This window comes from Synechococcus sp. KORDI-100 (genome assembly GCF_000737535.1).
GTDB lineage: Bacteria > Cyanobacteriota > Cyanobacteriia > PCC-6307 > Cyanobiaceae > Parasynechococcus.
The window spans coordinates 2,578,624-2,633,725 of the sequence record NZ_CP006269.1 but is presented as its reverse complement, the minus strand read 5'-3'; the positions used below and the strand labels follow the sequence as shown (position 1 = coordinate 2,633,725).

Below are 55,102 nucleotides of genomic sequence, written 5' to 3'. Positions count from 1 at the left end.
GAGCGATGGTCAGGCATGGCTCACGTTGAAGGCTGCGGCCGATTCCAGCGGCATTGCCCGCCACGAGTTCGAGTACTCAATCCCTGCCAGCGACGCGGAAGCTCTCTGGGCGCTGGCGCCCCACCGTCTTGAGAAGACCCGCTACGCCCTTGAGCTCGAGGGTGGTGACTGGGTGGTGGACTGCTTTTCTGATCGCAATGCTCCCCTGGTGCTGGCGGAGGTGGAGCTGGACCGAGCCGATCAGACCCTGACCCTGCCGGACTGGTGCGTTGCGGAGCTGACAGGTGAATCGCGCTGGGCGAATGCCGTTCTTGCCTCACAGCCCGTCTCGAGCTGGCCGGAACAGGAGCGTCGTCGTTTGGGCTTGCTCTGAGACGCCACTGGAAGCGTCTTTCGATTTCCTTTAGATTTAGCGTTAAATCGGGCCTCTCGGCTTTTCGCCATGGTCGGTCTCTACGACAGAGAAGGTGTGCTCCGCTTTGTGGGGAACACCCTTGAGGCATGTCTGGATTACGCCGCTCTGTTTGAGATTCCGCTGTCACCAAGTTCCCTGCAGGCCCTGCCGGAGCCAGTGGCTGTCAGGGTCCGTGGTTCTCAGCCTCGGGGAGGGCGCAGCAGTTGAAGCCGTCACGACAGATCCTGCCGTTGTCCATAGCCCAGTTCAGCAGTGCCACGCGATTCTTTGAACCGGTTTTTGTGAAGACGTTGCTGACGTGGTTATCGACAGTTCTTTTGCTGATGGTGAGCCGGTCAGCGATCTCCTGATTGGTGAGGCCTTCGGCGACCAGTTCAATGATTTCGATTTCCCGGGTGGAAAGGGAAATGTTGAGGGGATCGGACGATTCCGCGGATGTCATGGTCCACACGCCCCGTTGCACCCATGCTAGGCCCCGATTCCACCTTGATCCTGCATAGTGAACTGCCGAAACGGAACAGGGTTTGACGACGGCGCTGCAGCGCGTTTTAAAAGCAGGGAAGGCCGCGATCACGGCGGAGGTGATGCCACCTCGAGGAGCTGATCCCGGCCATACCCTCGCCATGGCAACCAAGCTCAGTGGTTGCGTCCATGCCATCAATGTGACCGATGGCAGTCGAGCGGTGATGCGGATGAGCAGCCTTGCCGTCTGCCGGTTGCTGCTTGATGCCGGCCTGGAACCGGTGTTGCAACTCGCTTGTCGCGACCGCAATCGCATTGCGCTTCAGTCGGATCTGCTCGGGGCCCACGCTCTGGGGATTCGCAATCTTCTCTGCCTGACAGGCGATCCAGTCAAAGCTGGGGACCAGCAGACGGCTCGACAGGTCAACGAGTACGAATCCGTCAAGCTGCTGCGTCAGGTGGAGGCATTCAACCGTGGCGACGATCCCAATGGGGGAGCGCTCGCGGACGGACCGACCGATCTGTTTGCCGGATGTGCCGCCGATCCGCAATCGCGGAGCTGGAGCGGATTGCAGCGACGACTGATGCGCAAACGGGACGCCGGCGCCCGTTTCGTTCAGACGCAGATGGTGATGGACCCTCAGGCTCTCGAGCGTTTTCAGAAGGATCTGGCAGGGCCGATGGAGCTCCCCGTGCTCGCCGGTGTCTTTCTGCTCAAATCGGCGAAGAATGCCCGATTCATCAACCGGGTGGTGCCCGGTGCCTGCATCCCTGAGGATTTGATCGCTCGCCTGGATCGCGCCGAGAATCCTGCTGCGGAAGGCGTGGCGATCGCAGCCGAACAGGTCGGTCGCTACCTCGACATCGTCCAGGGGGTTCACCTGATGGCGATCAAAGCGGAGGAGAGAATTCCCTTGATTCTTGAAATGGCAGGCTTCAGCTCGCTGCCGGTGTGAGATCGGTGCCCAGCAATTCGGCCATGGCCTTCTGCTGCGGCGAGGGTTCAACCAGATCCTGCCGGCGGGCATCCGTGATCAGCCAGTCAAGGGCTGCTTCCTGCAAGTCGAAGTGGTCCCCATCCTTGCCGACGCAGTAGCGCCCGAACACGAGTTTCTCCAGCAATTGCACCCCGGCACCGATGCGTGAGTAGTCAAAAATGATCGAGTTATCAATCACCGCACCTTCGCAGATGTGGCAGCTCGGGCCGATCATCGATGGTCCGATGATGGTGGCACCATCTTCGATTTTGGTCATACCGCCCACGTAGACAGGGCCCGTGACATTGATCTTGTCCCAGTCCGCTGCAACGTTCAGGCCTGCGTAAACACCCGGGCGAACTTCCTTGCCGGGAATCCCGACCTGACGAACATCGCCGAGGAGAACGCTGCGGATGGCTTGCCAGTAATCGGGAACCTTTCCGATGTCGACCCATTCAAAATCCATTGGAATGGCATAGAAGGGGGCACCGATGGATGCCAACTTCGGAAACAGATCCGAACCGATGTCGAACGAAACACCAGAAGGGATGTGGTCGAAGATGTCCGGTTCGAAGATGTAGATGCCTGTGTTGATGGTGTCGCTTAGGGCTTCATCAACGTCTGGCTTTTCCTGGAAATGAGAGATTCTGTCTTCTTCGTCCGTCACGACAACGCCGTAGCTGCTCACCTGTTCCTTCGGAACTCTCTTGGTGACCAGACTGGCCAGTGCACCCTTCTCGCGGTGACGCCGCACCGCTTCGGTGAGATCAAGATCAATGAGAGCATCGCCGCACATCACGACGAAGGTGTCATCGAAGAAGTGCTGAAAGTCCTGAATTTTCTTCAGACCACCTGCTGATCCCAGGGCGTTACCGATCAGTTCACCGTCTTCAATACAGCCCTCGAAGCTGTAAGCAATCTCAACGCCGAAGCGTTGGCCGTCGCGGAAGTAATTCTCAATCTCCTCGGCCAGGTGTGAGACGTTCACCATCACCTCTTTGAAACCGTGTTCCTTGAGCAGCTCAAGGAGGAATTCCATCACCGGCTTCTGCAGGATGGGGATCATGGGTTTCGGGATCACATGGGTGATCGGCTGAACCCTGGTCCCTTTGCCAGCCGCCAGAATCATCGCCTTCATAGGCGTTGCAGGCTCCAGAGGATGTGGAACATTAAACCGTGCCTCAGGCCGCCACGGGGTCGCTGGTCGGCACTGAAGCTGGCACGTCCAGATTGCTGATCGGCAATTGCGTCACGGATCCGGCCGCCGGAATCCTGCGCAGCCGTATCGGCGCGTGCAGCCAGCCCACTTGCTCAAGCTCCACCCGACCCTGGGAGGACAGGAACAGCAGGGCCCAGAACACACCGACACGATCGGTGTCGAGGTCGGCGGCGGCGGCATCGCGCCAGCGATCGACGAGTGCTTCGAAATCCAGCCAGTTCAGGGCATCCTCCCAGCCATTGAGAAAGACACCGAGGGCCGCGGTTGTTTCCGGCAGCTTTTCACGGTGAGCCAGGCTGGACACCTGGGCGATGGCTTCACGATCGCTGTAGCGTTTCTGTCGCTGGCGCCGTTTCTGCTGGAGTTCATCGGATTCAAGTTGCTCGGCGATCGACTCCAGCTGTTCGATCAGTTCTCCAAGGGTGACCGGTCGACGCAACGGTGGTGGCGCCACCGGACGACGCTGCAGATGACGTTCCGGACGTCGGGGCAGGTCAAACGCTGGATCCAGCCATCCCTGTTCGTCGAATTCGGCATCAAAGCCCTCTTCGATCTCCGGTGCCGGGGGAAGAATGCTGGCTTCCAGCAATTCCGCCTTGAGGCCAACCAGAACGGAGGCGGCCAGAAAGGCCTCGCTGCTGTCGGCCAGGTCGCGCTCGTAACTGCCCCCTCGGCCTTCAATGGCAGCAGCAACCTGTTTCGGCACGTTGATGCGTTGACTGAGCTGATCCAGAAAGCCGTCGATGACAGCGATCACGTCGACATCCCAGGGGTCGAGCTCCCCGCTTTCAGCGGCATCCTGGAGAAGACGGATGGCCAGACGGGCGCCGACATCAGCTCCAGCGCTCGCACCCGTCTGTTGCAAGGGATGACTCTCACTGGCTGAACGCTATCGATGACGACCCCACCACGCCAGTCAACGCTGGGGATTTGACTCAGGCCTCAGCTGCATCCGTGCTGTCACTGCTGCTCACCGTGGTGGCAGGCAGCAGGCCCAGTTGGGTCTCCACCGTGGAGCGGTAACGGCTGAGATCGCTCTCCAGCTCTTGAATCCGCACCTGCTGCGCCTCGAGATCGCTGGCCTTGCTGAGTTGGTCCACATTGGTGAGCATCCCGGTCCAGGCGGCAAAGAACCAGGCGGAAACAGCTCCGATGCCAGCGACGAGAAGCAGCAAACCGGCCAGGGGCATGGTCTGCTGAACCCCCGGCAGGAGATGCACCGTTGTCGCTGCGGTGTTTTCCAGGGTGAAGAACACCATCAACAGGCCAAAGGCAAAGATCAGGCCGAAATTGATCTGGCGCATGGTTCAGCGAGTGGACGCACAGAACTTACGAAGTTCCCTCCGCGTCGCCCCGTCGTATCCCTCAAACCACGCACTTATTCATCAGTCAGGATTGATCAGCCCGGCAGCGCCGGGGCCTGGAGCAAGGCAGGAACAGCCGGCTGACCTCGGATGATCGGAGCGGTCGGCCGACTGATGCGTTCCATCGCATAAACATTCCGGTTGACCAAGGCTTCGATCGACGAGCGATAGCTGTCGGTCATCAGGCGGGGGTAGAGACCGATGCCGATGATCGGCACCAGCAGGCAGCCGATGATGTAGACCTCGCGGGGCTCGGCATCCACGAGATTGGTGTGGGAGACAAGATCGGCTCGCTCCTTGCCGAAGAAGATCTCCCTCAGCATGGAGAGCAGATAAATCGGTGTGAGAACCACGCCAACGGCCGCCAGTCCGCAGATCACAATTCGGAACGGCAGTGTGTACGCCTCATCGGTGGCCAGTCCGGCAAACACCATCAGCTCGCTCACAAAGCCGCTCATGCCGGGGAGGGCGAGAGAGGCCAGTGAGCACACGGTCCAGAGGGCGAACATCACGCGCATCTTTTGGCCCACGCCTCCCATCTCATCAAGCTGAAGGGTGTGGGTTCGGTCGTAGGTGGCCCCCACCAGAAAGAACAGACTGGCCCCGATCAGGCCATGGCTAATCATCTGCAACATGGCACCGCTGGTGCCGAGGGCGCTGAAACTGCCGATGCCGATCAGCACAAAGCCCATGTGACTGATGGAGCTGTAAGCGATCTTGCGCTTCAGATTTCGCTGGGCGAACGAGGTGAGCGCCGCGTAGATGATGTTGACGACCCCCAAAACGATCAAGAGGGGTGCAAACTGCGAATGGGCTGCAGGCAGCAGTTCGCAGTTGAAACGCAGCAGGGCGTAGCCGCCCATCTTCAACAGGATGCCAGCCAGAAGCATGTGAACCGGCGCGGTGGCTTCTCCATGGGCGTCTGGCAGCCAGGTGTGGAGAGGCACGATTGGTAATTTGACGCCAAACGCGATCAACAGAGCCGCATAGCAGAGAAGCTGAAAGCCTGTTCCGAAGTCTTTGGCGGCGAGGGTGGTGTACTCAAAGTTGGGTGTGCCTCCCCCGAAGAACCCCATGGCCAGTGCGGCCAGAAGGATGAAGAGGGAGCTGCCGGCGGTGTACAGGATGAACTTCGTTGCTGCGTACTGACGCTTCTTGCCGCCCCAGATGGCCAGCAGCAGATAAACGGGGATCAGCTCCAGCTCCCAGGCCAGAAAGAACAGAAGCATGTCCTGCACGGCGAACACGGCGATCTGTCCGCCATCCATGGCCAGCAGCAGGAAATAAAAGAGTTTCGGTTTGAAACTCACGGGCCACGCGGCCAGGCAGGCCAGTGTGGTGATGAAGCTGGTCAGCAGGATCAGAGGCATCGACAGACCGTCGGCGCCAACGGCCCATGTGAGCCCGAGGTCAGGAAGCCAGCTGACCCGCTCCGCCAGCTGCAGACCGCTCAGGTTCGGGTCATAGCCGTTCAGGTAGGCAGCAACGGTGATAAGGAAGGTCAGCAGCGTGATGCCGAGCGAATACCAGCGAACCCGGCGCCCATCCCCGGCATCGGGAATGAACGGCACCAGCAGTGAGCCCACGATCGGGAAAAGAATCGCGAGGCTCAGCCAGGGAACGGTCGCGTTCACAGGCTCAACCGGCCCGGCGACGGCAAACTCGATCACTGCTGTCCCAGCACTCCACTGGTTGGACTGTAGAAATCACAGCCGGTGTGTCATCACCTCGATAGGCGATGACACACAGAAGCAGGATCAAGCGATGGGTCCACCCAGCACGCCGAACAGAACCACAAGACCGATGACACCGGCGAACACGATCAGGGCATAGAACTGGGCGCGGCCGTTTTCGAGGTATTTCAGACCTTCGCCGCTTCCCAGAGTCAGCAGACCGGTCAGGTTCACAACGCCGTCCACGACCTTGGCATCGACTTCAAGAACCTCACGGGCGAGCTTGCGACTTCCTCTCACAAACAGACGCTCGTTGATGGCATCTAAATACCACTTGTTCGAGAGAAAGGCATTGATGACAGGGAAACGAGCCGCGACAAGCTGGCCGAGGTCAAGTCTCTTGAGGGCATAGGCCAGAACGGCGATGGTGATGCCCGTGACGGAGATCGCCACGGACGCTCCAGCCAGTGGCAGGAACTCCTCCCAGCTGAAGTGTTCAGCCATCTCAACGGCTTCGCTGGGCTCGAGCAGAGTGGCAAACCGGCTGTTCCAGGGAGTGCCCAGCAGTCCGATCAGGACAGAGGGAACGGCGAGAACGGCCAGAGGTGCTGTCATCGACCAGACCGACTCATGCACGCTGCCTCCGTGGGCGTGATGCTCATCAGGGTTCTTGCCAACCGAGAGGAGCAGCTGCGTTTGCACGCTCTTGTCATTGCCTCGAAACTCACCTTCAAACGTGAGGAAATAGAGGCGGAACATGTAGAACGCCGTCATTCCTGCGGTGATGAAACCGACCAGCCAGAGGAGCGGGAAGCTGTTGAACGCCTGGCCGAGAATTTCATCCTTGCTCCAGAAGCCTGCCAGCGGAGGAATGCCGCTGATGGCGACGCAACCGATCAGGAACGTGATGGCTGTGATGGGCATCTTCTTGCGCAGGCCGCCCATCAGACGCATGTCCTGGGCAAGGACTGGCTCATGGCCCACGACCTCTTCCATGGCATGGATGACCGACCCGGAGCCCAGAAACAGCATTGCCTTGAAGAAGGCGTGGGTCACCAGGTGGAACAAACCGGCCACGGGTGCGCCGCATCCCATGGCCAGCATCATGTAACCCAGCTGGGAGACGGTGCTGTAGGCCAGCCCCTTCTTCAGATCCATCTGTGTGAGTGCGATGGTCGCCCCCAGAAAGCAGGTGATGGTTCCCACCACGGCGATCACAGCCTGGATGGACGGGAACAATCCATAGAGGGGGTCGAGTCGAGCCACCAGGAAAACACCGGCGGCGACCATCGTGGCGGCGTGGATCAGAGCGGAGATGGGCGTGGGACCCTCCATGGCATCCGGTAACCACACGTGCAGAGGGAATTGGGCTGATTTCGCCATCGGCCCAAGGAACACCAGGATGCAGAGAGCCAGGGCAGCCCACATCGGGATGGAGCCGGTGCTCAGTGCCTGCTGCAGGCCGTCTGCGATGCCCTGGAAATCGAAGCTGCCCGTGGCCCAGAACAGACCAAGGATCCCGAGCAGCAGGCCGAAGTCACCAACGCGATTGACAACAAAGGCCTTCTGGGCCGCATGGGCTGCGCCATCGCGGTCGTACCAGAAGCCAACGAGCAGATAGGAACACATCCCCACAAGCTCCCAGAACACGTAGATCTCGAGCAGGTTGGGGCTGATGATCAGCCCAAGCATCGAGCTGCTGAACAGCGCCAGGTAGGTGAAGAAGCGCACATAGCCCTTGTCGTGGGCCATGTAGCCGTGGGAGTACACCATCACCAACAGAGCGATGGTGGTGACCAGCGCCAGCATCACCGCAGCCAGCGGATCAACCACGTAGCCCATGGGCAGGCTGAAGTCGCCGGCGCTGGCCCAGACAAACAGATGTTCAACCGCTGGAGCACCAGCCAGCTGTCCCGCCAACACCGCATAACTGATCACCGCGGCGGCGCCGACGCAGGAGATCAGCAGCAGCGCGACCGGTTTTCGCAGTCGGTTGATCGTGCGATTGAAGCTGATCAGTCCCAAACCGGTGATCACCGCTCCGAAGAGCGGCAGCAGGGGGATCAGCCAGGCGAGTTCAGCAGCCGAAGACATCCGCTCCTGGCAGGGTCAGTTGGAGTGTAGGCAGCTCAGCTCAGCAGTTTCTCCAAGCTGGAGTGCAACATCAGAGCACCGGCACTTGAGATGAAGCGATGGGCCCACCAGAAAACAGCCACCGCAACGGCGATTCCAAGTTGGGCAGGGCGCAGGAACTCCTGCCATATCAGAGTTTGTCGCCCATCGAGCACGGCCAGAAAAGGCACCACTGAGGTGCTGGATCGCAGGTCTTCAAAGGCGTCACCAAAGCGTGCCCGCAAGCGCCGGTCCCCATGCCAGACAGCGAAGAGATGGTGCGCAATCAGTCCTGCGCAGGTCACCAGCATGAAGCTGCTGCCAATCCACAACGCGTGGGTCATGCACCAGAGAATCTGACCAATCGCCTGCGGATGCCGAGAGATGCGGATGATCCCTTTGGCATAGAGACGAACCTGGGGCTTGAGGACGGCGGGGATCTCGAGGAGGTTGTAGGTGGCCGGATAGAGGAACAAAAAGCTGATCGCTGTCCCCAGCCAGACGAGGGGAACCATGCCTGGGAGGCCCTGAAGGTTCCAGAGGCGCACACCGTCGTAGCGGTGAGCCAGAAACCAGCCGATCACCACCACGGCCGATGGAATGCTTGCTGTCGCGAAGATGAGGCGCCAGGCCCTGGCTCCGATCAGCGCTTCAGCACGGCTCCTGAGGGCAGCCCCGCCGCTGTGGATCACGGCGAACAACAGCAGCAGCAGCAGCATCACCAGGCTGCTGTGTTGATCCGACATCGCCATCCAAGCGTGAAGTCTGCTGATTCTGTTCCGTGAGGGGCGCTTACAGTCGCTGGGTTGTCAGCGAGCGAGCAGGCGACCATGGCAGATCTGCCGTTCACGCTCGATCAGCTGCGCATTCTGCGGGCCATCGTCAGCGAGGGCAGTTTTAAAAAAGCTGCTGACAGCCTCTACGTCACCCAGCCGGCCGTCAGTCTCCAGATCCAGAACCTGGAAAAGCAGCTGGAGGTGTCCCTGTTCGACCGTGGAGGACGCAAGGCGCAGCTCACGGAAGCCGGTCATCTGCTGCTGAGCTACTGCGATCGCATCCTCAGCCAGTGTCATGAGGCCTGCCGTGCACTCGAGGACCTGCACAATCTCAAGGGTGGTTCTCTGGTCGTGGGAGCGAGTCAGACCACAGGCACCTATCTGATGCCGCGCATGATCGGCCTGTTCCGCCAGAAATATCCCGATGTCGCTGTTCAGCTTCAGGTGCACAGCACCCGCCGCACCGGCTGGAGCGTCGCCAATGGACAGATCGATTTGGCGATCATTGGCGGTGAGTTGCCGCCGGAACTGAACGAACTGCTGCAGGTGGTTCCCTATGCCAGCGACGAGCTGGCGCTGGTGTTGCCGGTCAAGCATCCCCTGGCTCGGCTGGTGGAGCTCACCAAGGAAGACCTCTACCGGCTGGGTTTTGTCTGCCTGGATGCGCAGTCAACGACGCGGAAGATGGTGGATCAACTGCTTGCCCGCTCCGGTCTCGACGTGCAGCGACTGCGCATCGAGATGGAACTGAATTCCCTGGAAGCCATCAAGAACGCTGTGCAGGCAGGACTCGGTGCCGCCTTTGTTCCCGTCGTCTCGGTTGAGCGGGAGTTGGCGGCAGGAACCATTCATCGGCCGATCGTGGCTGATCTTCAGGTCCGTCGTCAGCTCAAGCTGATCACCCACCCAGCCCGTTACTGCTCCCGTGCATCAGCGGCCTTCCGACAGGACGTGCTGCCGGTGTTCGCCAGTCCGGACAGCCCGTTGAGACAAGGTCAGCCGGCTTAGAACTGATCAGCCTCCGGCGTGATTCCGACGGTGTCATCGGCGATGCCTTTGGTGATGAATTTGTTCTCGCTGCCGTCGGTTTGGTACACACAGCGGACGATGGGTTTGTCTCGGATCGAGCCGATGTAGGCAAAGGTGTTCATGCGCTGCTTGCATTCCTTCTCCTGCGCTGGGGTGATCGCTCCCTCTCTGCGCAGGACGGACCAGTTCTCACGACGGATCACGCAGCCAGCCTGAAGAGCCGGCTGGGTGACGAAGCTGGTGACCGGTCGCATCGTTGTGTACATCTCAACGTCCATCACGTAGGCGCTGGCGCCCCACTGCTGGCAGAACTCGGGATCGGGAACCGCCATGTCGAGCTGCTGACTGCTGGCGATGTTGCCCTGATCACCAGCGGTTGTGCTGGTCACGGCACTGCCGATGCCGATCCCCACGATCAACACTCCGGCCAGAACTGCAGCCGTGAGCGTGTTGAAGCTGAACCCGGGACCCGCTCCAGGTGCACCACCGGAGGCCGGCGGTCGACCGCCGTAGGACGGCCGCTCACGTCGGTCTTGTTCGAAACGCTCGTAGCGGCTCTCCCGCTGCCCTCGTCTGTCCCCCGGGTCCTGGTTGTCCCGAGGTCCTCGACCGTAGCGAGATCGGTTCACAGCAGTTCAGGCGTGCGAGGCAGGCCCATGGAGTAGTTGGTGACGCGTCCATCCGGGTTGTAGCTGAGCTCACCGGCCTGCAGCAGCTGCCGGATGCTCCCCTCCAGCTCCGTGCCGATCCGCCGCAGGCTGTAGTCGCTGAGTTCCCCGCCGGCACCAGCATCCACCAGCTCCTTGAATCGCGTCTGGATGGAGGCAACAGCACTGTCCGACCAGAGAAATTCGTTGTCCGGGTCGAGATCCAGGGTGAGCTGATCCGGATCCGGGATCAGATCGTCGTTTTCCACCCGGGCCGTGAACAGGCGGACGTGGCGGGTCGTGCATTTCAGCAGGGTGTCAGCCATGGCGCCGGTGGACTGTCAATCGACTTTAAGGAGAAGAAGCAGCCATCCACAACGACGTGGGATCCGCGCCTTTTAAGGTTGGTCTCATCTTTGGTCCATCCGCATGCGCGTCGTCATTGCCGGAGCCGGTCTTGCAGGTCTTTCCTGCGCCAAGTACCTCGCTGATGCAGGACATACGCCAATCGTGGTGGAGGCCCGCAATGTCCTTGGCGGGAAGGTTGCAGCCTGGAAGGACGAAGACGGCGACTGGTATGAAACCGGTCTGCACATTTTCTTCGGGGCTTATCCGAACATGCTGCAGCTGTTCAAGGAGCTGGACATCGAAGACCGGCTGCAGTGGAAGAGCCATTCGATGATTTTCAACCAGCCTGAGGAGCCCGGCACCTACAGCCGTTTTGATTTCCCCGATCTGCCGGCACCGGTGAATGGAGTGGCGGCGATTCTGGGCAACAACGACATGCTCACCTGGCCGGAGAAGATCAGCTTCGGCCTGGGACTGGTCCCCGCGATGCTTCGAGGCCAGGGCTACGTCGAAGAGTGCGACAAATACTCCTGGACCGAGTGGTTGCGGATCCACAACATTCCAGAGCGCGTCAACGATGAGGTGTTCATCGCCATGAGCAAGGCGCTGAATTTCATCGATCCCGACGAAATCTCAGCCACCGTGGTGCTGACAGCTCTGAACCGTTTCCTCCAGGAAAAGAACGGCTCACAGATGGCCTTCTTGGATGGGGCCCCGCCGGAGCGACTCTGCCAGCCGATGGTGGAGCACGTCGTGTCGCTGGGGGGGGAAGTTCACCTCGACAGCCCGTTGCGGGAGATCAAACTCAATCCAGATGGCTCTGTTGCCGCTTTCCACATCGGAGGCGTGAAGGGCAAGGAGAGCTTCGACCTGACAGCCGATGCCTACGTCAGTGCTCTGCCGGTGGATCCTTTCAAGCTGCTCCTCCCGGAGCCGTGGAGGCAGATGGAGGTGTTCCAGAAGCTGGACGGGCTCCGTGGTGTGCCCGTGATCAACCTGCACCTTTGGTTCGACCGCAAACTCACCGATATCGACCACCTGCTGTTCAGTCGCTCGCCGCTTCTCAGCGTCTACGCCGACATGAGCATCACCTGCAGGGAGTATGAAGACCCCGACAAGTCGATGCTCGAGCTGGTGTTTGCTCCAGCGAAGGACTGGATCGGTCGTCCCGACGACGAGATCATCGAGGCCACGATGGGTGAGCTCAAGAAGTTGTTCCCGATGCACTTCAGTGGCGACAACCCCGCCACCCTGCGCAAGTTCAAGGTTGTGAAAACGCCGTTGTCCGTCTACAAGACGACCCCTGGTTGTCAGCAGTTGCGCCCGGATCAGACCACCCCGATCAGGAATTTCTTCCTGGCGGGTGACTACACGATGCAGCGCTACCTGGCCTCTATGGAAGGCGCCGTGCTCAGCGGCAAGCTCTGCGCTCAGGCGGTGGACCGGCAGCGCGATCAGCTGCCATCATCGACCCCAGTCAAAGAGCCGGTTGCGGCCTGATTTATGACCCTCGCAGCTCGATCTCTCGACGCAGCTTTCGAAGCCTGCCGTCGCGAGACCGCTGAGTGGGCCAAGACGTTCTATCTGGGAACGCTGCTGCTGCCGTTGGCCAAGCGTCGCGCCATCTGGGCGATTTACGTCTGGTGCAGGCGCACCGATGAGCTGATGGACAGCCCGGAAGCGCAGGCCCGTCCCGTCGACGAGCTTGCTGATCGCCTCGATCGCTGGGAGGAGCAGACCCGTGCACTGTTCGCCGGTCGTGTCGACGACGATCTCGGTGCGGTCATGGCTGACACGATCGAGCGTTTCCCCCAGGACATCCAGCCCTACCTCGACATGATCGAGGGGCAGCGGATGGACCTCACCTGGACCCGCTATCCCAGCTTCGAGGATCTTCGTCTGTACTGCTATCGCGTGGCAGGAACCGTGGGATTGATGACCCAGGGTGTGATGGGTGTCGATGGCGCCTACACATCCGCCCCCTGGAGTGCGGCGCCGGACACCTCCGATGCTGCTGTGGCTCTGGGCATCGCCAACCAGCTCACCAACATCCTCAGGGATGTGGGCGAAGACCGAGGTCGTGGCCGTATCTACCTCCCACAGGAAGATCTCCAACGCTTCGGGTACAGCGAGGAGGACCTGATGGCAGGCCGCCTGAACGCAGCCTGGCGCGAGCTGATGGGTTTCCAGCTGCAGCGCGCCCGCGAATGGTTTGCCCGCTCGGAAGCAGGGGTGCGCTGGTTGTCCAGGGACGCTCGCTGGCCTGTCTGGACCTCACTCAGGTTGTATCGCGGAATTCTCGATGCAATTGAGCGGATTGATTACGACGTCTTCAACCACAGGGCCTACGTCAGCAAACTGGCGAAATTTGCTGACCTTCCCCGCTCCTTCGTGCTGGCCCAGTCCCGCTGAGGGTTCAGGCTTCCAGCTGGCTGCAGAGACCCGCTTCAGACAGGGGTTTTCTGGTTGGCCAGCAAATCCTTGAGCTTGGAGAGCTCGCCTGCCCAGCGCGGATCTGGTGCTTCCTCGGCAGGAGCATCGCTGTGAACCACCTTGTTTGCCGCCTTTCGGCCAGCCTGCAGGGGGCCGCCGGGGCCTCCCCGGCGGTTGCCGCCATTGCTGTCCTTGCGTTCGGAGCGTTCCACCCGAAGCGAATTGCCGCCGAACTCCTTTCCGTTCAGCTGCTCGATCACGGCATCCGCCACTTTGGGGTCATCGACGTTGGCGAATCCGAATCCACGGCAGCTTCCGGTTTCACGATCAAGAACCGCCTTGAAGCGGATTCCATCCCCAGCGCTCTTGATCAGAGCATCCAGCTCTTTGTCGTCAAAGGTCTGTGGCAGGTTGCCGATGTACAGGCGGATGCTCATGAAGGAGAGGTGATTGCGATCTGTCGGTGTCGGACCGTCATCGTTGACACCTAGAGAGTTAATCACAGCAGGTCGCTGTGCAACGCATGCCAGCGTTGCGCTTCCTGCAGTGATGCCGCTCGACCGGTCACACGTTGGAAGGCCCGTTCCCGTTTCAGGTGCTCAAGCAGATGCCCAACAACCGGTCCGGGTTTGATGCCCAGTTCACGCTGAAGCGTTAACCCATCGACATCGGCCGCGGGGTGAAACAACGGATCCTGCGGCTCCCGCCAACGCTGGATCCAGGTCGCGCGCTGGTGGAAGGGAAGGTGGAGGATGAAGGCCGGCAGATCCTCCTCCAGCTCGCAATGCAGGCGGTAGCGGTCCTGCTCATCCATGGAGTCCGGATCCTCAGGTCGATTACGGACCCAGCGCCGCAGTGTTCGGCAGCGCTGTCGCAGCTGGCGGCTGGCCCGCAGCTGGTCCAGGCCAGAATCCCCGAGCAGATGCATCAGGCGAGACAGCGGCAGGGCCCGGTCTCGTTCGTCAGGCGTCATTTCCGCGCTCTCCCTGGTCCCGGGGATGGGGCGATGCTGGCCAGCGGGATCGGCCCAGGTGCACAGAAGTTCTAGATCGTCCAGAAGCGGCAAAACTCCATCAGCGTGAGGAGCGCGCACCAGCCGTTGCAGCTCAGCCAGGATCCGCTCTGGTGCGGATTGGCCGAGAAGGTTGCGGTGACGGCGAATCCAGGCTCCGGTTTCTGGGTCCAGCTCGAGGGGGATCTCTGCCATCAGCCGAAGCCCGCGCAAAAGCCGTAGGGGATCGTCTTTGAGGTTGTCTTCGTTGACCGCGACAAGTCGGCCCGATTGAAGATCCCGCAGGCCGCCGGTGGGATCCAGCAATCCGCCTCCGGGGCGCAACGGCAGAGCAATGGCATTGAGCCGGTAGTCCCGCCTCTGAAGGTCATCCACAAGGGTCTGGCCGTCCTGCCGGGCAATGTCGATGGTCCAGCCTCGAAGCACCAGACGACCGATATCCCTGCGCTCGTCCAGTACAACGACCGTTCCGCCAAACGAGGTCGACAGCTGAGCGCTGAGCTCCAGCGCCTTGTCGGTGACCACGAGATCCAGATCGGGGCAGCTGGGCAGGCGATCAATCAGAGCGTCTCTAACGGCTCCCCCGACGAGGGCCGTGCCGTCTGGAAGAGCCTCCAGTGGCAATGGCCATTGCCCAGGGTTCAGACGTTGCCAAACAGTGCTGGCTGCCTCACTTGGATCCAGAATGTCGGTCAACGCGGCTTCAGGAGGCATGTGCATCTGCGTGGACTGCCGCTGGGTTGACCGCTGCCAGGCCTATCACGCGGTTGAGCGCCAGCATGGGGCCGTCCATCTCAACGAGTCGCCTGATTTTCAGCCTGCCTCCCCTCGGATTCACGTGTCCGTGATGGATCTGCCCGATGGTGGCGCGGGGATTGAATGGGATGTGCGGGGTTGTGAGAGTTTTTCCTCAGATCCAGGTCGCTGGCTGCGGTTGCGACCAGGCGAGACCGTGCCGGGATGAGCGACCCTTCCCTGCTGTTGGCCCTGCACAGTTCAACCGAACGGTTCGGCGTGGCTGTTCTCGATCCAACGGTTCTTGACCCCACGGTTCTCGATGCCACGGTTCTCGATCCCAAAGTTGGCGATCCTTCGCATGGCCATGCAACGCTTGGCCCTGCACCGCTTGGACCTACACCGCTTGGCCATGAACCGCGGTGGGCTGTCTTTGAGGACGGTCGTGCCCTTTCCAACACGCTGTTGAGGCGGGTCGAATCCGTCCTGCCGGCGCCCCGTTGGTCTGGACTGCAGGGGCTTGCTGTGGCAACCGGCCCTGGTGGCTTCACCGGGACCAGGCTCACGGTTGTGATGGCACGCACGCTGGCCCAGCAGCTGGGAGTGCCACTTCTGGGCGTCAGCAGTTTCGCTCTGATGGCCGCGCGTCTTGCCGATCGACTACTTGCTCGGCCCGATGCCGGTGAAGGCTTCTGGATCACCCGGGAGCTTCCCAGTCGTGGTGTTGTTGGTGGTTTCTATCGGGTGAACCAAGGCGTTGTTGAGGAGCTTGAACCGCCCCATCTGCTTCAACCGGGTCGCTCTCTCGGCACGATGGTGCTGGAAGCGGATGACAACGTCGAAGCGGACGTGATCCGCTTGCTGAACGAGCTGCAGGCAGCCCTCGCCTGCGGTCGGTCCTGTCCCTGGCAGAGCGTGTTGCCGATTTATCCCACCTCGCCTGTGGGAGTGGTGTGATGGCAGGTGTGCGAACCGGTGTGCTTCTGGGCGGTGGGCTGATGGTCTGGATGGTGAGTGCGGGCCCGTTGGCGCCCTATCGCCAGGCCTTGCTGGATCGCAGTGCACCGCAGCTGGTGCTGGTTCTCGGTGGTGATGTGGACCGGGAGCGGATGGGAGCCAAACTCGCCGGGGAGCTGGATCTGCCCCTGCTGATCAGTGGCGGTAGCAATCGGGAGTACGCCACCTGGCTGGTCCAGGAGGAGGGGCTCGCACCTCAACGGGTCCAGCTCGACTACAGGGCCCAGGACACGCTCGGCAATTTCACATCCCTGGTGGATGAGCTGCAGCAGCGTGAGATTCGTCATGTGCTGCTTGTGACCAGTGCCGACCACCTCCCTCGATCGATGGCGGTTGGTCAGGTGGTGGCCGGTAGCCGCGGCATCCATCTCACAGGGGTCCCCGTGGACTGCCAGCCGAGCTGTCAGGAGGAGGGTTGGATCAAACGCTGGGGGGATTGGTTGCGGGCGGTGACCTGGGTGATCACCGGTCGTGACCTCAAGGACGCAGCAACCCCTGATCCAGAAGGGAATTGATCCGCCGTTGCAGTTCTGCAGTGGTGGCATCGAGATCGGCTCGGCGACGGCCGCTTGGTGCGGGCACGGGTTCGCCGATCCGCAGCTGGATCGGGACCAGGCGAGGCAGGGAGTGCCCCGACCCCAGTGCACGGTGGCTGTTGAGGATGGCGACGGGCAGCAGCGGTGCACCGGAGCGGGCTGCCAGCAGGGCTGCCCCCGGCAGAGGCTGATTCACCCGACCATCTGCCTGGCGCGTGCCATCGAGGAACACGCCGGTGGCCCAGCCCTCCTCCAGCTTGGCCGTTGCGGTGCGGATCGCGTCCCGGTCGCTCGCGCCTCGGCGTACGGGGTAAGCGCCGCAGGCACGAATGATCGAGCCGAGGATGGGCACCTCGAACAGTTCAGCCTTGGCCATGAAGGCCACCGGCCTGCCGAGGGCATGGCCCAGCAGCGGTGGGTCGAGGTGGGATCCATGGTTGGCCACCACCACAAGCGGTCCCTCACGCGGCACATGCTCATGACCTCTGCAGGAGCCACGGAACAGCCCCCGGAAGACCGGGAACACCAGCAGGCTGCTCACCAGCTGGTAGGTGAGGCTCGGTTTCGGGGTCTTGGTGACCAGGGCAGAACGCGTCCCGCTCACAGCCCCAGGTCCGCCGCACCCGCGATCTGCGCGAGGGTGATGCCCGTCGTCGAGCGTTTGGCCAGGCCACTCAGCACGTTGCCAGGTCCGATCTCCACCAGTGTCTGGATGTCAGCGTCCTGGAAGCGTCGCATCGTTTCGCGCCAACGGACGCCGCTGGTCATCTGCTGCTTCAAACGCTGTTTCAGCTCCTCTCCGCTGCGGCTTGGCGTTGGATCACTGTTGCTTAGGATCGGAACCCGGGCGTCCTGGAAGACGACGCGATCCAGTTCCCCGGCAAAGCGATCTGCCGCATCCTGCATATATGGGGAGTGGAAGGCTCCGGAAACCGCCAGGGGAATGGCCCGTTTGCAGCGCAGGTTTGTGCAGACGCTCTCCAGGGCATCGGGTTGGCCGGAGAGAACAACCTGCGCATCGCTGTTGTCATTGGCGATGTGAACACCTTCGCTGGCGGCCACGCGTTCGGTCAGCTCACTCCGATCGAAACCGATCACGGCCGTCATGGCACCACCACCGGCCTTGGCCATCAGTTCAGAGCGGGTTTTCATCAGGTTCAGACCCGTTTCCAGATCAAAGACTCCGGCTGCATAAAGAGCCACCAGCTCTCCGAGGCTGTGACCCGCCAGAAGCTCCGCCTCGCGTCCCTGGGCGATCAGGCTGTCCACCAACAGCGATTCCGTGACGAACAGGGCCGGCTGGGTGTTGCGGGTGTCGTTGAGATCGCTGAGTTCAGCGTCGCCGGCTTCTCCACGGCAGATGGCCAGCAGGTCCCTGCCCAGGACCTCGGAGGCGATTTGGAAACGTTCGTCTGCTCCTGGCAGCTCGATCAGCGGGTCTGCCATCCCCACCTTCTGAGATCCCTGACCAGGGAACACCCAGGCGATCGTCATCGGTTCGTTGCAGCAGAAGTGCCGGAGGTTACGCCGGCCCGCTCCAACGCAACAGAGCAGCACCCCAGCTCAGGCCAGCTCCGAAACCACTGCTGGCGATTCGATGGCCAGCCTGGATGCGACCGTCCCGCACCGCTTCATCGAGCATCAGAGGAATCGTCGCCGCTGAGGTGTTGCCGTAGCTCGCCAAGTTGCTGAGAACCTTGGCTGGCGGGATGGCGAACCGTTCAGCGACAGCATCGAGAATACGCTGATTGGCCTGATGCAACAGCAGCCAGTCCAGCTGATCCGCTCCCAGCTCGGCTTGTTGGAGGAGCTCGTCCAGGATTCCAGGAACTTCGCGAACTGCGAATTTGTAGACCTCCTGGCCGTTCATCTGAATCGGTTGAAATCCACCCTGCTGGTGACTCGCATCCCCAACCAGGGGAGCCCGCTTGTCGATCTGCGGCAGCTGCAGCACATCGCCACGGCGGCCGTCGGAGCGCATCAGGAAGCCGTTGAGGTCGTCACGGTCATCCGGGGAGGCTTCCATCACCAGAGCACCTGCCGCATCTCCGAACAGAACGCAGGAGCGGCGGTCATCCCAGTCCACCCAACGGCTCAGCTGGTCAGCACCAACCACCAGGATCCTCCGCATGGCCCCGCTGCGCAGGTACTGAGCAGCGGTGATGACCGCAAACAGGAAGCCACTGCAGGCCGCCGTGAGGTCGAAGGCAACGGCGTGATCCGCACCGAGACGACTCTGCAGACGTGGCGCTGATCCGAACAGGTCGTCCGGCGTTGAGGTGGCCAGCAGGATGAGGTCGAGGCTGCCGGCCTCCCAGTCCGCCATGGCCAAGGCGCCGGACGCAGCCGAAGCGCAAAGGTCGATCAGCGATTCCGATGGTCCGATCACACGGCGTGCTGTGATTCCCGTGCGGCTGCGGATCCAGCTGTCGCTTGTGTCGACCCGTTGCCCAAGGTCAGCGTTGCTGATCGAACGGGACGGGGTGGCGCTGCCGCAGCCCCTGAGCAGCACACCAGCGGACCTGAACGGCTGCGCAACCAAAGAGGAGACGGGTACGTGTGGCGTCAGTCAACCACAGCAACTCTGCAATTCCGCCAAGTCGTCCATGACGCCATGACTGGCGGCGGAATGGGCCAGCCGCAGAGCGCTGACAACCGACAGGGATTTGCTGCTGCCGTGGCCGATGACGCAGATGCCATTGACCCCGAGCAGCAGAGCTCCTCCATGCTCGGCATGGTCCAGTCGCTTCTTGATGCGCTTGAGATTGCTTCGCAGGAATGCCGAGCCCACCTTGCCTCGACGTCCACGGGGAAGCTCAGCCCTCAAGACGCCGAGCAGCACGCTGCCTGCGGATTCGAGAAACTTGAGCAGAACATTGCCGGTGAATCCGTCGCAGACGACGACATCAAACTCTCCGGACAGCACATCCCTGCCTTCGCAGTTCCCGGCGAAATGCAAACGTTGTTCGTCACGCAGGAGTTCAAAGCTGCGGAGAGCCAGGTCATTTCCCTTGCACTCCTCCTCACCGATGTTGAGCAGGCCGATGCGGGGGCGACGAACCTGCAGGACATCACGGCTGTAGATGTTCCCAAGCAATGCGAACTGATGCAGGTAGGCGGGCTTGCAATCCATGTTGGCCCCCACATCCAGCACCAGCACCGGTTGACCGGGATCCTTGGTCGGGAACAGGGCCCCGATGGCTGGACGATCGATTCCCTTGAGCCGGCCCAGTCGAAAGATGGCTGATGCCATCACGGCTCCTGAGTTCCCAGCTGAATAACTCGCCAGAGCCTGGCCCTTCTTCACCAGGTCCATGGCGACGTTGATGCTGGCGTCGCGCTTGCGCCGCACGGCTGTCGCCTCCTCATCCATCCCGATCGAGGGACCGCTGGCCACCAGCTCCAGATGACCGTTGTCAATCGCTGCCTTGAGCTGGTCGCTCAGTTGCAGTGTCCTGGCGGCGGCCAGGACCCGATCGTGTTCGCCGATGAATTTGATCTTCAGTGGCAGCCGCTCGATCGCCTGCAGGCAGCCTTCCAGGATCGAACCCGGCGCATTGTCCCCACCCATGCCGTCAACGGCAACCCAGAGCCTGTCGCGTTCTTCGATGGTGTCAATGCTGCCGCCCTGCAGCCGTCGCAGGGGATCAAACACCAAGGGCTGCAGAACGCTGCTCGCAACGGTCCCGGCGCCCGACACCATCGTTCCGGCCACATTGCCGGCGGCGCTGGCGGAGCTGGTGGCGCTGTCGACAAGGGTGGTCACGGTGGCATTACGCCGGTACCAGATCACCAGGCGGCGAATGGCCCGTGGACGGCTGCTTTTGCTCCGCGACCAGTCGGCCGGGGAGCTTTCAGGACCCTTCGGAGGCAACGGAGTCGACGATGCGCTGGAACAGATAACCGGTGCCGCGGGCTGTGAGGATCAGCTCGGGGTTGGCCGGATCGTCTTCCAGTTTGGAGCGAAGACGTGAAATATGAACATCGACCACGCGGGTATCGACATGTCGTTCCGGCGTGTACCCCCACACTTCCTTGAGAATCTCGCCGCGATTGAAGGGCTCGCCTGATCGGCTCACCAGGAGTTCGAGAAGGCTGAACTCCATGCCGGTGAGTCGGATCCGTTCATCACCACGGAACACCTGGCGCTTGTTGGTGTCGATGCGCAGATCGGAGACCTGAATCACGCCCGAGTTGGGGATTCCGGCCACCTGCTCCTTCTCCACCCGGCGAAGCACGCAGCGAATCCGGGCTTCCAGCTCCTTCGGACTGAAGGGTTTCACGACGTAATCGTCGGCGCCGAGCTCCAGGCCAGTGATCCGGTCAGCCACGTCACCAAGGGCGGTGAGCATCACGATCGGAACATCCGATTCCTTGCGCAGCTCCTGGCAGACGCCGTAGCCGTCGAGTTTCGGCATCATCACGTCCAGGACCACCAGGTCGGGAACGCAGTTCTGGAACAGCTCCAGGGCTTCGGTGCCGTCGCAAGCGGTGACGACGTTGTATCCGATCATCGAGAGCCTCGTTTCCAAAATCCGTCGGATCGAGGCCTCGTCATCGACCACGAGGATTGTTTCCTTAGAGGGAGCCGTGGTGGTCATAACGCCTGTGGCGCTTAGTGCTTCTCGCCACACATAAAAGGTTGTTCCCCCGTTCTGTTCACTCAACAGCAACTTTCTTCATAGTTCTCAGTGCCACGCTCCCGCTCCCTTTTCGTCTGTCAGGCCTGTGGTGCCAAGACACGTCAGTTCTTCGGACGCTGTCCGGAGTGCGGGAGCTGGAACACATTGGTGGAACAGACCATCCCCAGCGAGGACGGTCGTCGTCGTCGAGAGGGCCCGGATCCTGCCCAGGCAGCTGCTCCGCGACGCTCCACCGCCATGGCCTCCCTGGACGATCGTCCTCTGCAGCGGATGGCGACTGGCTCGGAGGAGTTCGACCGGGTTCTCGGAGGCGGTCTGGTGCCCGGTTCTCTGGTGTTGGTGGGCGGTGATCCTGGAATCGGCAAAAGCACCTTGCTGCTGCAGAGCGCGTCGGCGATGGCCTCCGAGAGCTCGGTGCTCTATGTCAGTGCCGAGGAATCAGCCCAGCAGGTGAAGCTTCGTTGGCAGCGGCTCGCCGCTGGAGCATCGGAGCTGCAGTTGCTGGCCGAAACCGATCTGGAACTGGTGCTTGAGGAGCTTGAGGCGCTGCGACCGGCCGTGGCGATCATCGACAGCATTCAGGCGTTGCATGACGCCAACCTGACCAGCGCTCCAGGGTCGGTTGGCCAGGTGCGTGAATGTGCGGCGGCGCTGCAACGGCTGGCGAAGCGACAGAACATCTCGCTGCTGTTGGTCGGTCATGTCACCAAGGAGGGCATGCTGGCGGGCCCGAAGGTGCTCGAGCATCTCGTGGATGCGGTGCTCACCTTCGAGGGCGACCGCTTTGCCAGTCATCGGCTGCTGAGAGCCGTGAAGAACCGCTTTGGCGCCACCCATGAGCTGGGCCTGTTCGAGATGCAGGCGGCTGGGCTCGCTGAAGTGGGCAACCCCAGCGAACTGTTCCTCAGTGATGCCCGTGCCTCTGGTGTGGCCACGATCGTGGCCTGCGAGGGCACCCGCTCACTGGTCGTCGACCTCCAGGCCCTCGTCAACGTCACCAGTTATGCCAGCCCGCGACGGACGGCAACGGGGATCGGCACGAATCGACTGCATCAGATCCTGGCCGTGCTGGAAAAGCACATGGGTCTGCCGTTGTCGCGTTTCGACTGCTACCTGGCAGTGGCCGGCGGATTGGAGGTGGAGGAACCGGCGGCCGATCTCGGCGTGGCCGCGGCTGTGGTGGCCAGTTTTCGCGATCTCACCTTGCCTGCGGGCACCGTTCTGATCGGCGAACTGGGACTGGGCGGCCAGTTGCGCCCGGTCGGTCAGCTCGAACTTCGTCTCCAGGAAGCGGCGCGGCTCGGGTTCAAACGCGCTGTGGTTCCCAAGGGCAGTGGTCTGGGACCACTGGCGGCAGGTTTGGATCTGGCCTTGCTGGAGGCCGAGAGTGTCAGTGAAGCGTTGGTCTTGGCTTTGGGTGAGCAGGTGAGGGCGGATGGATGATCGCTTTCGCCGGCGTGAGCTGTTCAGGATCTGGAGGGTGACTTCACCCATTGGAGGGTCCTGTCTGAGCGTCCATGGTCGACTGTTGAGACGCTGAATAGCATCAATTTTGTGTCGTGATTTGTGGTCGCAATGAGGTTGTTGTTTCAACAACGTCCAAAAGTATTTGTGTTGTGGCTTGCTCTTTTCATATCTGGACTATTCAGTTCGTCTGTATGGCTCGGCTCGGCTGTCATGTCTGCTGATGTTCCCGTTGATCTGGACTCCAATCCGCCGCTCGCCGAGAACGATCGTCAGCTTAGGGCCTGGATTCTTGGGCTCTTTAAAACAATCAAGCCCAATGATGAGCATCTAATTTTTTGGAGCTGTCTCTGCAGGATGCTAATTATCAGTATCAATGCCGATATCTAAGACAGGCTGATGGTTCTGTTGATGTTCTGCCTGAGTTGACATCAGATCCAAAAGCGGAAATTCGTGCTTTTGCGTCATGGCATTTGCGGTTTGATCAAAATGCCGACATTGGCATTTATAACGAGCTTTACTTTGAGGAAATTGTGTTGATGCATGGCAAGTCAAGAGTTTATTTTTCGAACCTTCCAGGCATGAGGTTGGGTGCCCTGAGATTTGTCAATTATGGCCACGATGTTGATGCGCTTTGGAAGTACGGAGGTTATGGTTTGATCCCATGGGAGGAGCGTGTACAGGTAATTCGTGAGTTTGATCCACAATCGGAACATTCATTCACGTTCTCTTACTTGAAAGATGGTGAAAGAGAAGTCGGTGTGATCTGCTCAAGTCCTGTTGACGTGAACATCTACGCGGACCATGAACGGCTTTACCACCCAAGTCGTTTAAAAATCTGAACTCTTAGTTGCAGGGAATTGATCAACGCTGGCCTCAGAATTGAATTTTCTTATTAAAATAGATTTTGTTCAAAGATGAATGCGCTGCAAATTATTATCTTTAGAAATTTTTAGCTAGAAATAAACGTCCACACTGCTGCGACCGCTGGATTTCAGCCAGTTTTCAATGTCCAGGTAGCCACCGGGATTGAGGCGAACGGCCTGGGTCCACACATCTGCTGCCTGGTCCAGCCAGCGATCGGCATCGTCCTGTCGGCCCTCCTCTTCAGCAATTCGTCCGCGTTTTTCAAAGATCAGTCCCATGTTCTTGAGGCAGGAAGGCTGCTTGGGGTTCTCCTCAAGGGCCTGGCGGTAGGTCTCGATCGCCCGGTCTTCCTCACCGTTGGACATGTAGATGATGGCCATGTTCTTGAGGGTCTCGCCCCGGTCGGTGGGGTTGTCCTCAAGCTTCAGGCTCTCCTCGTAGTTCTCCAGAGCTTCGGCGTAATCACCGTCATTCTGGGCTGACAACCCGTCTCGGTAGTAGACGTAAGCCTCCTTGGAGCGGGCGTTGATCGGCAGCAGCTTGACGATGAGATCTGCCATCACCGTGAAGCTCTTGTCGATGAAATTGTCGTTTCGGTTGCTGCGAGGCACGATGCATGGCTGGCTGACCCCCATCCTGACGCTGTTGTGGCCCGACCTAGCGTTAGGGAAGAGACGAATCCTCCGTGAGCCCGGTGCTTCAAACGGTTGTCCTCGATGTGGAAGGCATGAAGTGCGGCGGTTGCGTGCGGTCTGTGGAACGCACGCTGCTGGAACAGCCGGGTGTTGAAAGGGCTGACGTGAATCTGGTGAGCAGAGCCGCCTGGCTGGATCTCGCTGATTCAGAGGGGAGTGTCGAAGCCGTGCTGAAAGCACTGGCTGATCGTGGCTTCCCAGCTCGTGAGCGCTCGCTCGAGCCTGTTTCAGGCCCCTCGGCTGCAGAGGATGTCAGGGGTTTGAACTGGTGGCGTCAGTGGCGCCAGCTGATGGTGGCCCTGGTGTTGCTGCTGTTGTCCGTCCTTGGACACCTCAGTGAGGCGGGTCATCTCTCTCTTCCGCTGATCGGTCGCTTGCCGTTTCACGCCACGCTGGCCACGGTTGCCCTTCTCGGCCCGGGTCGACCGATCCTTGTCGGAGGCTTCAAAGCCGCGCGGGCAGGGGCCCCCAGCATGGACACCCTGGTGGGACTGGGGGTCAGCAGTGCCTATCTGGCCAGCCTGGCTGCCCTGATCTGGCCGTCCGTTGGCTGGCCCTGTTTCTTCAACGAGCCGGTCATGCTGCTGGGCTTTGTGCTGCTCGGGCGTTTCCTGGAGGAGCGGGCTCGCTTCCGAACCGGTCAGGCCCTGCAGCAGCTGGCTCAGCTACAGCCCGATACGGCACGACTGTTGATGGCGGACGGCGTCATGCGTGAGGTGCGAGTCGGAGCCTTACGCCCCGGGGAGCGGGTTCAGCTTCTCGCCGGTGATCGGGTTCCGGTTGATGGTGTGGTCGTCGAGGGATGCTCGGCCGTGGATGTGTCGAGCCTCACCGGTGAGCCTCTTCCGCTCGATGCTTCGCCTGGAACGGAGCTGGCCTCGGGAAGTCTCAATCTTGAGTCGTCCCTGGTGATCGAGGTCACCAGGGTGGGCTCCGAAACCGCCCTGGCCAGGATCATTCGCCTGGTGGAGCAGGCCCAGGCTCGCCGGGCTCCGATTCAGGGACTCGCCGATCGTGTGGCAGGCCGTTTCTGTTACGGCGTGATCGCTTTTGCCATCGCCGTCTTTCTGTTCTGGTGGCTGATCGGTGCTGAGCTCTGGCCCCAGGTTCTGCATGCTTCCTCCCCTGGGATGGTCCACGGTCATGGCCATCAAGCCGGTCTGGGAAGCGGTGCGGAGACCTCCATCGGGCTGGCCCTTAAGCTCGCCATTGCCGTGCTGGTCGTGGCCTGTCCCTGCGCCCTCGGACTGGCAACGCCGACGGTGATCACCGTTGCCACGGGTCTGGCGGCCCGCCGTGGCTGGCTGTATCGAGGCGGCGATGTCATCGAAACAGCAGCCGCTGTCAAACAGGTGGTGTTCGACAAAACAGGCACGCTGACTCTCGGCCGTCCTCTTGTGACGGCTGTCCATGCCGAGAACCCGAATCATCTTCTGCAGCTAGCTGCCAGCTTGGAGAGCGATAGCCGGCATCCCCTGGCCTATGCCCTCCTGCAGGAGGCTCAGCGCCGTGAGCTCGACCTCCTTCCGGTGTCCGATGTGCGCACGGTTGCCGGTGAAGGTTTGAAAGGTGTCGTCGGTCGTGACCTTGAGGTTTGTGTCGGTCGTCCCGAATGGTTGACCGGCCAGGGACTGGCCTGGTCAGACCCGTTCTCTTTGATGCAGCAGGAGTCTGGCGGGACCCCTGTCACCGGAACTGTTGTGGCGGTTGCGGAGGGGACCAGCATTCTTGGATTCGTCGAGATTGAGGACCAGCTGCGTTCGGATGTCTCCATGGCGCTGAAGCAGCTGCGCGATCAGGGCCTCGAACTGGCGATGTTCAGTGGTGATCGGGAGTCGGCGGTTCGACGGTTGGGTCAGACCCTCGGCTTCTCCGAAGAAGAGCTGGGATGGCAGATGCGCCCGGAGCAGAAGCTGGCACGCCTTGAGCAGCTCCGCCGGGAGCAACCGGTGGCCATGGTGGGTGATGGCATCAACGATGCCCCGGCGTTGGCGGCGGCAGACCTTGGCGTCGCCATCGGCACCGGCACCCAGATCGCCCAGGACACAGCTGGGATGGTGCTGTTGGGAGATCGGCTGGACAATCTCCCGGACGCCCTGCGACTGGCTCGACGCACCCTGGCGAAAGTGCGTCAGAACCTGTTCTGGGCCTTCGGCTACAACCTGATTGCTCTTCCGATTGCCGCTGGGGTCTTGCTGCCAAGCCATGGTCTGCTGCTGTCACCACCCCTTGCGGCATTGTTGATGGCTCTCAGCTCGATCACGGTCGTCGTTAATGCTCTGGCTCTGCGCCCGGCATGACGGGTCGTTTGATCGTTCTCGACGGGATCGATGGTTGTGGGAAATCGACGCAGCTTCAACGTCTTGCCGATTGGTTGCCTGGAAGCGGGTTGATGCCAGAGGGTTCAGGTCTGATCTGCACCCGTGAACCTGGTGGGACGGCTCTGGGGCAGGCGGTTCGGCAGCTTCTGCTCCACACAGCCGCCGATCAGGCTCCCTGTGCGAGGGCCGAGCTGTTACTCTACGCCGCCGATCGCGCGCAGCATGTTGACACCTTGATTCGCCCGGCTCTTGAGCGAGGCGACTGGGTTCTGAGCGATCGCTTTGCCGGTTCGACGCTGGCGTACCAGGGTTATGGGCGGGGGCTGGATGCTGCTCTGATCCAGCAGCTTGAGCGCATCGCCACCGCTGGCCTCATCCCCGACCTGACGTTCTGGCTCGCGCTTCCCGTCACGGAAAGTATCCGTCGACGGCACGGGCTTGAAGAGGACCGGATTGAAGCGGAGGGGCGCCCATTTCTCGAGCGCGTCGCCGCCGGTTTCGAAACCTTGGCCAGCCAGCGCGATTGGTGTCGAATCAATGCGGATCGTGCATCCATGGACGTGACCTCCTCACTTGAGCAGGTCCTGCATCAGCGCTTCGCATGACGATCACAGGACTGTTCAATGACCTGATCGGGCAGCCGCTTGCCGTGGATCTTCTGCAGGCGGCTCTTGATCAGCAACGCCTGGCTCCGGCCTACCTGTTTGCAGGTCCAGATGGCGTGGGGCGACGGCTGGCGGCTCTGCGCTTTCTGGAAGGGGTTCTTGCGGGAGGTGCCCCGTCGTCTCGGGAGCGTCGACGACTGTTGGAACGCAATCATCCCGATCTGCTCTGGGTGGAGCCGACGTTTCAGCATCAGGGACGTCTTCTGTCCAGAACCGAGGCAGAGGAGGCCGGCGTGTCGCGCCGTTCGCCACCTCAGCTGCGACTGGAGCAGATCCGAGGAGTCGCTCGTTTCCTGGCGCGTCAGCCGGTGGAGTCCGCCCGCGGCATGGTCGTGATCGAGGCGTCTGAGGCGATGGCTGAAGCTGCAGCGAATGCCTTGCTGAAGACCCTGGAGGAACCGTGGCATGGACTGCTGATCCTGCTGACAGCCGCGCCCGAGCGTTTGCTCAGCACGATCCGTTCCCGCTGTCAGCTGATTCGATTTCTGCGTCTGGATCCAGCGTCAATGCATCAGGTCCTGCAGCAATGTGGGGCCTGCGCCGATGACCCTGCGGAGCTGCTGGCTCTTGCTGCCGGTTCTCCTGGGGCCTTGCTGGATCATCGCCAGCGTTGGTCTGCGCTCCCTGAGGAGCTGACGCAACGTCTGAGACAAAAGCCGGCGGAGCCCATGGAGGCACTGTCCCTCGCCAGGGATCTCTGCGAGGCGTTGGATGGAGAGCAGCAGTTGTGGCTGATCAACTGGTGGGAGCAACATCTCTGGCACTCAGGTGCCGGAGAACAGTCCCTGCGACGACTGGAAAAACTCAGACGCCATCTGCTGTCGTTTGTTCAGCCACGTCTGGCCTGGGAAGTGACGCTGCTGGATCTCAGCTCGCGTTGACCGGATTCTGAGCGTCAGGCGCTGGCCCGATCGCCCTGCTGAAGATTGCGTTCCTCGCGGGCCATGGCCACGGCGTCCTGAAGGCCTTCGAGCTGCCCGCCGGTTGGAAGTTCCAGGCAGTAGCCGGCTCCATAGACCGTTTTAATGAAACGCGGCTTGCGTGGATCTGGCTCGAGCTTGGTGCGCAGATGACGGACGTGAACCCTGATGGTTTCGATGTCGTCATCGGGTTCATACCCCCAGACTTCCTTGAGAATCAGTGACGGGGCCACGGTCTGGCCATGTCGCTGCAGAAGGCAGTGCAGAAGTTCGAATTCGAGGTGGGTCAGACGAACGGGACTGTCGAACCAGATGGCTTCGAAGCGTTCGGGGACAAGGGTGAGTGGTCCGTAGCTCAGGATTTCGTGGTGGTTGCTGGATCCAACCGGGGCGCGATCGCTGCGACGCAGCAGAGCCTTCACCCGAGCCTGAAGTTCTTCGAGATCAAAGGGCTTGGTGAGGTAATCATCCGCACCGGAGTTGAAGCCGCTCACCTTGTCCTTTGTTCCGCCCAGGGCGGTCAGCATCAGGATCGGAATGCTGGCTGTTCGCTCATCCCGACGCAGTCGCTGACAAAGGGTGAGACCGTCAACCTTGGGCAGCATCAGATCAAGAAGGATTAGATCCGGTGTGTATTGCAACGCCAGAGCCTGGCCTTTGATTCCATCATCGGCGCGTTGAACGTCAAAGCCGCTGTGCTCGAGGTGACCGCTCACCAGGTCACGCATGTCCCGGTCGTCTTCGATTAGCAGGATGCAGGGCTTCATCGATGGGAAAGCGGGATGACTGGAAGAACGGAGAGCGAGAGCTAACGATTCATCGTTGAACGGATTCTCTCAAGCTTTTCTTCTCTCTGCAGATTTTGAGCGGAAGGTGACGTCTTCTCAGAATCTCCGTAACCCACTGGCGCGCAGTCGATTCAGAGAAATCAGCCTTTGCGGGAGTCTCCGTCCTGTTCAGGAAGTCTTCCGCTTCTGGACATCCGTATTCACAAATTTCTCTGATTGTCAATAAAAAAGCCACAGCTCAGGCTGTGGCTTTGAAGCTCCCCGGGCGGGATTCGAACCTGCGACCAATCGATTAACAGTCGACCGCTCTACCGCTGAGCTACCGAGGATTGAAACTTTGAGACCTTACCTGCCGGACCTCGCGGCCTGCAAGCGTTTCCTCAGAGCTCGGCCGTCCTGCCATGGTTCGATCCGACCGTCCTTCATCCGCGCAGCGCCATCGGCCTTGTCCAGTTCCTCAAGGCGATGGGTGATCCAGAGAGCTGTCAGGGGCTGGTCTCTTTGCTGACAAAGCGTCTGGACTGCATCAAGCACCGTGCGTTGGCTCTCGGGATCCAGCAGGGCGGTGGGTTCATCAAGCAGCAGTAGACCGGCATCGCTTGCCAGGGCTCCAGCGATGGCAAGCCGTTGTTTCTGGCCTCCGCTCAAGGTGTGAATCGGCCGTGTCGCCAATCCGCTCAGTCCAAGCTGATTGAGCAGCTCATCGATGCAGCGAATTCGATCGTTCGGTTTTGAGGAGTTTGTGAGACCGAGCAGCAGATCCGAGCTGCAACTGGGCAACAGCAATTGGTGGTCCGGGTTCTGAAACACCATGGCCACCCGATGCGGTGTGCTGATGGTGCCGCTTTGCGCCTGGACCAGGCCGGCGATCAGACGGAACAGCGTGCTTTTGCCGCTGCCATTGCTGCCGACCAGCATCCAGAGCCCCGGACCAGGAATGGTGAGGTCGCAGTTCCGCAGGGCCTGAGAGCCATTCGGCCAGCGATAACTGAGCTGCCGGAGGTTGAGTTCTCCGTCTTCCCGAACCCCTCGAGCCTCAACTTCACCAGCCTGAACATCCCCAGCCCGATCAGGAATCAACGGAAAAACCCGGCCGTTTGCTGCCGCCTGTGGCCGAAGCTTTCTCATAAAGCTGGACTGCCAGAACCTCACCGATCAGAACAGTGACCTTTTTGCCTTCCACCTTCTCGCAGGTGAGCTCCAGAAGTCGCGGCTGGCTTTGCTCGATCGCCTGACGGATCTGCTGGTAAAGGGCTTCGGCATCACCGGCATCCTTGCGTTGAACAGACACCGGTACGGGGCTCATCCGCAGGGCCAGTTCGACGATGTACACGGCAGATCGATCAATGCGTGGCCATCTTCGCGGAACGCGTCAGATTGGTGCGGTATCGAACTGGGCATTTCTACTCATCATTCGGCTCCTTGTACGGAGAGCCGCCCCATTGGCCGAATCACTGCCTAGGCTCATGATGTAACGCTTCATGAAGCACGTCTCATGACGATCGCTGTAGGACGCGCGCCACAGCGGGGATGGTTCGACGTCCTCGATGACTGGCTCAAGCGCGACCGCTTCGTTTTTGTCGGCTGGTCCGGCATTCTTCTTTTCCCAACGGCCTACCTGGCCATCGGTGGCTGGCTGACCGGCACCACCTTCGTCACCTCCTGGTACACCCACGGCATTGCCTCTTCGTACCTGGAAGGTTGCAACTTCCTCACCGCTGCTGTCTCCACCCCCGCTGATGCGATGGGTCACAGCCTGCTGCTGCTCTGGGGCCCTGAGGCTCAGGGCGACTTCGTGCGCTGGTGTCAGCTCGGTGGTCTCTGGGCCTTCGTCGCCCTGCACGGCGCCTTCGCCCTGATCGGCTTCATGCTGCGTCAGTTCGAGATCGCCCGTCTCGTCGGCATTCGCCCCTACAACGCCATCGCCTTCTCCGGCCCGATTGCGGTGTTCGTCAGCGTCTTCCTGATGTACCCCCTCGGCCAGAGCAGCTGGTTCTTCGCTCCCTCCTTCGGGGTGGCAGCGATCTTCCGCTTCCTGCTCTTCCTCCAGGGCTTCCACAACTGGACCCTGAATCCCTTCCACATGATGGGCGTGGCCGGCATCCTCGGCGGTGCTCTGCTCTGTGCCATCCACGGCGCAACCGTGGAGAACACCCTGTTTGAGGACGGCGAGCAGGCCAACACCTTCAAGGCGTTCGAGCCCACCCAGGAAGAAGAGACTTATTCCATGGTCACCGCCAACCGCTTCTGGAGCCAGATCTTCGGGATCGCCTTCTCCAACAAGCGCTGGCTGCACTTCTTCATGTTGTTTGTCCCGGTGATGGGCCTGTGGACCAGCTCCATCGGCATCATCGGTCTGGCCCTCAACCTGCGTGCCTATGACTTCGTGTCACAGGAAATCCGCGCTGCTGAGGATCCTGAATTTGAGACCTTCTACACCAAGAACATTCTTCTGAATGAAGGTCTGCGTGCCTGGATGGCACCGGCTGACCAGCCACACGAAAACTTCGTCTTCCCTGAAGAGGTTCTGCCCCGTGGTAACGCCCTCTGATCAATTCGATGATCGATGATGCACTTAAGGGGGCTTTGCCCCCTTTTTTGTTGGTCATTTCATCTTGGACTTGATGACTGCTTGAGATTGAGCATCGACCGACAGAGAAAGAACAATGTCTTTCCAAGAACATCGATTAAGACCGTCGACAGAGTTGCAAACCTGAAGGCCAGCGTTGACAGATCCAGCCACGTTGTCGAACGTCCTCCAGCAACGTTGTTTGCAATGTCGTTGATGAACCCCAACCTGGGTCGTCTGGGTTCAGCAGCAGAATGGTCCAGGTCGAGGAATCGAGATTGCGTCGATGTCCTTTTTTGGGAAAGGCGACATGGCTTCGCTCACTCAGTTGTGGAACCAGGTAGCTCGTGGTCAGTACCTGGTCGTGAGGTTGAATCCCGCTGATGGCCTCCTGTGCATCGTTCACCATCGGCAACCGACTGAGATAAGGCCCGCTGAAGAACCAGGGTTTGGCCAGGGCCAGCCAGCAGACCACAGCCCAGCCCAGGGCCCAGGAAAACCCACGACCTGCTCTTGGTTGTTGGGACATGCCATCGATGACTGCAACCACCATCACCACGGCCAACGGGAGGCTGTAGTGATGAATCAGGGTGCGGTAGCTGGGCGACGCTGACAGCAGGTTCACCAACAGCAGCGGAAGGGCGATCGTCAGCGTCGGCAGTGAACGCATCCGCCACAAGCCGACGCATGGCAGAGAGAGCAGGACGACGTAAAGCACACCCCCGCTCCAATCGAGACTCTGCACAACCAGCAGCGGGTCGCCGCTCAGATGGCTGAACATGCGGCTGGCGGCCTTGGGCCCTTCGCCATCGCGCAGCAAGGGGTAAAGCCAGCGGCTCAGCATCAGCATCCAGGCGAGCGAGAGCCCTGCAGCTGACGCACTCCATCTCCAACGGCGTCGCCAGGCCAGATCGAGAGCCATGCCAGCGACGATCAAGACCAGTCCGTCACGGGCCCCCAGCAGAAGCACCAGCAGCAGCAGCCAAAGCCGGGGGCGTTCGGCCCGTTCGCTCCAGAGCACCAGGGCGATCAGAGGCATCACCCAGGTTTCCGGGTGAAAGTCAAACAGGTTGGTGTTGAACACCACGGGTTGCAGCCACCAGAGGCCGCAGATCAACCAGCATCCCCGTGGCCTCAACCCTGCTTGTTTGGCAAGCCACCACAACGGAACCGCTGTGAAGCTCAGTGCGAAGGCCTGGCTGGCCAGCAGCCACTGCACAGATGGGAACAGGCTGTAGGCCGCCCCGGCGAAATACAGCAGCCAGGCACCGTGATCGGCCAGCACATGGACCTGTTCCATCGATGAGATCGGCGGTCGCCCCTGACCGATCAGCCAGGCCCATTGATCGAAGAGACCAAGGTCGTAGGCATTGCTCTGCAGAAGGTAGTGGCGTGTTGCAGCACAGAGCCAGAACAACAGGCCGATCAGAACGGCAGCAAGAATCAGAAGGGAGGCACCGCAGACGGGTGATCGTCGTCTTGTTTCAGCGGCGGGAGCTGAGCTCATCGAGGGGGATCAGATAGGTCTGGCTGTCGTCATCCACCCAGGCTCCAGGACTTGTCGCGGCCATGTTTCTCAAGGAGCGTTCCCGTCCCTCTGGCATCGGTTTGTACATCTTGTCCCAACGAAAACTGCCTGCCAGGTGGCTGGCGCCCTCCTCGCTCCATTGCTGAAGACGTTCTGGGGTCAGTTGTTTGCTGGAGATCAGCCATCCCTGTCGCCTTGCCAGGTTCAGCAGGGTGGGGTCGGTGCTGGTCACGCTGACAATTCGCTGTTCGCTGGGAAGTTCCCGGCGAATTTTCAGGGCCAGAGGCATCCAGTCCCGGGCCTGGCGTTGTTCCAAGGCCCAGTAATCGGCAGACAACACCGCCAGACTCACGACCAACCAGAGACAGATCAAGCTGCGCGGTTGCCAGCGGCGGCGTTGTTGCTGCCATCGTTGCCAGCCAAGACCCATCAGGGGGCAGGCGAACAGCAGCAATGGCAGTTGGTAGTACTCATGAATGCTGCTGGAGCGCATGGTGGCGAGGGTGCAGAGCAGCACCCCAAGCAGACCGCTGATCGCAATCCGTCCTCCTGAACAACGCCGTCCGATCCAGATGCCACCGATCAGGAAGGGCACGCCGGCAATCGCCAATAAACGCAACGCCACCCTGATGCTGAGGTTGAACCAGGTCTCGAGATCCAGAAGCAGGCCAAGGCTGCTGCGATCACTGCCGCCGCCCCAGAACCCGAACGTCAGCCCACTGTTCTGTCCCAGTTGATAGGCGTGGGCATACCAAGCAGCGATGGCTGCCAACCCTGTGCCGACGTACACCCAGAAGCCTGGCGAGCGCAACAGGGTTGGCAGGCGGTTGAACAAGCCTTTCGGCTCGGCTGCACCATCCCTCGCATCCCGGCTGAGCTCCAGCATCAGAAGGGGTAAGCCCAGCCAGAGCAGAGGGATCACCTTGATCAGGCCGGCTCCCGTGAAACAGACCCAGCTCAACAGCAGGGCCCAACATGCTCCCTGTGTCTTCCAGAGTTCGTGAGCGACCAGGCAGCCAGCTGCCAGGAGCAGCAGCAGGGCTTCCGCCTGAAAGGTCCGCCCGTAGTACACACCAAGCGGCGCGATCGCAAAGAACAGCCCGGCCCACCAGCCTTCCTGAGCACCGAACCAGCGGCGTCCCAGCCGCATCACCAGCCCGATGGTCAGGACGCTGAAGAGCACGGAGAGTCCGCGCCCCAGCCATTCCTGGACTCCGGCCAAGAGATAAAGACGGCTCACCAGAAACGGGTAGAGCGGAAATTCCGATTCCACATAGCCCGCAGAGGCACCGGCCCAGTCGATCTGGGGTAGCCAGATCGGGGAGTTGGCGGTGGCGAAGTGGCGAGCCATCGCAGCGGTGTCGGCCTGCCGCCAGCTGTGGACGCCGACAATCGGCATCCACAGCTGGATGAGCCGCAGCAGCACGCCTACCCCGATTGGCAGCCAGGTCACGGTGAGTTCCAGACGAAGCGGGACGACGCCGCGTAATTCCAGATGTAGACCACCACAATTCCGGCCAGCTGGGCCCAGATGGCGTGGGCATTCACCAGGGTGTAGAAGCTGGTGGCCAACCCCACATTGGCCAGGGCGGGCAGTGAAGCCACCAGCAGGAACTTGAGCAGTCCGCGCAGGAGCCTTGCACCCCGTTGGCGGCGGTCCCGGAAGGTGAGGGCGTTGTTGATCAGATAGTTCGAACTCGCGGCGGCGATCACCGCGATCGGCAGGGCCCGTTGAAAGTCGAGTCCCAGCAGCGTCATCAGCAATGCGGTGATCGCCAGCTGAACCAGCACGCCGCTGGCCCCCACCAGTCCGAAGCTGATGGCTCGGCGCGGCAGCAGTCTGAGGCTGGCGGTGTGCAGCAGCGAAACAAGGAAATCCCAGAGGATGGCGCTGTCCAGCTTGGAGCTGCCATGCAGGCGGGGCTGAAAGATCAGCGGTATCTCGGCGACGGTCAGCTGTCCCCGGCTGATGGCCAGAAGTTCGTAGAGAAATTTGAAGCCATTCACATCCACCTGGCGGATCAACGGCAGGCAGCGGCTGAGGTTGATGGCCATGAAACCGCTCATGTAATCCGTTAGGTGGCCATACCTGGCCGGCAGGCTTCGGCGAGCCAACTGATTGGCAAGCGTGGATCCATCGGTTCGTCGGTGACTGAGGCCGCGGATCTCCGACTGATCGAGAAAACGACTGCCGGCCACAAGATCGAGCTGCCTTGCATCAAGGCTTCTCACGGCGTCCAGCACGGATGCGGGCTCATGTTGTCCGTCGCTGTCCATCACTACAGCCCTGTGATGAATGGCATCAATCAGGCCTTCCCTGATGGCACTGGCCAGTCCCGAGCGGCCCAGTCTTCGGATGATGCGGATGCGTTGATCCAAGCGAGCCAGGCTGCGCACGGTCTCGGCGGTGCCGTCGGACGAATCGTCATCGACCACCAGGATTTCGAGATCGAAGTGATCATCCAGCGCCAGCAGGGACTGAATCACTGCGGCGATGGACTCAACTTCGTTGAAGGTGGGGAGAATGATCGAAAGGCCTGTTGTGCTGGTCTTCCCCTGCTGTTCCTGCGTGGAAGACACAACCCGCTGCCAGGAGGCTCAGATTAACGGCAGCGTGCCAGTGCCCATTCTCCTTCTCTGGCGCTCACAACACAGTGATCGCCGGGTTTCTGGGTGAGAAACCAGCCCGAATCCCGGCTGCGACCTCGTCGAATCCTCTGGCCTGAATACCAGTTCAGGCTTGGTCGTTCGTCATATCCGTGCAACAGCAGTGGGCTGGCTGAACTGAGACGGCTGAGGCTGGCCACCGGACCCACGGGCCAACGCTCATTGAGTTCCCAGAGCCAGAGGGGTGAACTGAACAACAGGGAGAGAGCCAGCACGCTGCCGCACACCATGCTGATCAGACCGTGCCGTCGTTGCCGCTGCTGCCCTGATCGCAGCCACCAGCCGCCGCATCCCCAGCCCACCCCGGCTGCAGCGGCCAGCCAGCGATACGGCGCCAGTTGGGTGCCGACAGCCGTGAAGCTCACAACCGTTGCGCCCAAGAGAAGGAGTCCCAGCAGCATCCAGATCGATGGAATACGCAGCAGCCACCAACGCAGGGGAATGCTCGGATCGCGGCGCTCCACCAACCAGACGAGCAGGGGTGCATTGATCAGGGCGAATGGCAACCAGAGCGGATGGCTGTACCAGGGCAACTGTGTTTTCAGCGGCAGGATGGCGGCGGCCAGAACCGCCAGGGTGGCCAGGCACCAACGTCCCCAACGCTCCTGGCGCTGCTGCCAGGCCCACCAAAGCCCGGGGGCCAGCAGCAGCAGCCATGGCCATCCCCCTTCGAGCAGCTCGATCAGCGGCACGCGCCAGCGCAGGTCGCTGCCTTCCCCCGCATCAAGCAGAACCCGGCCGGCACCATCGCCGCCCCACATCCACAGAGCCTGGGTTCCTCGGATGTGGGCATGCCAGAGATGCCAGCTGATGCCAGGCAGCAAACCAAGCGCCATGCCGCTGACGGCTGCGCGGCAACGCCAGCGCTGCCATTCCCATCCCCAGGCCACAGCAGCCATGGCGGCAGCGGCGCTTGGAATCAGCAGCGGTGCCTTCAGCAGAAGCAAGGCGGACCCCATCAGCCCTGCCGTCAGCCCCCAGCGGCGATCGTTCCGATCACCCCGCAGGCTGGCCACGGCCAGCCAGAGCAAGGCCATCGCAGACAGCTGGCTGCCATCAAGCATCGCCAGACGTCCATGGCGGGCGATCGGCAGCAGTGTGAGCAGCAGGAGACTGGTGGCAAGGCAGTCGCTTCGCTCGCCCTGACGGAGCCGCCACTGCAGCAGGCCGCCAAGGGGAACCACAAGGCTCGAGAGCAATGCCGGCACCAGGCGCACCAGCCCCTCAGATGGACGTTGCTGCGTGTCGCTCCCCAGCCGAATCACCAAGCCGATCAGGCTGTGCAGGCCTGGTGCCTTGTTGAGGTAGGGCTCTCCCCAGAGGGTTGGCAACAGCACCGCTTCTCCCTGCCCCTGGCTGAGCTCCAGGGCCACGCGAGCCACCGTTCCTTCATCAAAATCTCGGAGAGGGACATCGCCCAGTCCAATCAGAGCCATCCCAACCGCGACTCCCCAGATGGCCAGGAGACCGACCCATGGCAGCGCGGACTTGGATGGCATCGTTACCGCAGACACAGTCCGGTCTCGTTAATCTTGACGGGTAAAGGATGCAGCTCTGTGAACTGATGTTGGCCTCTGTGTCCATCCGTTCGAAGGCAGTGCCGGCATTCACAATCCTTCAGGAGGAGGTGTCCATGAGTTCCAGTTGTTTGACCCAGGGTCTGCTGATCGCGGAGAACGCCGGCTGAACGGCACCATCCTCTGACTGATCATCCGGTTCCGCGGCAAAAGCGGACCCGGCGAGAGCCCCCGGCCGGTTACCCGGTCGGGGGCATCGTTTTTAACTGCTCCCGAGGATCTCCCGGCATCGGTTGCGCCAGGAGATCATCCAAACGGGCCTCCAGCGTTGGAATGCGACGGCCGTTGCGTTCAAAAGCCAGGACACCATCCTCGAAAGCCTTCACCGCGTAGCTGTCGCGATGCTCTTGGATCCAGCGGCGGCTTTTCTTCAGTTGACGCCAGTCCCCCCGAAATGCTGCGCCGTATCGCTCCAGCAGATCCAGATCCACTGCAATCCAGTCAACCGGGCGCTCGTTTCCCTCTCGATCGAGGTAGGACGTTGTGAAAGGGAAGCGCACCAGCACTTGCCGGAGCGCCAGAAGGGGGACAAGAGGTGTGTTGGCAGCAGCGCTTGCATCGTTCGGGATCACAGCAAGCACGTCGCGGGCGGCCTGGCCATGGGCCCACTGCCGTTGCGGGGTGCTGTACACCCAGGGATCAATGCTGTCCGGAATCAGGAACGAGAGGCTGCGGTGAGGGTTGCTGCTGACGGTGAGCAGCAGAGACAACACCAGGCAGCAACCCCAGGCCAGCCGATGACGGCGTCCCGGGACTGGATCACGGCGTCGCTTCCACCAGAACAGGGCCCCCAGCGCAAAGCCTGGGACGACCAGCAGGGTGTAGCGGATAGTGATTGAAAGAGGATCGTTCGCCCCCTGGGCAAGAAACAGTCCCAGCAGAGAGGGGCCTGCCAGCAGCACCGTGTCGAAGCTCAGCAGGGGGACAAACAGGAAGGGGAGGCCATGACCCAGCAGATAGAGCAGGGTCTGTCCCGGCGGGTCGACCAGTTGTTGCAGCAGCAGCAGGGGCTGGCTCAGAATCCGCTGCACCACACCGAGACTGCTGCTGCCTTGGATCGGGTTGTCTCCGAGGTATTGACCGAAGTTCTCGACCATGAACCGCTTGGCGTTGTCGTCGGAGAACAGCGGCATCAGCACGTTCGTACTGAGCAGCACCCAACCTCCACCCCAGATCATCAAGGCCAGGCCCAGTGGCCAGCGATGCCGCTGACGCCACAGCATCCAGGCGCCGACGGCCACCAGAAGCACACCGGTGTCTTCGCGGATCCATGGAATCAGCAGTGCGCTGATGATCACCAGCCACCTGCGCCTTTCCAGCAGACCCAGCATCAGCGCGAACACCATGACGGGCAGCTGGCAGAGATCGCTGAAATTGCCGAGTGTCGGACCGATCAAGGCGTTGCCGCAGAAATACCCGTAAGCGATCCAGTTCGCTGTGCGTTCGGGGATCTGACGAATCGCCAGGCGATGAAGAACAAGCCCAGCTGCTGCGATCAGCCCCACCTGGACGATCGGCAGAGCAGCCCCTCCGATCAGGCCGAGCAGTGGAGCCCAGAGCAACAGCGTGGGGGTGAAGTGCTGACCGAGCCGCTCGTAGTCCACGGAGGGCAGTTCCCCGGCCTGGCCGACACTGGCTGACAACTGCGACGACAGGGTGCTTTCAAAGGGATGTCCCTGAAGGCTGTTCCACAGCACCTGCTGGAAGATTCCCTGGTCGTAACTGGCCAGCAGCACCTGAGACCGCCAGGCCTGGAGAATCAGCGCGGCAACGGCGAACAACCCAGCGGCGACAAGAACTCGGTGGTGTTGCTCCGGTTGCCTCTTGGAAGGATCGCCCAGCACGTCACGCGACATTGATCGTCTCCAGCTAAGACCCAATGCTCTGGCCAGGCCCCAATGTCGGATGAAAGAGGTCAGGAGAAGGGGCGGCCTGACCACACCTCTTGGCCTGTCAGGGCTTGAGCATCTTTCTGCACCCCAGGAGCTTGTATCAGGTCGAACTGATAAGAGTCTAAATGTATCCGTTGCTACTAGTCGAAGCCTTTACCGTCACATGTCCTGTTGGCTCACCACTATTCGCGATCCAGTCTCTATGTGGGCTAATCCGCCCTTTTTCCGTGTGAGGATCACCCATGAAGCTTTTCCAGCAACTGCTGGTGGCTCCGGCAGCTCTTGGCCTTCTGGCCCCTGTCGCCGCCCAGGCAGCCGACTTCAATGTCGATGCGATGTCCGAGTACTCCTCTACTAGCCGTAAGGAGCAGGTCACCAGCATCACCCAGTTCTCTGACGTCTACCCGACTGACTGGGCCTACCAGGCTCTCGCCAGCCTGATCGAGCGTTACGGCTGCGTCGCCGGTTACCCCAGCGGCACCTTCGGCGGCAACAGGGCCATGACCCGTTACGAGGCAGCTGCCCTTCTCAACGCCTGTCTCGACCGCATCACTGAGGTAACCGACGAACTGCGTCGCCTTATCAAGGAATTCGAAAAAGAACTCGCCATCATCCGTGGTCGCGTCGATGGCCTTGAGGCCCGCGTCGGTGAACTGGAAGCTGCCCAGTTCTCCACGACCACCAAATTGAATGGTTCCACCCACTGGGTGATCGGTGCCGCCAAGTATCACGGCGCTGGCAAAGATGACATTGCTGCCCTCTCAGGCGCAACCACCTTCAGTTACGACCTCCGTCTGGCTCTCGATACCAGCTTCACTGGTAAGGATTTGCTGAGAACGCGTCTGCGTTCCGGCAACATGAACAACATCTTCGGGGCCGCAGGTCCTGTTGGTCTGTTCGGTCAGGAGTACGGCGTTAACACCGAAAACGCTGTGTTCATCGATCGACTGTTCTATAGCTTCCCGATCGGCAGCGAGTTCACCATCGTCGGTGGCCCTGTCGTTCGTCAGGACGACATGCTGCCGGTGTGGCCCAGTGCCTATCCGTCTGACATGACGATGGACTTCTTCACCTATGCCGGTGCACCGGGTGCTTACAACCTGGCCCTCGGCGGTGGTGCTGGTGTCTATTGGCAGACCGACGGCGGTTTCAGCATCTCCACCAGCTACTTGTCCACGAACGCCGGCTTGGGTTGCCCCAATGCCAACACTGGATGTGAAAACGCCGGTGGTATCGCCACAGATGCGGCTGGTTCCAACGCAACCACCCAGATTGCTTATGCCCCTGACAACTGGGGTATCGCTGCTGCCTACACCAAGGCTTCCGGCGACAACGGAGTCGGTGTTTACGGCGGTAATGCCACCCCTGGGGCCGTTGATGTTGCCATGTCTGGCGTCACCAACTCCTACGGCCTGAGCGTCTGGTGGATGCCTGAGGAATCCGGTTGGATTCCTTCCATCAGTGGTGGTTGGGGCCTGACAGATATCCCCAGCAGCAACATCTCCGGCGTCAAGAGTGCCACGACTCAGTCCTGGTACGTCGGCCTTGAGTGGAGCGATGTGTTCCTGATGGGCAATTCCTTCGGTATTGCCGCTGGTCAGCCCACCTTCATCACGGATATCGATGCCAGAGACGGCTCTGACTTCGTAAGTGGTGGTGGTTACGCCTGGGAATTCTTCTACAAGTTCCAGGTCACCGACAACATCACTGTCACCCCGGCTGTTCACTACCTGAGCAAGCCCTTCCCCAACCAGTCCAGCGACAACACAACGACTGGCCTGAGTGGTCTTGTGAAGACAACATTCAAGTTCTGATTCTCACGAATCATTACTTGATTGTTTCGATCAAGTCCTCACACTAAATCCAACCCACTGCCTTTGGCAGTGGGTTTTTTTTGCCAAAAAGTGAATGAAATTCACTGATAAGTATGGACACAATAATGTCCGGACTCCTGTGCATTTCGTTTTCAAATCTGTAACTTAAATCAGGACTTTTAGTCCGTTTCCCTCAAGTCTGGTGTGAGGAATTCATGCAACTCTTCCGGCAGCTGCTGGTGGCTCCCGCTGCCATTGGCCTCCTTGCCCCTTTGGCTGTTGTCAACAGCCCTGCAGCCCATGCCGCAGATCTGAACATCAACAGCGTGTCCGACTACACGGACGTCGCCAACAGCGAAGAGCAGGTCACCAGCATCACCCAGTTCTCTGACGTCTACCCGACTGACTGGGCCTACCAGGCTCTCGCCAGCCTGATCGAGCGTTACGGCTGTGTTGCCGGTTACCCCAACGGCACCTTCGGCGGCAACCGGGCCATGACCCGTTACGAGGCAGCTGCCCTTCTCAACGCCTGTCTCGACCGCATCACTGAGGTCACCGACGAACTGCGTCGCCTGATCAAGGAATTCGAAAAGGAACTCGCCATCATCCGTGGTCGCGTCGATGGCCTCGAGGCCCGCGTCGGTGAACTGGAAGCCACCCAGTTCTCCACCACCACCAAGCTCAGCGGTTTCACCAACTTTGTTGCCGGTGCCACCAAGGCAAAGGGTGACAATTTCCGGTTTGAAAAAGGGGGGGTGGGAGCACGTGATGATTACAACAGATCCTGGGGTGCTTTCACCTTCAGTTACGACCTGCGCCTGAGCCTGAAAACGTCCTTCACGGGCAAGGATCTTCTGTTCACCCGTCTGCGTGCCGGCAACATGGGCCGAACGTCGACTTGGACTGGCGGCGGTGTTCTGATGAACACCCTGAACACAGCAGCTCCAGGCGGAAATGTTCTTGGGGTGGATCGTCTTTATTACCGCTTCCCCCTGGGCAGCAGTTTCACGATCCAGGCCGGTCCTCTCACCCGGAACACCGAGATGATGGGATACAAACCATCGGCCTATGCCAAGGGTGGCCAGACAGTTCTCGACTTCTTCGGCGGATCTCTCGGCGTTCCCGGCGTCTGGAACAAGGAGACCGGTGGTGGCTTCGGTGCCATCTACAGCAACAAGAGCAACGTCTCAAAGGGAGATCCCTACTGGACGCTCGCTGCCAACTATGTCGCTGACGCCGGAGAAGCCAGTGATGGCAATCCGACCACCGGCGGCATCATGACCGACAACTCCGAAGCGAACTTCACCTCTCAGATTGCCTACGGCAACAAGCAGTGGGGTCTTGCTCTCGGTTACCGCTATGGCCAGTGTGGAGCCAGGTTCAGAACAGCAACCGAGTACGCATTCTCCGAGTCCTTCGGCACCCCTTGCAGCGTCGCAACCGGAACTTTCATTGATGGCGATGGCGAAGAGCAGGACATCCTTGAGCGTTCCGGCGCGTCCAGCAACAGTTTCTCCTTCAACGCGTTCTGGCGTCCTGAGGATTCCGGCTGGATGCCATCAATCAGTGCAGGCCTTGGCAAGTCTTATCTGAATGGCAACAGCACCTGGGACGACTTCACCAGCAAGCGCGGCATGGCGAGCTGGATGGTCGGTCTCACCTGGACCGATGTTCTGATGAAGAGCAACGCTCTCGGCTACGCCGTGGGTCAGCCTCAGTTCGTCTATGACGACGAGGATTTTGTTGCCGATGGTGGTTATGCCATGGAGCTCTGGTACAAGTTCCAGGTCGCCGACAACATCTCTGTGACCCCCTCGGTGTACTGGCTGTCGCGCCCCTTGGGTGATTTCACTCAGAACTACAAGGGTGACTACAAGTCGTTCGGCGTTTTCGGTGGAGTGATTCAGACCGTCTTCAAGTTCTGATTGGCTGGCCTGACATTGTTTGGGCCTTTTGAACAATCGTCCTCCATAGATCCAGCCCTCCTGTATGGGGAGGGCTTTTATTCGAATTCTCATGACTCGTTCGGCAATCTGTTGATAGAAAAATGGTGAAGTGTATGATATTTATTTGTACTAAATTTAACTGATTACCTGCTCAAAGGATATTTTTTTGGATCAATATTGAGAAAGAATCTGTCACTTTTTGAAAGGCATCCAAGCTTCTCGCAAGGGAGACTTTAATTTCGATAGTCAGATTGATCAAGCCATTGGGGAGCAGATGAGCCTCTGTGTGCCCGCGATTCTTAACCCAACAGTTTTGTTCTCTTAATTTTTTTAAAACCCAACTCTACGATTCATCTTTAAAATTTCTGTACTGCAAAAGAAGCGATTGGCTTCTTGTCAGATTCTTTATTGACTTGTTGTTCGTGAAATTTTCTGGACCGAAATTATTGCAGGCTTTGTTGACTTTGCCTGTTGTCCTATTCCCATTTTTGTTCATTTCATCCGAGCTTGAAGCAGCGGATTTGGATATCGACTCTGTCTCTGATTACTCCGCCACGCTCGATCTGGAGCAGGCGAAACAACTGCTCCAGCAGGTGACAAGTGTTAATCAATTTAATGATGTTTACCCAACAGATTGGGCTTATCAGGCTTTGGTTCGTCTTGTAAAGACGTATGGATGTGTGGCTGGTTATCCCAATGGTAGTTTCCGAGGTTATATCCCCATTAAGCGTAATGAGGCGGCAGCGTTGTTGGCCTCCTGTCTCGGTAGAGTTAGTGAAATGACAGAGGAAGTTGAACGGCTAATCGAGGAATTCAAATCAGAACTCGAGTTTGTCGCTGGCAGCATCATGTTGTTGGAGGATCGAGTTGGTACCTTGGAGGCTAATCAATTCTCCACAACGACAAAGCTAAAAGGTAAAAGTGTGTTCACGATGGGTGCTACCAAGGCCTTCGGAACAGGTGAAGGTTCGAGATGTTATTGGGATTTTGATAAGAAATATAAAATGGTTACTATTGATGGCAATGAAACATCAATTGGAGAAACTGTTAATAGTCGATATTGGAAAAAGACCCGAAAAGCTTGGCTAACAGTTCATAATAAAGACGGCAGTTTCCGTAAAAAAGGAGGTCTCGAGGGCTTGCAGCTGCTTGAAGGAACCGGGCTTGAAAAGTACTACAAAGATGTGGATTCTCGGAAGCTCCGTCAGCGTAAGATCTTTAAAAAGGATGGCACAGGAGGTGCTGCTCGCTTACAACAACCAATATGGTACTTGGTCTTTCAACTACGAAAATAAAATCAACTTCAAGACAAGTTTTACTGGGAAAGATTTACTTTATGCAAGTTTTACTGCTGGCAACTTTTGCGATAGTTCTTTCGCAGGTGATGGTGTGGGTTTAGCAAAGCTTAGTACATCTCCATGTACGGATAATGCGTTAGGACTGGGGCGTCTTTACTATCGTTTCCCATATAAAAATGATGAATTGATTGATCACACCTTCACCTTCATTGCAGGGCCAATGGCAAGGAATACAGAATCTTTAGGAATTTGGCCTTCTGCATATAATTTAAGTGCAGATCGAATATTGGATTGGACATCCCTCGCTGGAGCTCCCAATGTTTATAACAAGGCAACGGGCCCTTTGTTTGGTCTCATTTATAAGCAGAAGAAAGAAGAGAAAGGGGACCCAGTATTTTCGTTCTCTGTTAATTATGTATCGTTGGCTGGTAGCGGCAACTCAAGTGATTCAACTGAAGGGGGTATGTTCACGGCAAATTCTCAGGCAAGTGTCTTGACTCAGGTGGGTTGGGGTGGCCCCGAATACGGTGCGGCTTTTGCTTACCGCTATGGTCAATGTGGGACAGGTAAAAGACGCGGAACCAACTTTCTGGCAGCTGAAGAATTCAATAATCAGTGCACCTATGACGTCTGGAATTGGGACAATGAACCGATTTATACGGGAGATTTTGTCGCAGAACGAGCTGATCGTTCATCTCATAACTTTGCAATCAGCGGTTATTGGGTTCCTGAAACGACAGGTTGGATCCCATCCATTTCGGCAAGCTATTCTGAAAGTCATGTCACCGGCAAGGGCTTCAAAAAGGGTTCGCCGATCTCCAGCAGTTCTTGGTTCCTAGGCTTAAAGTGTGAAGACGTCTTCGATCTAGGAAATGATTTGGGCTTCGCCATCGGACAGCCCAATCACGCGACAAATTTGAAAGGTGATTACGGGGTCTCCGATGGAAATTACCTGTTGGAAGTCTTTTCTTCATTCCAAGTTACCGATAATCTGATGGTGACGCCGGCTGTATTTTGGTTGACGCGTCCACTTGGGCAATTCACTGATAATTTCACCAACGATCAGGACCCGAGTAAGAAGAGTACTTTTGGAGTGTTTGGTGGTTTGATTCAATCCACCTTCAGGTTCTGATTTGACAGATCTCAGTTGATTCTGATCACTAAATAAACCACACCATAAATGTTGTGTATTGCGCCAATAGTCCCCAAAAGTTGTGCTCGTCGGTTTTCATGGAGGCTCAAATAACGGCCCAATAAAACTTGTTTGAAGCCAGTTCCATCGCCCTGATTTTCTCCTTGTTCGATCTCCTCCCGAGGCTTGTTGAAGTGCGGGTATTCCGCGTCAAGCTGGGTTATGCCCATCGCCACTGACATCACAGCTCTGATTGGTGGCACTCCGCTGGTGCGATTGAACCGCCTGCCCCAGGCCTGTGGCTGTCAGGCCGAGATCCTGGCCAAATTGGAGAGTTTCAATCCCTCGGCCTCGGTGAAGGACCGCATCGCCAGCGCCATGGTGCTGGAGGCGGAGCTGGCCGGCACGATCAGTCCCGGTCGCACCGTTCTGGTGGAACCCACCAGCGGCAACACCGGAATTGCCTTGGCCATGGTGGCGGCGGCCAGGGGCTACCGGCTGATCCTCACCATGCCGGATTCAATGAGCACTGAACGGCGAGCGATGTTGCGGGCCTATGGCGCCGAGCTGCAGCTCACCGACGGTGCCCAGGGAATGAATGGCGCCATTGCACTGGCCAGGGAACTGGTGGCGGAGATCCCCGAGGCCTATCTGCTTCAGCAGTTCGACAATCCAGCCAATCCAGCCGTGCATGAGAGCACCACGGCCGAGGAGATCTGGCGCGATACGGAAGGTCAGATCGATGCGTTTGTCGCCGGTGTGGGGACCGGAGGAACGATCACCGGTTGTGCCCGTTTGCTCAAGCAGCGGCAGCCGCAGCTTCAGGTGATTGCGGTGGAGCCAGCGGCCAGTGCCGTGTTGTCCGGTGGATCACCTGGCGCCCATCGCATCCAGGGGATCGGTGCCGGCTTTGTTCCCGCCGTCTTCAACAGGGAGTTCGTTGATGAGATCGTTCCCATCGACGATGACGCCGCCATGGAGATCGGGCGTCGATTGGCCCGTGAGGAAGGCCTGCTCTGCGGCGTCAGCAGTGGTGCAGCGGTTGCCGCCGCCCTGCGCATCGGACAGCGGCCGGAGATGGAGGGGAGGCGATTGGTGGTGGTGCTGGCCAGCTACGGCGAGCGCTACCTATCCACCCCCATGTTCAGTGCTGCATCCACCCTGCCCGCTCGACGGGATGGACAGCTGTGACGATGGGGTGAGTCTCCCCCGCTGATGACCGATCCTTACGCCACGCTGGGAGTGTCGAGCAGCGCCAGTGCTGCAGAGATCAAGGCTGCTTACCGACAGCTGGTCAAGCAGCACCATCCCGATGCGGGAGGGGATGACCAGCGCATGCTGGCTCTCAACGCGGCCTGGGAGGTTCTGGGCGATGCCGATCGCCGTCGCGCCTTCGATCGCCGACACACAACAGTCCCCCAGCGGAACGATGCGGGTGATCAGAATTTGCGTCGTGCCGGATCAGCGCGCGCGCGCGGGGTTGCGGCGGATGTGGCGTTGTCCGAATGGCTCAAGCGGGTCTATGCCCCGATCGACCGGCTGCTTGGGGAGGTGATCAATCCGTTTCCAGGGCAGCTCAAAGCGCTTTCCGCTGATCCTTACGACGATGCCTTGATGGAGGATTTCTGCAGCTATCTGGAGAAGAGTCTTCAGAAGCTGGATCGCGTCAAACAGCTGTTTCAATCGGTGCCGACTCCGGCGACGGCCCGGGGATTCGGGCTCAGTGTGTACCACTGTTTTTCGGAGCTGGAGGACGCCCTGCAGGAACTGGAGCGCTACACCATGGGCTATGTGGACAGCTACCTGCGCGACGGTCGCGAGATGCTGAGGGAGGCGAAGCAGCGTCGACAACGCCTCCAGGATGAGCGGCGTCGCCTCGAGATCTGATGAGGCTGCACTGGCGTTTCTGGGGCGCTCTCCTGCTGATCTGGTTGCTGTCCACGCTTGTGGATCGTCTCTGGTGGGAGTTGCAGACCGGTCTGCCCGCCTGGGATCAGGCTGATTATCTCAACAGCGCCATGGATCACGGTCGTGCCCTGGGTGTGCTGCCGGGAGGGCAATGGCAGGGCTGGGATGCCCTGTTGGATCTCTCCCCCAAGATTCCGCCGCTGGCGTCTCTGGTGAACGGCACGGTGATGGCCGTCAGTGGCGATGATCCCGCCGCGGCTGCCTGGAGCCTGAGCCTCTGGCATGGCCTGCTGCTGCTGGCCGTGGCGGGATGGGGGCGACAGCTGCATGGTCAGGGCCTGGCCCTGCTGGCCTGCCTGCTGACCGCCCTGGCCCCGGCCCTCCTCGATCTGCGCACCGACTACGTGCTGGAGATGCCTCTGGCGGCGGTGGGGACCCTGGCCCTCTGGCGTTTGGGCTGTTGGTGCGATCCCCAGCGTGGCGGTCGTTGGGGCCAGGCATGTCTCGCCACCGCCCTGGCTCTGGCGGCGGTGCTGGTGAAGCAGAGTGCCCTGCTGATGCTCACCCCGGCAGGGCTCTGGGCCGCAGCGATCGCGATCCGGCGAGGTCGTGCATGGTGGCGCCAGGCCCTGCTGCTGCCCCTCATGACAGGCCTGCTGATCGGCCCCTGGTTGCGTCACAACTGGATCACCAGCCTGGGGGGAACCAACCGTGCCGTCTTCGAATCCGCAGCCAGGGAGGGTGACCCCGGTGTGTTCAGCCTGGAGAGCTGGACCTGGTATCTGCGCCTGCTGCCGGAACAACTGGGTCCGGTTCTGCTGCTGATCGGTAGTTCCGGCTTGGTGCTCTGGTGGGTTCAGCGTCGATGGCCATCGCGTGATGACCCCTGGCACTGGCCCTGGCTGTTGATCAATCTTTTGGCGGCCTGGTTGTTGACCAGCCTCAGCCCCAACAAGAGCGACCGCTACATCACACCGCTTCTGCCCATGCTGCTGCTGCTGTTGGCCCGCGGCTGGTGGCAGTGGGGTGGCTGGCTTCATCAACAGAGAACCTGGCTGGCACCGGTTGCGCTGATCTCCGGCCTGATCGCCTGTCTGCCGGCGGGCTGGGCAGCCCAGCTGGAACGCTTCGAGGATCGGCCAAGGGGTCCCCTCGAGGAGCTGGTGCGTGCCGCTGGAGGTGGCCAGCCCGGACGATCCCCCCGCACCGTGATTGTGGTGCCGAGCACCTCGGATCTCAATCAGCACAACGTCAGTTACTACGGCCGTCGCCAGGGAGGGCAGCTTGTGGGGCGGCAGATGGGCAGCAGTCGCGCCGATCGCGAGCCAACCCTGCAGCGAGCGGAGTGGGTGGTTCTGGCGGAAGGGGATCAGGGTTCGGTGCGCAAGTCGGCCAGGCGTCTGGACATGGCTGTGCGTCAGAGCGGCGTGTTTGAGCAGGTGGGTCGTTTCTCCCGCCCGGAAGGGGGGAGCTACTCCCTGTGGCGACGCCAGAACGATCAACCGGTGCTGGCTGAATTCGCCTCTGCGTTTCCCAGGCTTGCCTCTGGACTGGCCGCTGGCCCGTCAGGCCTGGAGCCCGTTTTTGAAGCGGTTGGCCAGGAGCACATGCTCGATGGCCACTTCGGGTACCGCGAGGAGGTCCGCCGTGAGGCTGAACGGCAGCTGCAGCAGTCTCCTCAGGATCCTGGTCCCCATTGGACGCTGGCGCTCCTTGCAGTCCTCGCCAATCGTCCGAGGGAAGCGGCTCGCCATTTCGCATCCCTGCAGACCCTGCTGCCTGACAACCCATGGCCAGCGGCGTATCGCAGTGTGGTGACCCTGGCCGGCTGGAATCCCTGGACGGCTTCCGCTGTGGCGGATGCGGCCCATGCCCGCATGCCGAATCCACTGCTTCTGGCCCTCGCTGATCTCAGTGGTGTCGTCGGTGGAGCGCTCTGGCGGATCCCCTCCGCGCTCGAGTCGGTGCCCCTGGCCATCGATCAGGTGGAGGAGGCGTTACGGGCAGGAGATCAGGAGCAGGCTTCGAGCTGATCCATCCGTAACCACACATCGGGAACGGGGCGGTTCCAGCGCACCTGGCCGTAGTCGCCGTTGACAACCAGCAGTTCTCCCGGCCCTTCGAAGATGTAGGCAGGGGCCACGGGATCACTCGCGGACGCTTCCAGGCTGTTCTGGTAAGCCTCCCGGTTGACCCGCACGAGCGCACCTTTTCTGAGAGCCGCCGGTTTGGCCTTCGCGGCGGGGGCAGCGTCGGTTTCGGCCATCACGAGTCGAGCAAGGTCCTGCAGGCTAGAACCTGCAGATGTGTTCCCCTGAAGTCTTGTGCAGGAGCCGGTCGCCCTCTACCTGATGGCCTTTGGAGGGCTGTTGCTGGCGGCGGTCCTGCTGGATGATCTCGCCGATCGCGTCAAATTGCCGGGCATTCTTCTGGTGCTGGCTCTGGGATTGCTGGTCGACAACGACATGCGCGCTGCCGGTGAGCCGCTGCTGTCCCTCCCCCGCGCCAACAACATCACCCAGGCCGCCCTGGTGTTGGTGCTGTTTTTCGGAGGACTCACCACAAACTGGAGTCGGATGAAGGCGGTGGTCAAGCCCTCGGCGCTGCTGGCCACGGTGGGGGTTCTGATCACAGCGGCGCTGTTGACCCTGATCGGCATTGGAATCCTTGTCCTGGAAGGTGACTGGAAGCCGGCGTTGATGGCTAAGGTGCTGTTCGTCGGTGCGATGTTCAGCAGCACCGATGCCTCAGCCGCGCTCTCTCTGTTGCGGCCGCTTGCCGGCCGCATGCCGCAAAAGGTTCTCGATCTGATCGAGATGGAATCCACCATCAACGACCCGATGGCGGTTGTGCTAGCCGGTCTGGCCCTCGCCCTCGCCGGAGGGGAGGGCGTGGCCACCGCTGATCTGGTCACGGACGTGGTGCGTCAGTTTCTGCTGGGTGGCCTGCTGGGATTCATCGGCGGCAGTGTGATCTCCCAGCTGCTGATGGGCAGCACCTCCCTCACCCGGGGCTCCATGCTCCCGGTCGTCAGCCTGGCGCTGTTGCTGGTGCTCTCGGGTGGAACCACGGTTCTGGGAGGCAGTCCGCTGCTGGCGGCTTATGTGGCTGGATTGGTGCTCGGCAATGGCCATGCGGCTGATCAGGACGTTTTGGAGGAGGCCCATTCGAGCTTCGCCAAGATGGCTGAGCTGATGCTGTTTCTCTGTCTCGGCCTGGTCGTCGCCCCACAGGATGTGGTGCGGGCAGGGGCCTGGGCTCTGCTGTTGTTCATGGCCATGCAGGTGGTGCGTTGGCTGATGGTGCAGGTCCTGCTGCTGCGCAGTGAGTTCCAGTGGAATGAACGAAGTTTCATCTGCTGGACGGGATTGCGAGGCGCTGTACCGATTGCCATGGCCATTCAGGCCTGGGCTTCGCCCGCCAGCTGGGGACAGTTGATGCCACCGCTGGCCCTCTCGGTGGTTCTGTTCGGGTTGTTGATTCAGGGCTTCGCCCTGGTCCCGATTGCCCATCGCCTGGGCGTGGTCTCGAAACCGGAGCCGACCGAGCCCTCTTAGCCTCGCCGGGACATTCGTTACCGCCTGATGCGCCTGCTGCTTCTCGGTTGCACCGGTTTTGTCGGCCGGGAGTTGGTGCCTCTGCTGCTGGAGGCAGGGCATCAGCTGAGCCTGGTGAGTCGTCGCCTGCCCCGTGGGTTTGAATCAGAACGAGCGGATGGCCGGCTGGAGTGGCTGCAGCTCGATCCCTCCAGGTCCCAGTCCTGGCAGGTGTCTGAGTTGAAAGAAGCTCTGCAGCAGGCCGATGGTGTGGTGAATCTGGCCGGGGAACCCATCGCGGAAAAGCGCTGGACCCCGGCCCATCGCCAGCTCCTGGAAACCAGCCGTCTGGAGACCACACGGCTGCTGGTGGAGGCGATCAGCGCCAGCCCAGCACCACCGTCAGTGTTGGTGAATGCTTCAGCGGTTGGTTTCTACGGCACCAGCAGCAGTGCCCGATTCAAGGAGTCCAGCGCCCCTGGCGACGATTTCCTGGCCTCGCTCTGCGCCCGTTGGGAGGCAGCGGCAATGACAGTACCATCATCCACCCGTCAGCTGACGGTGCGCATCGGCATCGTCCTGGCCCCGGACGGTGGTGCTCTGGGCAAGATGCTGCCGGTGTTCCGAGCTGGTTTTGGTGGGCCGATCGGCGATGGCCGGCAGTGGATGAGCTGGATTCATCGCAGTGATCTCTGCGATCTCATCATTCAGGCCCTCACGGATGAACGCTGGACCGGTGTGGTGAATGGTGTGGCGCCTGAGCCCGTGACCATGGCAGCTTTTTCGAAGCAGCTGGGTCGCAGCCTGGGGCGTCCCAGCTTGCTGCCCGTGCCTGCAGCTGTGCTTCAGGTGCTCCTTGGTGACGGTGCCAAGGTTGTTCTGGAGGGGCAGCAGGTCGATTCGGAACGCCTGCAGGAGCTGGGCTTCAGCTTTCGCTATCCCGATCTGCCATCGGCCCTTTCCGCTGCCACCAGCTGAGAATGCCACTGATCAGCGCCGCCATGATCAGCAGGCTGATGGCTGGTGTGAACAGGGGCTGCCAGAGCTGCTGAAACCAGTCCATCGGTCTGGGCTGTCCCTGGGTCTGTGCCACCACAGCCACGCCGAAGAAGCCGGCCCCTGCGAACACCAGCAGCACATTGAGCATCAGCAGCCGATCGAGCCAGCGCTTCCAGACCGGTTCTTCGGGAGCAGGCATCAGGATTCCGGCCGTGCCACAGCACTGATCAGCTCAGCCATTCTCAGTCCACCGCCGGCGCAACCGAGCCGTCGTTTGGCCTCATCACGGCATTGTCGTTGCAACGTTGCGTCCGTTCGGCTGCGTTCAAGAACCGCCATGGCCAGGTTGGCCGAGTCCTTCAGATTGCTGCTGCTGCCCGCTTCTCCGCCGGCGCAGAACACCGTCGGGCCGAGCAGACGCCGTTGCGCTTCGGCGAACGCCGCCGTGAACTGGGGGCCATGGCCTGGCAACTGCAGCACCGGCTTGGCCAGGCCGACCGCCTGCTCTGCGGCCGTGCCTGCCATACAGATCAGAAGATCGCTCTGCTGGAGCACCGCTTGAAACGCATCGCGTCGCACCTGGATGCTCAGACCGCTGTCATGCACCAGGGCCTCTGCCTGCAGTCGCCAGCCCACGCCTTCGGCCAGTGCCATCAGATCAGCGTCCCCGAGGGATGACACCAGAGCCAGATCAAGACCCACTTCCGCGCTCCCCTGCAGATTCTCCACCAGCTTCAGCAGCAGTCGCAGGTTGTCCTCAAGCTCCGGTCTGCGGCTGCCGGGCAGCAGACCGATCCGCGGCTTGATCGCGGCAACTCTGTCCGTTGCTGTCAGGACGTGGTCCATGAAGGGGTTGCCGACGAACGTCACGGAGCGCCCCAGCTGTTGACTGAGATCGTCAGCGGTCAGTTGATCACGGCTGCATACAAGCCGAAATCGTGGGCTCGCCAGGAGCTCTGCGCAGGGCCAAGGGAGCCTGAGGCGCCCTTCGTAATGGCTCGAATAAGCCACCAGGTAGGTCGCCACAGGTCGCTGTGCCAGCCAGGCGGCGATGACCGGGATCACATCGCCCACCACCACGACCAGCTCGAACCGCTGGGCTTGCCGAAGCAGGCGAAGCAGCTGCCGCAGCAGATAGATCACCTGACCCTGGACCAGCTCCGTCAGACGCCCTTTCAGACTCGTGTATCCGATCCCGCCCGTGCTGAATTCCCTTGTGCGTCCAAGCAGCGGGATACCCGCTTTCCTGTAAGCCTCACCGCGGCCAACAAGGGGCAGGGCTTCCACCGGATGGCCCAGGTCCCTGAGTGCTCGGCCCAGCAGGGCTCCCGAGAGATCCTCCCCATGGCCATTGCTCAGCAGCAGGATGGGCGCGGTCGATCGGTGCCGGAAGGCTGTCATTGCGATCGCAGCCTCATCCCTCAGAGGTTGAGCCAGGTTTTCACTTTCTGGAGCGCTTTCCAGCCGGGACGGCGTTGCAGGCCATCCTCCAGGGCACCCTTGAGATCATCAGAGACCTCCGGGGCCATGGTCAGAACCTGCTGGACAACCTGGATGTGGTCGCGCACACCTTTGGAATCGTTCTCCAGCAGCGCCAGTGACAGGTTGATGCGTGCCTGAGGGTCTTGTGGACTGAGTTTGACGGCGAAGCGCGCCGATCGCAGGGCCTCCTCCGGTTGGTCACAGAGCAGCTGCAGCCAGGCCAGACAGGTCCAGCCGGCGGATTGACGTGGCGCTGACTCGGTGATCCGGATGAAAAGCGGCAGGATCTCCTCGGCATCGGCACCGGCCTGATACCGGGACATGGCCTGGTCGAACAAATTCTCCTGGCTGGACTCCATCGAAGGAGAGACGCGTGGGGGGCGTCTTCAGATTCCCATGGGCGCGGTTCCCTGCGTCAACGACGAGGCTTCAGACCGCGAAGGAGCTGCCGCAGCCGCAGGTCTGGGTGGCGTTGGGATTGGTGAAGTTGAAACCACCACCGATCAGTGCCGTGCTGAAGTCGAGCTGCATGCCGTAGATGTACAGCAGGCTTTTGGGGTCGCAGATCACGCGGAACTGGCGTCCGTCAGGCGTTTCGTAGTCGTAGGTGGCGTCGTCGTCGAGGGTCTCGGAAGCCGGAACAAAGTCCATCGTGTAGCTCATCCCGCTGCAGCCCCCCGAGCGCACCCCGACACGCAGGACCATATTGGTGCCTTGTTCGCCGCAAAGCTTGGCCAACTGCTGCATGGCCGGTGCCGTGATCAGGATGCCTTTGCCGTCCCGTGCGGTGTGGGTGGCTGGATTCGTGGTGGAGCTGGTCATCGACGCCACGCAGGAGTGCCCTCACTCTATGGAGCCTGATACATAGAGTCCTGGGCAGTTGCACATCTCAGGTGCGGGTCGCGATTGTCGGTTCCGGGCTTGCCGGTCTCTCTGCGGCGGTGGATCTGGTTGATGCCGGCCACTCCGTTGATCTCTACGAAGCCAGGCCCTTCATGGGCGGCAAGGTGGGCAGCTGGGTGGATGACGGCGGTAACCACATCGAGATGGGCTTGCACGTCTTCTTTTTCAACTACGCCAACCTCTTCGCCCTGATGCGCAAAGTCGGGGCCTTCGAGAACCTGCTGCCCAAGCAGCACACGCATCTTTTCGTGAACAAGGGGGGGGATCTGCGGGAGCTGGATTTCCGCTTCCCCATCGGGGCTCCCTTCAATGGCCTCAAGGCCTTTTTCACTACGCCGCAGCTGGGCTGGATCGACAAGCTGCGCAATGCCCTGGCCCTGGGTACCTCACCGATCGTTCGTGGCTTGGTCGATTACGAGGGGGCGATGCGCACCATCCGTGCCCTTGATTCGGTCAGTTTTCAGGATTGGTTCGTGGGCCATGGCGGCAGCCCGGAAAGCATCCGCCGCATGTGGAATCCCATCGCCTATGCCCTGGGCTTCATCGACTGCGAGGCCATCTCCGCCCGTTGCATGCTCACCATCTTCATGATGTTTGCGGCCAAGACGGAAGCCTCCAAGCTCAATCTGCTGAAGGGTTCGCCCCACCGCTGGCTCACGGGCCCGATCTTCGACTACATCCAGAAGCGGGGCGGCAAGTTGCATCTGCGCCATCGGGTCAAGCAGGTGGACTA

General features: G+C 60.4%; 56 protein-coding genes and 1 tRNA gene (2 of these 57 running past the window's edge). 25 read left to right on the top strand and 32 right to left on the bottom strand.

The window, feature by feature from the left end; genetic code table 11:
* A protein-coding gene (locus tag KR100_RS13595) for a CYTH domain-containing protein (protein WP_038547101.1) crosses the window boundary here: on the top strand, positions 1–373 show its 3' portion. 134 nt of this gene lie to the left of the window's left edge; only the last 373 of its 507 coding nucleotides appear in the window; its start codon lies off the left edge, out of view; the stop codon is at positions 371–373.
* 69 nt (positions 374–442) lie between these two features.
* Positions 443–622, top strand: coding sequence for a hypothetical protein (locus KR100_RS16415; protein ID WP_071839947.1), 180 nt, complete (start codon positions 443–445; stop codon positions 620–622).
* Here the strand turns inward: KR100_RS16415 and KR100_RS13590 are convergent.
* On the bottom strand, positions 579–857 hold the full coding sequence (locus tag KR100_RS13590) for a response regulator transcription factor (RefSeq protein WP_038548935.1): 279 nt from the start codon (positions 855–857) through the stop codon (positions 579–581). The genes KR100_RS16415 and KR100_RS13590 overlap by 44 nt on opposite strands.
* Before the next feature lie 82 nt (positions 858–939).
* On the opposite strand from KR100_RS13590, the gene KR100_RS13585 reads away from it, so the two are divergent.
* On the top strand, positions 940–1,833 hold the full coding sequence (locus tag KR100_RS13585; protein WP_038547098.1) for a methylenetetrahydrofolate reductase: 894 nt from the start codon (positions 940–942) through the stop codon (positions 1,831–1,833).
* On the opposite strand, the gene KR100_RS13580 is transcribed toward KR100_RS13585, so the two are convergent.
* From KR100_RS13580 to KR100_RS13555, 6 genes are all read right to left on the bottom strand, one after another.
* Entirely contained in the window at positions 1,814–2,992 is a 1,179-nt protein-coding gene (locus tag KR100_RS13580) for an NDP-sugar synthase (protein ID WP_038547095.1), read from the bottom strand. The two genes, KR100_RS13585 and KR100_RS13580, sit on opposite strands and share 20 nt — an antisense overlap.
* 43 nt (positions 2,993–3,035) lie before the next feature.
* Entirely contained in the window at positions 3,036–3,938 is a 903-nt protein-coding gene (locus KR100_RS13575; protein WP_038547092.1) for a segregation/condensation protein A, read from the bottom strand.
* Positions 3,939–4,008: 70 nt separating this feature from the next.
* Positions 4,009–4,377, bottom strand: a complete 369-nt coding sequence (locus tag KR100_RS13570) for a lipopolysaccharide assembly protein LapA domain-containing protein (protein WP_038547089.1) — start codon at positions 4,375–4,377, stop codon at positions 4,009–4,011.
* A gap of 95 nt (positions 4,378–4,472) precedes the next feature.
* On the bottom strand, positions 4,473–6,107 hold the full coding sequence (locus KR100_RS13565; RefSeq protein ID WP_038547085.1) for an NAD(P)H-quinone oxidoreductase subunit 4: 1,635 nt from the start codon (positions 6,105–6,107) through the stop codon (positions 4,473–4,475).
* Between the two features lie 87 nt (positions 6,108–6,194).
* Entirely contained in the window at positions 6,195–8,204 is a 2,010-nt protein-coding gene (locus tag KR100_RS13560; RefSeq protein WP_038547081.1) for an NAD(P)H-quinone oxidoreductase subunit 5, read from the bottom strand.
* 35 nt (positions 8,205–8,239) lie between these two features.
* A complete protein-coding gene (locus KR100_RS13555; RefSeq protein WP_204207733.1) occupies positions 8,240–8,974 on the bottom strand; it encodes an NnrU family protein in 735 nt (244 codons plus the stop codon).
* A 78-nt stretch (positions 8,975–9,052) separates the two neighbouring features.
* Between KR100_RS13555 and KR100_RS13550 the strand changes: the two genes are divergently transcribed.
* Complete coding sequence (locus KR100_RS13550; protein WP_038547079.1) at positions 9,053–10,006, top strand: LysR family transcriptional regulator; 954 nt, start codon at positions 9,053–9,055, stop codon at positions 10,004–10,006.
* Here the strand turns inward: KR100_RS13550 and KR100_RS13545 are convergent.
* Together KR100_RS13545 and KR100_RS13540 are read right to left on the bottom strand one after the other, a co-directional pair.
* Positions 10,003–10,656 (bottom strand): DUF3172 domain-containing protein, encoded by a 654-nt coding sequence (locus tag KR100_RS13545; protein WP_038547076.1) that lies wholly within the window; start codon positions 10,654–10,656, stop codon positions 10,003–10,005. The two genes, KR100_RS13550 and KR100_RS13545, sit on opposite strands and share 4 nt — an antisense overlap.
* On the bottom strand, positions 10,653–11,000 hold the full coding sequence (locus tag KR100_RS13540) for an NAD(P)H-quinone oxidoreductase subunit M (protein ID WP_038547073.1): 348 nt from the start codon (positions 10,998–11,000) through the stop codon (positions 10,653–10,655). The genes KR100_RS13545 and KR100_RS13540 overlap by 4 nt, the downstream gene beginning before the upstream one ends.
* Positions 11,001–11,103: 103 nt before the next feature.
* On the opposite strand from KR100_RS13540, the gene pds reads away from it, so the two are divergent.
* Entirely contained in the window at positions 11,104–12,522 is a 1,419-nt protein-coding gene (gene pds, locus KR100_RS13535; RefSeq protein ID WP_038547070.1) for a 15-cis-phytoene desaturase, read from the top strand.
* 3 nt (positions 12,523–12,525) lie between these two features.
* Positions 12,526–13,434: a phytoene synthase gene (locus tag KR100_RS13530; RefSeq protein WP_038547067.1), complete on the top strand. Its 909-nt coding sequence runs from the start codon at positions 12,526–12,528 to the stop codon at positions 13,432–13,434.
* 35 nt (positions 13,435–13,469) lie between these two features.
* Here KR100_RS13530 and KR100_RS13525 read toward each other — a convergent pair whose 3' ends face one another.
* Complete coding sequence (locus KR100_RS13525) at positions 13,470–13,892, bottom strand: RNA-binding protein (protein ID WP_038547064.1); 423 nt, start codon at positions 13,890–13,892, stop codon at positions 13,470–13,472.
* A gap of 62 nt (positions 13,893–13,954) precedes the next feature.
* Complete coding sequence (locus KR100_RS13520) at positions 13,955–15,187, bottom strand: CCA tRNA nucleotidyltransferase (RefSeq protein ID WP_369793804.1); 1,233 nt, start codon at positions 15,185–15,187, stop codon at positions 13,955–13,957.
* Here KR100_RS13520 and KR100_RS13515 point away from each other — a divergent pair.
* The 3 genes from KR100_RS13515 to KR100_RS13505 are packed head-to-tail and all read left to right on the top strand — an operon-like array spanning position 15,180 to position 16,734.
* Positions 15,180–15,431, top strand: coding sequence for a Ycf34 family protein (locus tag KR100_RS13515; protein ID WP_038547059.1), 252 nt, complete (start codon positions 15,180–15,182; stop codon positions 15,429–15,431). The two genes, KR100_RS13520 and KR100_RS13515, sit on opposite strands and share 8 nt — an antisense overlap.
* On the top strand, positions 15,428–16,159 hold the full coding sequence (gene tsaB / locus KR100_RS13510; RefSeq protein WP_038547058.1) for a tRNA (adenosine(37)-N6)-threonylcarbamoyltransferase complex dimerization subunit type 1 TsaB: 732 nt from the start codon (positions 15,428–15,430) through the stop codon (positions 16,157–16,159). Before KR100_RS13515 ends, tsaB begins: the two co-directional genes overlap by 4 nt.
* Positions 16,159–16,734, top strand: a complete 576-nt coding sequence (locus KR100_RS13505) for a YdcF family protein (RefSeq protein ID WP_038547056.1) — start codon at positions 16,159–16,161, stop codon at positions 16,732–16,734. The genes tsaB and KR100_RS13505 overlap by 1 nt, the downstream gene beginning before the upstream one ends.
* Here the strand turns inward: KR100_RS13505 and KR100_RS13500 are convergent.
* From KR100_RS13500 to rpaB, 5 genes are read right to left on the bottom strand one after another with little or no spacing between them, the layout of a single operon-like run.
* Positions 16,697–17,359: a 1-acyl-sn-glycerol-3-phosphate acyltransferase gene (locus KR100_RS13500; protein ID WP_038547054.1), complete on the bottom strand. Its 663-nt coding sequence runs from the start codon at positions 17,357–17,359 to the stop codon at positions 16,697–16,699. The genes KR100_RS13505 and KR100_RS13500 overlap by 38 nt on opposite strands.
* Positions 17,356–18,249, bottom strand: coding sequence for an ACP S-malonyltransferase (gene fabD / locus KR100_RS13495; protein ID WP_038547052.1), 894 nt, complete (start codon positions 18,247–18,249; stop codon positions 17,356–17,358). Before fabD ends, KR100_RS13500 begins: the two co-directional genes overlap by 4 nt.
* A gap of 28 nt (positions 18,250–18,277) precedes the next feature.
* Positions 18,278–19,297 (bottom strand): beta-ketoacyl-ACP synthase III, encoded by a 1,020-nt coding sequence (locus KR100_RS13490; RefSeq protein ID WP_204207731.1) that lies wholly within the window; start codon positions 19,295–19,297, stop codon positions 18,278–18,280.
* A 27-nt stretch (positions 19,298–19,324) separates the two neighbouring features.
* Positions 19,325–20,629 (bottom strand): phosphate acyltransferase PlsX, encoded by a 1,305-nt coding sequence (plsX, locus tag KR100_RS13485; RefSeq protein ID WP_038547048.1) that lies wholly within the window; start codon positions 20,627–20,629, stop codon positions 19,325–19,327.
* On the bottom strand, positions 20,610–21,356 hold the full coding sequence (gene rpaB / locus KR100_RS13480; protein ID WP_038547046.1) for a response regulator transcription factor RpaB: 747 nt from the start codon (positions 21,354–21,356) through the stop codon (positions 20,610–20,612). The genes plsX and rpaB overlap by 20 nt, the downstream gene beginning before the upstream one ends.
* Positions 21,357–21,446: 90 nt before the next feature.
* Here rpaB and radA point away from each other — a divergent pair, with 90 nt between their 5' ends.
* The gene (gene radA / locus KR100_RS13475) at positions 21,447–22,841 is read left to right on the top strand and encodes a DNA repair protein RadA (RefSeq protein ID WP_038547044.1); all 1,395 of its coding nucleotides are present in this window, start codon (positions 21,447–21,449) and stop codon (positions 22,839–22,841) included.
* A 359-nt stretch (positions 22,842–23,200) separates the two neighbouring features.
* Positions 23,201–23,704, top strand: coding sequence for a hypothetical protein (locus KR100_RS13465; protein WP_156098128.1), 504 nt, complete (start codon positions 23,201–23,203; stop codon positions 23,702–23,704).
* Positions 23,705–23,818: 114 nt separating this feature from the next.
* On the opposite strand, the gene KR100_RS13460 is transcribed toward KR100_RS13465, so the two are convergent.
* Positions 23,819–24,364 carry a photosystem I assembly protein Ycf3 gene (locus KR100_RS13460; RefSeq protein ID WP_369793803.1) on the bottom strand — a complete coding sequence of 182 codons (546 nt, stop codon included), beginning with the start codon at positions 24,362–24,364 and terminating at the stop codon, positions 23,819–23,821.
* Positions 24,365–24,456: 92 nt separating this feature from the next.
* Between KR100_RS13460 and KR100_RS13455 the strand changes: the two genes are divergently transcribed.
* Genes KR100_RS13455 through KR100_RS13445 form a run of 3 tightly spaced genes read left to right on the top strand, consistent with a single transcriptional unit; the run spans position 24,457 to position 28,291 of the window.
* Complete coding sequence (locus KR100_RS13455; RefSeq protein ID WP_051847712.1) at positions 24,457–26,724, top strand: heavy metal translocating P-type ATPase; 2,268 nt, start codon at positions 24,457–24,459, stop codon at positions 26,722–26,724.
* Positions 26,721–27,350, top strand: coding sequence for a dTMP kinase (gene tmk, locus KR100_RS13450; protein WP_038547035.1), 630 nt, complete (start codon positions 26,721–26,723; stop codon positions 27,348–27,350). Before KR100_RS13455 ends, tmk begins: the two co-directional genes overlap by 4 nt.
* Positions 27,347–28,291, top strand: coding sequence for a DNA polymerase III subunit delta' (locus KR100_RS13445; protein WP_369793802.1), 945 nt, complete (start codon positions 27,347–27,349; stop codon positions 28,289–28,291). Before tmk ends, KR100_RS13445 begins: the two co-directional genes overlap by 4 nt.
* Positions 28,292–28,305: 14 nt before the next feature.
* Here KR100_RS13445 and KR100_RS13440 read toward each other — a convergent pair whose 3' ends face one another.
* The 4 genes from KR100_RS13440 to KR100_RS13425 all read right to left on the bottom strand — a co-directional run bounded on the left by KR100_RS13440 (position 28,306) and on the right by KR100_RS13425 (position 30,451).
* Positions 28,306–29,097 carry a response regulator transcription factor gene (locus tag KR100_RS13440; RefSeq protein WP_038547033.1) on the bottom strand — a complete coding sequence of 264 codons (792 nt, stop codon included), beginning with the start codon at positions 29,095–29,097 and terminating at the stop codon, positions 28,306–28,308.
* A gap of 278 nt (positions 29,098–29,375) precedes the next feature.
* Positions 29,376–29,447, bottom strand: a tRNA-Asn gene (locus KR100_RS13435).
* 16 nt (positions 29,448–29,463) lie between these two features.
* Positions 29,464–30,246, bottom strand: a complete 783-nt coding sequence (locus tag KR100_RS13430; protein ID WP_081858928.1) for an ABC transporter ATP-binding protein — start codon at positions 30,244–30,246, stop codon at positions 29,464–29,466.
* The gene (locus KR100_RS13425) at positions 30,188–30,451 is read right to left on the bottom strand and encodes a hypothetical protein (protein ID WP_038547030.1); all 264 of its coding nucleotides are present in this window, start codon (positions 30,449–30,451) and stop codon (positions 30,188–30,190) included. The genes KR100_RS13430 and KR100_RS13425 overlap by 59 nt, the downstream gene beginning before the upstream one ends.
* Before the next feature lie 162 nt (positions 30,452–30,613).
* Here KR100_RS13425 and psbD point away from each other — a divergent pair, with 162 nt between their 5' ends.
* Positions 30,614–31,669, top strand: coding sequence for a photosystem II D2 protein (photosystem q(a) protein) (psbD, locus tag KR100_RS13420; RefSeq protein WP_006041823.1), 1,056 nt, complete (start codon positions 30,614–30,616; stop codon positions 31,667–31,669).
* A 136-nt stretch (positions 31,670–31,805) separates the two neighbouring features.
* Here psbD and KR100_RS13415 read toward each other — a convergent pair whose 3' ends face one another.
* From KR100_RS13415 to KR100_RS13395, 5 genes are all read right to left on the bottom strand, one after another.
* On the bottom strand, positions 31,806–33,194 hold the full coding sequence (locus KR100_RS13415) for a DUF2079 domain-containing protein (RefSeq protein WP_081858927.1): 1,389 nt from the start codon (positions 33,192–33,194) through the stop codon (positions 31,806–31,808).
* Positions 33,172–34,668, bottom strand: coding sequence for a glycosyltransferase family 39 protein (locus tag KR100_RS13410; RefSeq protein WP_239420350.1), 1,497 nt, complete (start codon positions 34,666–34,668; stop codon positions 33,172–33,174). Before KR100_RS13410 ends, KR100_RS13415 begins: the two co-directional genes overlap by 23 nt.
* Positions 34,665–35,795 carry a glycosyltransferase gene (locus tag KR100_RS13405; RefSeq protein ID WP_038547024.1) on the bottom strand — a complete coding sequence of 377 codons (1,131 nt, stop codon included), beginning with the start codon at positions 35,793–35,795 and terminating at the stop codon, positions 34,665–34,667. The genes KR100_RS13410 and KR100_RS13405 overlap by 4 nt, the downstream gene beginning before the upstream one ends.
* 23 nt (positions 35,796–35,818) lie before the next feature.
* The gene (locus KR100_RS13400; protein WP_038547022.1) at positions 35,819–37,381 is read right to left on the bottom strand and encodes a glycosyltransferase family 39 protein; all 1,563 of its coding nucleotides are present in this window, start codon (positions 37,379–37,381) and stop codon (positions 35,819–35,821) included.
* A 257-nt stretch (positions 37,382–37,638) separates the two neighbouring features.
* Positions 37,639–39,315, bottom strand: a complete 1,677-nt coding sequence (locus KR100_RS13395; RefSeq protein WP_038547019.1) for a DUF2079 domain-containing protein — start codon at positions 39,313–39,315, stop codon at positions 37,639–37,641.
* 278 nt (positions 39,316–39,593) lie between these two features.
* Here KR100_RS13395 and KR100_RS13390 point away from each other — a divergent pair, with 278 nt between their 5' ends.
* The 4 genes from KR100_RS13390 (at position 39,594) to KR100_RS16230 (ending at position 45,541) form a co-directional block, all read left to right on the top strand.
* Entirely contained in the window at positions 39,594–41,165 is a 1,572-nt protein-coding gene (locus tag KR100_RS13390; protein WP_038547016.1) for an iron uptake porin, read from the top strand.
* 215 nt (positions 41,166–41,380) lie between these two features.
* Positions 41,381–43,090 (top strand): iron uptake porin, encoded by a 1,710-nt coding sequence (locus KR100_RS13385; RefSeq protein ID WP_038547012.1) that lies wholly within the window; start codon positions 41,381–41,383, stop codon positions 43,088–43,090.
* 443 nt (positions 43,091–43,533) lie between these two features.
* Complete coding sequence (locus tag KR100_RS17085; protein ID WP_369793801.1) at positions 43,534–44,406, top strand: iron uptake porin; 873 nt, start codon at positions 43,534–43,536, stop codon at positions 44,404–44,406.
* Complete coding sequence (locus tag KR100_RS16230; protein ID WP_156098127.1) at positions 44,339–45,541, top strand: hypothetical protein; 1,203 nt, start codon at positions 44,339–44,341, stop codon at positions 45,539–45,541. The genes KR100_RS17085 and KR100_RS16230 overlap by 68 nt, the downstream gene beginning before the upstream one ends.
* Positions 45,542–45,552: 11 nt before the next feature.
* On the opposite strand, the gene KR100_RS13370 is transcribed toward KR100_RS16230, so the two are convergent.
* The gene (locus KR100_RS13370; RefSeq protein ID WP_038547009.1) at positions 45,553–45,771 is read right to left on the bottom strand and encodes a hypothetical protein; all 219 of its coding nucleotides are present in this window, start codon (positions 45,769–45,771) and stop codon (positions 45,553–45,555) included.
* Here KR100_RS13370 and cysK point away from each other — a divergent pair.
* The 3 genes from cysK to KR100_RS13355 are packed head-to-tail and all read left to right on the top strand — an operon-like array spanning position 45,764 to position 49,482.
* On the top strand, positions 45,764–46,732 hold the full coding sequence (gene cysK / locus KR100_RS13365) for a cysteine synthase A (RefSeq protein ID WP_038547006.1): 969 nt from the start codon (positions 45,764–45,766) through the stop codon (positions 46,730–46,732). The two genes, KR100_RS13370 and cysK, sit on opposite strands and share 8 nt — an antisense overlap.
* Positions 46,733–46,756: 24 nt before the next feature.
* Complete coding sequence (locus KR100_RS13360) at positions 46,757–47,428, top strand: J domain-containing protein (RefSeq protein WP_038547003.1); 672 nt, start codon at positions 46,757–46,759, stop codon at positions 47,426–47,428.
* Positions 47,428–49,482, top strand: coding sequence for a glycosyltransferase family 39 protein (locus tag KR100_RS13355; protein ID WP_038546998.1), 2,055 nt, complete (start codon positions 47,428–47,430; stop codon positions 49,480–49,482). The genes KR100_RS13360 and KR100_RS13355 overlap by 1 nt, the downstream gene beginning before the upstream one ends.
* On the opposite strand, the gene KR100_RS13350 is transcribed toward KR100_RS13355, so the two are convergent.
* Positions 49,461–49,715, bottom strand: coding sequence for an NAD(P)H-quinone oxidoreductase subunit O (locus tag KR100_RS13350; protein WP_038546995.1), 255 nt, complete (start codon positions 49,713–49,715; stop codon positions 49,461–49,463). The two genes, KR100_RS13355 and KR100_RS13350, sit on opposite strands and share 22 nt — an antisense overlap.
* 58 nt (positions 49,716–49,773) lie before the next feature.
* Between KR100_RS13350 and KR100_RS13345 the strand changes: the two genes are divergently transcribed.
* Entirely contained in the window at positions 49,774–51,006 is a 1,233-nt protein-coding gene (locus KR100_RS13345) for a cation:proton antiporter (RefSeq protein ID WP_239420349.1), read from the top strand.
* A gap of 27 nt (positions 51,007–51,033) precedes the next feature.
* Positions 51,034–51,963: a TIGR01777 family oxidoreductase gene (locus KR100_RS13340; RefSeq protein WP_038546992.1), complete on the top strand. Its 930-nt coding sequence runs from the start codon at positions 51,034–51,036 to the stop codon at positions 51,961–51,963.
* Here KR100_RS13340 and KR100_RS13335 read toward each other — a convergent pair.
* The 4 genes from KR100_RS13335 to KR100_RS13320 all read right to left on the bottom strand — a co-directional run bounded on the left by KR100_RS13335 (position 51,911) and on the right by KR100_RS13320 (position 54,288).
* Complete coding sequence (locus KR100_RS13335) at positions 51,911–52,183, bottom strand: hypothetical protein (protein ID WP_038546989.1); 273 nt, start codon at positions 52,181–52,183, stop codon at positions 51,911–51,913. The genes KR100_RS13340 and KR100_RS13335 overlap by 53 nt on opposite strands.
* Complete coding sequence (locus KR100_RS13330; RefSeq protein WP_038546985.1) at positions 52,183–53,385, bottom strand: lipid-A-disaccharide synthase-related protein; 1,203 nt, start codon at positions 53,383–53,385, stop codon at positions 52,183–52,185. Before KR100_RS13330 ends, KR100_RS13335 begins: the two co-directional genes overlap by 1 nt.
* A gap of 20 nt (positions 53,386–53,405) precedes the next feature.
* Positions 53,406–53,825, bottom strand: a complete 420-nt coding sequence (locus tag KR100_RS13325; RefSeq protein ID WP_038546982.1) for a hypothetical protein — start codon at positions 53,823–53,825, stop codon at positions 53,406–53,408.
* A gap of 70 nt (positions 53,826–53,895) precedes the next feature.
* Positions 53,896–54,288 (bottom strand): iron-sulfur cluster assembly accessory protein, encoded by a 393-nt coding sequence (locus tag KR100_RS13320; protein ID WP_038546979.1) that lies wholly within the window; start codon positions 54,286–54,288, stop codon positions 53,896–53,898.
* Between the two features lie 71 nt (positions 54,289–54,359).
* Between KR100_RS13320 and zds the strand changes: the two genes are divergently transcribed.
* Positions 54,360–55,102 carry the 5' portion of a 9,9'-di-cis-zeta-carotene desaturase gene (zds, locus tag KR100_RS13315; RefSeq protein WP_038546976.1) on the top strand. 724 nt of this gene lie beyond the right edge of the window, so only the first 743 of its 1,467 coding nucleotides appear in the window; it begins with the start codon at positions 54,360–54,362; the stop codon falls past the right edge of the window.

Coding starts and splice junctions, on each gene's coding strand:
- KR100_RS13390 (WP_038547016.1), top strand. CDS start 39,594: ATGAAGCTTTTCCAGCAACTGCTGGTGGCTCCGGCAGCTCTTGGCCTT.
- KR100_RS13370 (WP_038547009.1), bottom strand. CDS start 45,771: ATGGGCATAACCCAGCTTGACGCGGAATACCCGCACTTCAACAAGCCT.
- KR100_RS13460 (WP_369793803.1), bottom strand. CDS start 24,364: ATGGGGGTCAGCCAGCCATGCATCGTGCCTCGCAGCAACCGAAACGAC.
- KR100_RS13335 (WP_038546989.1), bottom strand. CDS start 52,183: ATGCCTGCTCCCGAAGAACCGGTCTGGAAGCGCTGGCTCGATCGGCTG.
- KR100_RS13455 (WP_051847712.1), top strand. CDS start 24,457: ATGAAGTGCGGCGGTTGCGTGCGGTCTGTGGAACGCACGCTGCTGGAA.
- KR100_RS13590 (WP_038548935.1), bottom strand. CDS start 857: ATGACATCCGCGGAATCGTCCGATCCCCTCAACATTTCCCTTTCCACC.
- KR100_RS13525 (WP_038547064.1), bottom strand. CDS start 13,892: ATGAGCATCCGCCTGTACATCGGCAACCTGCCACAGACCTTTGACGAC.
- KR100_RS13360 (WP_038547003.1), top strand. CDS start 46,757: ATGACCGATCCTTACGCCACGCTGGGAGTGTCGAGCAGCGCCAGTGCT.
- tsaB (WP_038547058.1), top strand. CDS start 15,428: ATGAGCGACCCTTCCCTGCTGTTGGCCCTGCACAGTTCAACCGAACGG.
- KR100_RS13555 (WP_204207733.1), bottom strand. CDS start 8,974: ATGGCGATGTCGGATCAACACAGCAGCCTGGTGATGCTGCTGCTGCTG.
- KR100_RS13325 (WP_038546982.1), bottom strand. CDS start 53,825: ATGGAGTCCAGCCAGGAGAATTTGTTCGACCAGGCCATGTCCCGGTAT.
- KR100_RS13550 (WP_038547079.1), top strand. CDS start 9,053: ATGGCAGATCTGCCGTTCACGCTCGATCAGCTGCGCATTCTGCGGGCC.
- KR100_RS13530 (WP_038547067.1), top strand. CDS start 12,526: ATGACCCTCGCAGCTCGATCTCTCGACGCAGCTTTCGAAGCCTGCCGT.
- pds (WP_038547070.1), top strand. CDS start 11,104: ATGCGCGTCGTCATTGCCGGAGCCGGTCTTGCAGGTCTTTCCTGCGCC.
- KR100_RS16230 (WP_156098127.1), top strand. CDS start 44,339: ATGGCACAGGAGGTGCTGCTCGCTTACAACAACCAATATGGTACTTGG.
- KR100_RS13330 (WP_038546985.1), bottom strand. CDS start 53,385: ATGACAGCCTTCCGGCACCGATCGACCGCGCCCATCCTGCTGCTGAGC.
- KR100_RS13570 (WP_038547089.1), bottom strand. CDS start 4,377: ATGCGCCAGATCAATTTCGGCCTGATCTTTGCCTTTGGCCTGTTGATG.
- rpaB (WP_038547046.1), bottom strand. CDS start 21,356: ATGACCACCACGGCTCCCTCTAAGGAAACAATCCTCGTGGTCGATGAC.
- KR100_RS13385 (WP_038547012.1), top strand. CDS start 41,381: ATGCAACTCTTCCGGCAGCTGCTGGTGGCTCCCGCTGCCATTGGCCTC.
- fabD (WP_038547052.1), bottom strand. CDS start 18,249: ATGACGATCGCCTGGGTGTTCCCTGGTCAGGGATCTCAGAAGGTGGGG.
- KR100_RS13355 (WP_038546998.1), top strand. CDS start 47,428: ATGAGGCTGCACTGGCGTTTCTGGGGCGCTCTCCTGCTGATCTGGTTG.
- KR100_RS13515 (WP_038547059.1), top strand. CDS start 15,180: ATGTGCATCTGCGTGGACTGCCGCTGGGTTGACCGCTGCCAGGCCTAT.
- KR100_RS13540 (WP_038547073.1), bottom strand. CDS start 11,000: ATGGCTGACACCCTGCTGAAATGCACGACCCGCCACGTCCGCCTGTTC.
- tmk (WP_038547035.1), top strand. CDS start 26,721: ATGACGGGTCGTTTGATCGTTCTCGACGGGATCGATGGTTGTGGGAAA.
- KR100_RS13395 (WP_038547019.1), bottom strand. CDS start 39,315: ATGTCGCGTGACGTGCTGGGCGATCCTTCCAAGAGGCAACCGGAGCAA.
- KR100_RS13445 (WP_369793802.1), top strand. CDS start 27,347: ATGACGATCACAGGACTGTTCAATGACCTGATCGGGCAGCCGCTTGCC.
- KR100_RS13520 (WP_369793804.1), bottom strand. CDS start 15,187: ATGCACATGCCTCCTGAAGCCGCGTTGACCGACATTCTGGATCCAAGT.
- cysK (WP_038547006.1), top strand. CDS start 45,764: ATGCCCATCGCCACTGACATCACAGCTCTGATTGGTGGCACTCCGCTG.
- KR100_RS13560 (WP_038547081.1), bottom strand. CDS start 8,204: ATGTCTTCGGCTGCTGAACTCGCCTGGCTGATCCCCCTGCTGCCGCTC.
- KR100_RS13580 (WP_038547095.1), bottom strand. CDS start 2,992: ATGAAGGCGATGATTCTGGCGGCTGGCAAAGGGACCAGGGTTCAGCCG.
- KR100_RS13350 (WP_038546995.1), bottom strand. CDS start 49,715: ATGGCCGAAACCGACGCTGCCCCCGCCGCGAAGGCCAAACCGGCGGCT.
- KR100_RS13505 (WP_038547056.1), top strand. CDS start 16,159: ATGGCAGGTGTGCGAACCGGTGTGCTTCTGGGCGGTGGGCTGATGGTC.
- psbD (WP_006041823.1), top strand. CDS start 30,614: ATGACGATCGCTGTAGGACGCGCGCCACAGCGGGGATGGTTCGACGTC.
- KR100_RS13320 (WP_038546979.1), bottom strand. CDS start 54,288: ATGACCAGCTCCACCACGAATCCAGCCACCCACACCGCACGGGACGGC.
- KR100_RS13440 (WP_038547033.1), bottom strand. CDS start 29,097: ATGAAGCCCTGCATCCTGCTAATCGAAGACGACCGGGACATGCGTGAC.
- KR100_RS13430 (WP_081858928.1), bottom strand. CDS start 30,246: ATGAGAAAGCTTCGGCCACAGGCGGCAGCAAACGGCCGGGTTTTTCCG.
- KR100_RS13400 (WP_038547022.1), bottom strand. CDS start 37,381: ATGCCATCCAAGTCCGCGCTGCCATGGGTCGGTCTCCTGGCCATCTGG.
- KR100_RS16415 (WP_071839947.1), top strand. CDS start 443: ATGGTCGGTCTCTACGACAGAGAAGGTGTGCTCCGCTTTGTGGGGAAC.
- KR100_RS13415 (WP_081858927.1), bottom strand. CDS start 33,194: ATGAGCTCAGCTCCCGCCGCTGAAACAAGACGACGATCACCCGTCTGC.
- KR100_RS13340 (WP_038546992.1), top strand. CDS start 51,034: ATGCGCCTGCTGCTTCTCGGTTGCACCGGTTTTGTCGGCCGGGAGTTG.